Origin of the sequence: Streptomyces sp. NPDC048420 (assembly GCF_040651535.1) — a bacterium.
Classification (GTDB): Bacteria; Actinomycetota; Actinomycetes; order Streptomycetales; family Streptomycetaceae; genus Streptomyces.
The window spans coordinates 54855-110816 of record NZ_JBEZKG010000018.1 but is presented as its reverse complement, the minus strand read 5'-3'; the positions used below and the strand labels follow the sequence as shown (position 1 = coordinate 110816).

50 protein-coding genes and 3 tRNA genes (2 of these 53 running past the window's edge) are annotated in these 55962 nt (G+C 70.4%); 29 read left to right on the top strand and 24 right to left on the bottom strand.

From position 1 onward, the window contains the following. Window positions 1–389 carry the 5' portion of a LysR family transcriptional regulator gene (locus AB0D34_RS31630; RefSeq protein WP_362667651.1) on the bottom strand. Its footprint begins 487 nt before the window's first position, so 389 of the gene's 876 nt are visible here — the first part of the coding sequence; it begins with the start codon at window positions 387–389; the stop codon falls past the left edge of the window. Between the two features lie 168 nt (window positions 390–557). On the opposite strand from AB0D34_RS31630, the gene AB0D34_RS31625 reads away from it, so the two are divergent. Then, window positions 558–1454, top strand: a complete 897-nt coding sequence (locus AB0D34_RS31625) for an SDR family oxidoreductase (RefSeq protein WP_362667649.1) — start codon at window positions 558–560, stop codon at window positions 1452–1454. Between the two features lie 41 nt (window positions 1455–1495). Here the strand turns inward: AB0D34_RS31625 and AB0D34_RS31620 are convergent, their stop codons facing one another. Then, the gene (locus AB0D34_RS31620; RefSeq protein WP_362667646.1) at window positions 1496–2275 is read right to left on the bottom strand and encodes a serine/threonine protein kinase; all 780 of its coding nucleotides are present in this window, start codon (window positions 2273–2275) and stop codon (window positions 1496–1498) included. A 63-nt stretch (window positions 2276–2338) separates the two neighbouring features. Between AB0D34_RS31620 and AB0D34_RS31615 the strand changes: the two genes are divergently transcribed. After that, complete coding sequence (locus AB0D34_RS31615) at window positions 2339–2611, top strand: hypothetical protein (protein WP_362667643.1); 273 nt, start codon at window positions 2339–2341, stop codon at window positions 2609–2611. Window positions 2612–2623: 12 nt separating this feature from the next. On the opposite strand, the gene AB0D34_RS31610 is transcribed toward AB0D34_RS31615, so the two are convergent. Both AB0D34_RS31610 and AB0D34_RS31605 read right to left on the bottom strand, forming a co-directional pair. Next, on the bottom strand, window positions 2624–3679 hold the full coding sequence (locus tag AB0D34_RS31610) for a LacI family DNA-binding transcriptional regulator (RefSeq protein ID WP_362667641.1): 1056 nt from the start codon (window positions 3677–3679) through the stop codon (window positions 2624–2626). Window positions 3680–3799: 120 nt separating this feature from the next. Then, window positions 3800–5083 carry a transposase gene (locus AB0D34_RS31605; RefSeq protein WP_362667639.1) on the bottom strand — a complete coding sequence of 428 codons (1284 nt, stop codon included), beginning with the start codon at window positions 5081–5083 and terminating at the stop codon, window positions 3800–3802. A 355-nt stretch (window positions 5084–5438) separates the two neighbouring features. On the opposite strand from AB0D34_RS31605, the gene AB0D34_RS31600 reads away from it, so the two are divergent. From AB0D34_RS31600 to AB0D34_RS31585, 4 genes are all read left to right on the top strand, one after another. Next, window positions 5439–6767 carry an extracellular solute-binding protein gene (locus tag AB0D34_RS31600; protein ID WP_362667636.1) on the top strand — a complete coding sequence of 443 codons (1329 nt, stop codon included), beginning with the start codon at window positions 5439–5441 and terminating at the stop codon, window positions 6765–6767. 5 nt (window positions 6768–6772) lie between these two features. Continuing rightward, window positions 6773–7786: a sugar ABC transporter permease gene (locus tag AB0D34_RS31595; RefSeq protein ID WP_362667868.1), complete on the top strand. Its 1014-nt coding sequence runs from the start codon at window positions 6773–6775 to the stop codon at window positions 7784–7786. An 11-nt stretch (window positions 7787–7797) separates the two neighbouring features. Then, window positions 7798–8706, top strand: coding sequence for a carbohydrate ABC transporter permease (locus AB0D34_RS31590; RefSeq protein WP_362667633.1), 909 nt, complete (start codon window positions 7798–7800; stop codon window positions 8704–8706). 102 nt (window positions 8707–8808) lie between these two features. Continuing rightward, the gene (locus AB0D34_RS31585) at window positions 8809–10248 is read left to right on the top strand and encodes a GH1 family beta-glucosidase (protein WP_362667630.1); all 1440 of its coding nucleotides are present in this window, start codon (window positions 8809–8811) and stop codon (window positions 10246–10248) included. A 361-nt stretch (window positions 10249–10609) separates the two neighbouring features. Here AB0D34_RS31585 and AB0D34_RS31580 read toward each other — a convergent pair whose 3' ends face one another. The 7 genes from AB0D34_RS31580 to AB0D34_RS31550 all read right to left on the bottom strand — a co-directional run bounded on the left by AB0D34_RS31580 (window position 10610) and on the right by AB0D34_RS31550 (window position 19676). Continuing rightward, the gene (locus AB0D34_RS31580; RefSeq protein WP_362667628.1) at window positions 10610–12616 is read right to left on the bottom strand and encodes a beta-galactosidase; all 2007 of its coding nucleotides are present in this window, start codon (window positions 12614–12616) and stop codon (window positions 10610–10612) included. Next, complete coding sequence (locus AB0D34_RS31575; protein ID WP_362667625.1) at window positions 12613–13941, bottom strand: glycoside hydrolase family 36 protein; 1329 nt, start codon at window positions 13939–13941, stop codon at window positions 12613–12615. Before AB0D34_RS31575 ends, AB0D34_RS31580 begins: the two co-directional genes overlap by 4 nt. Window positions 13942–13975: 34 nt before the next feature. Next, window positions 13976–14872, bottom strand: a complete 897-nt coding sequence (locus AB0D34_RS31570; protein ID WP_362667624.1) for a carbohydrate ABC transporter permease — start codon at window positions 14870–14872, stop codon at window positions 13976–13978. After that, window positions 14869–15849, bottom strand: coding sequence for a sugar ABC transporter permease (locus AB0D34_RS31565; RefSeq protein WP_362667621.1), 981 nt, complete (start codon window positions 15847–15849; stop codon window positions 14869–14871). The genes AB0D34_RS31570 and AB0D34_RS31565 overlap by 4 nt, the downstream gene beginning before the upstream one ends. 13 nt (window positions 15850–15862) lie before the next feature. Continuing rightward, entirely contained in the window at window positions 15863–17167 is a 1305-nt protein-coding gene (locus tag AB0D34_RS31560; protein WP_362667618.1) for an extracellular solute-binding protein, read from the bottom strand. 398 nt (window positions 17168–17565) lie between these two features. Beyond that, complete coding sequence (locus AB0D34_RS31555; RefSeq protein WP_362667615.1) at window positions 17566–18975, bottom strand: HAMP domain-containing sensor histidine kinase; 1410 nt, start codon at window positions 18973–18975, stop codon at window positions 17566–17568. Further along, window positions 18972–19676: a response regulator transcription factor gene (locus AB0D34_RS31550; protein ID WP_362667612.1), complete on the bottom strand. Its 705-nt coding sequence runs from the start codon at window positions 19674–19676 to the stop codon at window positions 18972–18974. The genes AB0D34_RS31555 and AB0D34_RS31550 overlap by 4 nt, the downstream gene beginning before the upstream one ends. Before the next feature lie 98 nt (window positions 19677–19774). Here AB0D34_RS31550 and AB0D34_RS31545 point away from each other — a divergent pair, with 98 nt between their 5' ends. After that, window positions 19775–20275 carry a hypothetical protein gene (locus tag AB0D34_RS31545; protein ID WP_362667610.1) on the top strand — a complete coding sequence of 167 codons (501 nt, stop codon included), beginning with the start codon at window positions 19775–19777 and terminating at the stop codon, window positions 20273–20275. 8 nt (window positions 20276–20283) lie between these two features. Here AB0D34_RS31545 and AB0D34_RS31540 read toward each other — a convergent pair whose 3' ends face one another. Continuing rightward, on the bottom strand, window positions 20284–21135 hold the full coding sequence (locus AB0D34_RS31540) for a fused MFS/spermidine synthase (RefSeq protein WP_362667607.1): 852 nt from the start codon (window positions 21133–21135) through the stop codon (window positions 20284–20286). Between the two features lie 56 nt (window positions 21136–21191). Further along, the gene (locus AB0D34_RS31535; protein WP_362667605.1) at window positions 21192–21584 is read right to left on the bottom strand and encodes a hypothetical protein; all 393 of its coding nucleotides are present in this window, start codon (window positions 21582–21584) and stop codon (window positions 21192–21194) included. A gap of 229 nt (window positions 21585–21813) precedes the next feature. On the opposite strand from AB0D34_RS31535, the gene AB0D34_RS31530 reads away from it, so the two are divergent. Beyond that, on the top strand, window positions 21814–23220 hold the full coding sequence (locus AB0D34_RS31530; protein ID WP_362667603.1) for a tetratricopeptide repeat protein: 1407 nt from the start codon (window positions 21814–21816) through the stop codon (window positions 23218–23220). Window positions 23221–23312: 92 nt separating this feature from the next. Here the strand turns inward: AB0D34_RS31530 and AB0D34_RS31525 are convergent, their stop codons facing one another. Further along, a complete protein-coding gene (locus AB0D34_RS31525; protein ID WP_362667600.1) occupies window positions 23313–23909 on the bottom strand; it encodes a histidine phosphatase family protein in 597 nt (198 codons plus the stop codon). Window positions 23910–24118: 209 nt separating this feature from the next. Between AB0D34_RS31525 and AB0D34_RS31520 the strand changes: the two genes are divergently transcribed. The 7 genes from AB0D34_RS31520 (at window position 24119) to AB0D34_RS31490 (ending at window position 30429) form a co-directional block, all read left to right on the top strand. Further along, window positions 24119–25060: a phosphatase PAP2 family protein gene (locus tag AB0D34_RS31520; RefSeq protein WP_362667597.1), complete on the top strand. Its 942-nt coding sequence runs from the start codon at window positions 24119–24121 to the stop codon at window positions 25058–25060. After that, a complete protein-coding gene (locus AB0D34_RS31515) occupies window positions 25011–26132 on the top strand; it encodes a hypothetical protein (protein WP_362667594.1) in 1122 nt (373 codons plus the stop codon). Before AB0D34_RS31520 ends, AB0D34_RS31515 begins: the two co-directional genes overlap by 50 nt. Next, window positions 26123–27715 carry a hypothetical protein gene (locus AB0D34_RS31510; RefSeq protein ID WP_362667592.1) on the top strand — a complete coding sequence of 531 codons (1593 nt, stop codon included), beginning with the start codon at window positions 26123–26125 and terminating at the stop codon, window positions 27713–27715. Before AB0D34_RS31515 ends, AB0D34_RS31510 begins: the two co-directional genes overlap by 10 nt. Continuing rightward, complete coding sequence (locus tag AB0D34_RS31505) at window positions 27712–29058, top strand: AAA domain-containing protein (protein WP_362667590.1); 1347 nt, start codon at window positions 27712–27714, stop codon at window positions 29056–29058. The genes AB0D34_RS31510 and AB0D34_RS31505 overlap by 4 nt, the downstream gene beginning before the upstream one ends. A gap of 214 nt (window positions 29059–29272) precedes the next feature. Continuing rightward, entirely contained in the window at window positions 29273–29641 is a 369-nt protein-coding gene (locus AB0D34_RS31500) for a hypothetical protein (RefSeq protein ID WP_362667588.1), read from the top strand. 136 nt (window positions 29642–29777) lie between these two features. After that, the gene (locus tag AB0D34_RS31495; protein WP_362667585.1) at window positions 29778–30365 is read left to right on the top strand and encodes a bifunctional DNA primase/polymerase; all 588 of its coding nucleotides are present in this window, start codon (window positions 29778–29780) and stop codon (window positions 30363–30365) included. Next, a tRNA-Lys gene (locus AB0D34_RS31490) sits at window positions 30356–30429 on the top strand. Before AB0D34_RS31495 ends, AB0D34_RS31490 begins: the two co-directional genes overlap by 10 nt. A gap of 50 nt (window positions 30430–30479) precedes the next feature. On the opposite strand, the gene AB0D34_RS31485 is transcribed toward AB0D34_RS31490, so the two are convergent. Beyond that, window positions 30480–31763: a M6 family metalloprotease domain-containing protein gene (locus AB0D34_RS31485; RefSeq protein ID WP_362667583.1), complete on the bottom strand. Its 1284-nt coding sequence runs from the start codon at window positions 31761–31763 to the stop codon at window positions 30480–30482. 284 nt (window positions 31764–32047) lie between these two features. Between AB0D34_RS31485 and AB0D34_RS31480 the strand changes: the two genes are divergently transcribed. Next, complete coding sequence (locus AB0D34_RS31480; RefSeq protein WP_362667580.1) at window positions 32048–33853, top strand: EAL domain-containing protein; 1806 nt, start codon at window positions 32048–32050, stop codon at window positions 33851–33853. A 147-nt stretch (window positions 33854–34000) separates the two neighbouring features. Here the strand turns inward: AB0D34_RS31480 and AB0D34_RS31475 are convergent, their stop codons facing one another. After that, window positions 34001–35092 (bottom strand): LLM class flavin-dependent oxidoreductase, encoded by a 1092-nt coding sequence (locus AB0D34_RS31475; RefSeq protein WP_362667578.1) that lies wholly within the window; start codon window positions 35090–35092, stop codon window positions 34001–34003. Between the two features lie 225 nt (window positions 35093–35317). On the opposite strand from AB0D34_RS31475, the gene AB0D34_RS31470 reads away from it, so the two are divergent. Beyond that, window positions 35318–35584 carry a hypothetical protein gene (locus AB0D34_RS31470; RefSeq protein WP_362667575.1) on the top strand — a complete coding sequence of 89 codons (267 nt, stop codon included), beginning with the start codon at window positions 35318–35320 and terminating at the stop codon, window positions 35582–35584. Between the two features lie 11 nt (window positions 35585–35595). Further along, entirely contained in the window at window positions 35596–36171 is a 576-nt protein-coding gene (locus AB0D34_RS31465) for a hypothetical protein (protein WP_362667572.1), read from the top strand. A 333-nt stretch (window positions 36172–36504) separates the two neighbouring features. Here the strand turns inward: AB0D34_RS31465 and AB0D34_RS31460 are convergent, their stop codons facing one another. After that, on the bottom strand, window positions 36505–37236 hold the full coding sequence (locus AB0D34_RS31460) for a decarboxylase (RefSeq protein WP_362667570.1): 732 nt from the start codon (window positions 37234–37236) through the stop codon (window positions 36505–36507). After that, window positions 37233–38057, bottom strand: coding sequence for an aspartate/glutamate racemase family protein (locus AB0D34_RS31455; RefSeq protein WP_362667568.1), 825 nt, complete (start codon window positions 38055–38057; stop codon window positions 37233–37235). The genes AB0D34_RS31460 and AB0D34_RS31455 overlap by 4 nt, the downstream gene beginning before the upstream one ends. A 254-nt stretch (window positions 38058–38311) precedes the next feature. Between AB0D34_RS31455 and AB0D34_RS31450 the strand changes: the two genes are divergently transcribed. Beyond that, window positions 38312–39259, top strand: a complete 948-nt coding sequence (locus tag AB0D34_RS31450; protein WP_362667566.1) for a D-2-hydroxyacid dehydrogenase — start codon at window positions 38312–38314, stop codon at window positions 39257–39259. A 22-nt stretch (window positions 39260–39281) separates the two neighbouring features. After that, the gene (locus AB0D34_RS31445) at window positions 39282–40679 is read left to right on the top strand and encodes an amidase (RefSeq protein WP_362667563.1); all 1398 of its coding nucleotides are present in this window, start codon (window positions 39282–39284) and stop codon (window positions 40677–40679) included. Here the strand turns inward: AB0D34_RS31445 and AB0D34_RS31440 are convergent. Continuing rightward, complete coding sequence (locus AB0D34_RS31440) at window positions 40676–41170, bottom strand: DUF3830 family protein (RefSeq protein ID WP_362667560.1); 495 nt, start codon at window positions 41168–41170, stop codon at window positions 40676–40678. The genes AB0D34_RS31445 and AB0D34_RS31440 overlap by 4 nt on opposite strands. A gap of 97 nt (window positions 41171–41267) precedes the next feature. On the opposite strand from AB0D34_RS31440, the gene ehuB reads away from it, so the two are divergent. The 6 genes from ehuB (at window position 41268) to AB0D34_RS31410 (ending at window position 45525) form a co-directional block, all read left to right on the top strand. Then, window positions 41268–42188: an ectoine/hydroxyectoine ABC transporter substrate-binding protein EhuB gene (gene ehuB / locus AB0D34_RS31435; protein ID WP_362667558.1), complete on the top strand. Its 921-nt coding sequence runs from the start codon at window positions 41268–41270 to the stop codon at window positions 42186–42188. Continuing rightward, window positions 42185–42883: an ectoine/hydroxyectoine ABC transporter permease subunit EhuC gene (gene ehuC / locus AB0D34_RS31430; protein ID WP_362667555.1), complete on the top strand. Its 699-nt coding sequence runs from the start codon at window positions 42185–42187 to the stop codon at window positions 42881–42883. The genes ehuB and ehuC overlap by 4 nt, the downstream gene beginning before the upstream one ends. Then, window positions 42880–43530, top strand: coding sequence for an ectoine/hydroxyectoine ABC transporter permease subunit EhuD (gene ehuD, locus AB0D34_RS31425; protein ID WP_362667553.1), 651 nt, complete (start codon window positions 42880–42882; stop codon window positions 43528–43530). Before ehuC ends, ehuD begins: the two co-directional genes overlap by 4 nt. A gap of 10 nt (window positions 43531–43540) precedes the next feature. Beyond that, window positions 43541–44317, top strand: coding sequence for an ectoine/hydroxyectoine ABC transporter ATP-binding protein EhuA (gene ehuA, locus AB0D34_RS31420; protein ID WP_362667551.1), 777 nt, complete (start codon window positions 43541–43543; stop codon window positions 44315–44317). A gap of 220 nt (window positions 44318–44537) precedes the next feature. Next, entirely contained in the window at window positions 44538–45296 is a 759-nt protein-coding gene (locus AB0D34_RS31415; protein WP_362667549.1) for an IclR family transcriptional regulator C-terminal domain-containing protein, read from the top strand. 155 nt (window positions 45297–45451) lie between these two features. Continuing rightward, window positions 45452–45525: transfer RNA gene (locus AB0D34_RS31410), tRNA-Lys, on the top strand. 101 nt (window positions 45526–45626) lie between these two features. On the opposite strand, the gene AB0D34_RS31405 is transcribed toward AB0D34_RS31410, so the two are convergent. The 4 genes from AB0D34_RS31405 to AB0D34_RS31390 all read right to left on the bottom strand — a co-directional run bounded on the left by AB0D34_RS31405 (window position 45627) and on the right by AB0D34_RS31390 (window position 50538). Continuing rightward, on the bottom strand, window positions 45627–47240 hold the full coding sequence (locus tag AB0D34_RS31405) for a long-chain-fatty-acid--CoA ligase (protein WP_362667546.1): 1614 nt from the start codon (window positions 47238–47240) through the stop codon (window positions 45627–45629). Window positions 47241–47328: 88 nt separating this feature from the next. Continuing rightward, entirely contained in the window at window positions 47329–47934 is a 606-nt protein-coding gene (locus tag AB0D34_RS31400) for a lytic polysaccharide monooxygenase (protein WP_362667543.1), read from the bottom strand. A gap of 97 nt (window positions 47935–48031) precedes the next feature. Next, window positions 48032–49141, bottom strand: a complete 1110-nt coding sequence (locus AB0D34_RS31395; protein WP_362667541.1) for an SPFH domain-containing protein — start codon at window positions 49139–49141, stop codon at window positions 48032–48034. A 68-nt stretch (window positions 49142–49209) separates the two neighbouring features. After that, window positions 49210–50538: a peptidoglycan-binding protein gene (locus AB0D34_RS31390; protein WP_362667539.1), complete on the bottom strand. Its 1329-nt coding sequence runs from the start codon at window positions 50536–50538 to the stop codon at window positions 49210–49212. A gap of 166 nt (window positions 50539–50704) precedes the next feature. Here AB0D34_RS31390 and AB0D34_RS31385 point away from each other — a divergent pair. The 3 genes from AB0D34_RS31385 (at window position 50705) to AB0D34_RS31375 (ending at window position 55742) form a co-directional block, all read left to right on the top strand. Further along, window positions 50705–50778, top strand: a tRNA-Lys gene (locus AB0D34_RS31385). Window positions 50779–51771: 993 nt separating this feature from the next. Beyond that, window positions 51772–53808, top strand: coding sequence for a glycosyltransferase family 2 protein (locus AB0D34_RS31380; RefSeq protein ID WP_362667537.1), 2037 nt, complete (start codon window positions 51772–51774; stop codon window positions 53806–53808). Beyond that, window positions 53805–55742, top strand: coding sequence for a kelch motif-containing protein (locus AB0D34_RS31375; protein ID WP_362667534.1), 1938 nt, complete (start codon window positions 53805–53807; stop codon window positions 55740–55742). Before AB0D34_RS31380 ends, AB0D34_RS31375 begins: the two co-directional genes overlap by 4 nt. A gap of 98 nt (window positions 55743–55840) precedes the next feature. On the opposite strand, the gene AB0D34_RS31370 is transcribed toward AB0D34_RS31375, so the two are convergent. Then, on the bottom strand, window positions 55841–55962 hold the 3' portion of the coding sequence (locus tag AB0D34_RS31370; protein ID WP_362667531.1) for a glycoside hydrolase family 6 protein. It continues 919 nt past the right edge of the window; 122 of the gene's 1041 nt are visible here — the last part of the coding sequence; the start codon falls outside the window, past its right edge; it ends in the stop codon at window positions 55841–55843.

Here is a 55962-nt window from a genome sequence, read left to right as displayed (position 1 = left end):
CGGTCGCCCCAGTCGACGTGCACGGTCAGTACGTCGGCGTCCGGGAACCGCTCGCGCAGCTCGCGCACCGCCGGGGTCACGATGATCCCCGCCGTGTAGCCGACGGTGATCCGGCTCGGCTCGGCGGCCGCCCTGGTGAGGCTCGCCGCCTGGGCCGCCGAGCGCAGCAGCGCCTTCGCCCGGGGCAGGAACACCTCCCCCGCCTCGGTGAGCCGGCTGCCCTGCGGGGTCCGCTCAAGGAGCCGCGCGCCCAGCTCCTGCTCAAGGCGGCGGATCTGCCGGCTCAGCGACGGCTGGGTGATGTGCAGCGCCTCGGCGGCCCGCCCGAAGTGCCGGTGCTCGGCGACGGCCGTGAAGTACCGGACCAGCCGGAGGTCGAGGTCGGTCATGTCCGAAGCGTACGCCCGGGTCTACCGCAGATGTTCAGACAAGAGCTCCTTACCTGCGGTGATGCCTGTTCCGTATTGCCTGATGCGAAACAGGCTTTGGACGGGCCCGGTCTCCCTTTCGCACGCTGAGGGCACTGGAAGCACCACTCGTCACCACGAAGGACCACCATGCGCGTATTCGTCACCGGCGCCTCCGGATTCATCGGTTCCGCCGTCACCCGTGAGCTCCTCGCCGCCGGCCACGAGGTGCTCGGCCTGGCCCGTTCGGACCGGTCGGCCGAGGCGGTGAAGGCCGCCGGAGCGGAAGTGCACCGCGGCGATCTGAACGACCTCGACAGTCTGCGCCGGGGTGCCGAGGCAGCCGACGGCGTCGCCCATCTGGCGTTCATCCACGACTTCACGAACCTGACCGTCTCCGGGGAGGCCGACCTGCGGGCGATAGAGGCCATGGGCGAGGTGCTCGACGGCACCGGGAAGCCCCTCGTCGTCACCTCCGGGCTGTTGACGGCGCCGGGGCAGGTCGCCACCGAGGACCAGCCGGCCGACCCGGCCTCCCCCGCCAAGCACCGGCACGCCTCGGAGTTCGCGACGCTCGCGCTGGCCGAGCGCGGGGTGCGCGCGTCGGTGCTGCGGCTGCCGCCGAGCGTGCACGGCGAGGGTGACTACGGCTTCGTGCCCATGTTCATCGACGCCGCGCGCGAGAAGGGCGTCTCGGCCATGGTGGGCGACGGCTCCAACCAGTGGGCGGCCGTCCATCGGCTCGACGCGGCCCGGCTGTTCCGGCTGACCCTGGAGGCGGCACCGGCGGGCGTACGGCTGCACGCGATCGGGGACGAGGGGGTGCCGTTCCACGAGATCGCCCAGACGATCGGGCGGGGGCTCGGCGTGCCGGTCGTGAACGTGGCCCCCGAGAAGGCGACGGACCGCTTCGGCTGGCTCGGCCGGTTCGCCTCCGTCGACATGCGGGCTTCCGCCGCGCTCACCCGCAAGCTGCTCGACTGGCGGCCGGAGCAGCCCGCGCTGATCCCGGACCTGGAGGCAGGGCACTACTTCAGGAAGGCCTGAGCCACTCGCCCACGACCCCGAGGGCCACCCGAGTCCGTCCGTTACGACGTCCCCCGCCACGCAGCCACCAACTCCCGTACGCCGCCGAACCGTTCGCCCGGCTCGGGATGCGTGGCCCGTTCCACGACCGCGAGCTGTGCCGCCGTACCGCGGAAGGCGTCCTCGTCGGGGCCGGCGTCCAGGTGGAGGCGGGCGGTGCGGCCGAGGACGTGGACGGTGGTGCGGATGTCGATCGTGGCGCCGCGCCGCCACTCCTCGGGGGCCATGAAGCGGGTAGAGCCCGGGAGACGGTCCTCGGTCAGGACGAAGGGGCCCGGGCGGTAGTCGTCGAGGTCGATCAGGCGGAGCTCGTGGGCGTCGAAGTCGTAGAGGAAGGCACCGTCGTAGAGGTCGACGGCGACCTGGCCGGCGGCCTCGACGGCGAGATGGGCGTCCAGGACGCGGTCCAGGGCATGGTGGACCCGGGTGAGGGGCAGGGCGCGGAAGCGGGCGCGGGCCCCGGGGTCGTAGAGGATCTCGCCCTGGTGCCACGGCATGACCGCGGCGGTGCGGCGGCGGCCCACGGTGATCCGGTGCAGCTGGGGCACGATCGCCGGGTGGCGGACCGTCCGGTGGAAGGCCCAGGCGCGGTCGAGGGAGCATTGGGCGCGGTCGGTGGTGGCCTCCTTCACGAACCAGCGGGTGCCGTCGGGGAGTCGGACTCCGTACGAGAGGCAGCCGGAGTCCTGTTCGCGGAAGGCACGGAACACCTCGCCGACGGTCCGCAGGTACGGCTCCGTCTCGGGGATCTCGTCAACGTCCAGCAGGGGATGGGCAGTCATGACCCTCACCAGAATCGGGCGTATTGTCTTGTATGGGCGGTTCCTGAGGTTGGGAGGTCCGTCATGCGGTCCCGACGGATGACCCGGGGGCGGCTGCTTACGTGGGTGATCCTTGCGTTCAACCTCTTGATGCTGCTGTGGCTCGTGGTCGCGCTCGCCGAGGCCCGCGAGGAGTGCGTCGGTGACCTGTGCCGAGACACCGACGAGCTGGACTCCCCGGTCAGCGCCTGGCTGGTGATCTTCATCTGGGTGACGGGGGCGGTGCTGCTGGGGGTGGCCTGGTTCGTCGGACACCACGACGAGAACCGGCCACGGCGGCACCCCCGGCCGCGGTGAGCCGGACCCGGCTCAGGACGACGTCCGCTCCACCAGTTCCGTGGCCAGCACCACCTGTCGGCGTTCCAGGCCACGGGAGACGGCCGGGCGCCGGTCGGCGATCTCCGAGAGGAGGAGGTCGATCATGCGGCGGCCCATCTCCTCGATGGGCTGGCGGACGCTGGTCAGGGGCGGGTCCATGTGGCGGGCTATGGCCGAGTCGTCGTAGCCGATCAGGGCCACGTCCGCCGGGATGCTCCGGCCCTCCTCGCGCAGTACCTGGCGGGCGCCCGCCGCCATCACGTCCGAGCCGGCGAAGACCGCGTCCAGGTCGGGGCGGCGGGCCAGCAGCTTGGTCATCGCCCGGCGGCCGCCCTCCTCCGTGAAGTCGCCGGGTTCGATCAGGCGCTCGTCCACCTCGTGGCCCGCGTCGAGCAGGGCGTCCCGGTAGCCGTCGACGCGGCGCTGGGCGCCGTATACGTCGAGGCGGCCGGTGATGTGGGCGATCGTGCGGCGGCCGCCGGCCAGCAGGTGCTCCACCGCCGAGCGGCCGCCGCCGTAGTTGTCGGAGTCCACCGAAGGGAGCGTCTCCCCGGCCGAGCGCGGACCGCTGATCACGGCCGGGATCTCCAGCTGGGCCAGCAGGTCGGGAAGCGGGTCGTCGGCGTGGACGGAGACCAGCAGGACGCCGTCGACGCGGTGCGCGGCCAGGTACTGGGCCAGTCGGCGCCGTTCGCGGTCGCTACCCGCGAAGATCAGCAGGAGCTGCATCTCGGTGTCCGAGATCTCCGCGCCGACGCCCTTGAGCATGTCCGAGAAGTACGGCTCCGCGAAGAACCGCGTCTCCGGTTCCGGTACGACCAGCGCGATGGCGTCGGTGCGGTTGGCGGCCAGGGCGCGGGCGGCCGTGTTCGGGACGTACCCGAGCTCCGCCACCGCCGCCTCGACCGCCGCGCGGGTGGCGTCGCTGACCCGGGGCGAGCCGTTGATCACCCGGGACACGGTCCCCCGGCCGACGCCGGCGCGCGCGGCGACCTCTTCGAGGGTGGGCCGGCCACCGCTCCGGCTCCGCGCTCCGTGGCTTGCCATGGGCTCCGCCTTCCCACCGTTGTCTGACGCTGGCCTGGAATTTAACAGTCCCGCCCAGGGACGCGACTGTCGCCGGGGCTACCTCTACCGTGCCCCGCTCAAACCTGATCGGCCTGCCCCTCAAACGCTGACAGCCTCGGTGGGCCTGTGACGGGCTGATAAGTCAGCCGCCCGCCGCTTGCGCGGCAAAGCTTGCGTTGCGGGCACCACTGGCGGTGATGCTTCGCCCGCGTTCAGCCGCCCCCGTCCGGGGCCGACAGGGGCCACTGACCGGGCCCCGCTTCGCCACAACTCCCACGCACGGGCGCGGATGTTGCGGGAGCCGTTCCGGTCCGCGTGATCAACGAATCCGCAGGACCGGCACGCGAACCAGGCCTGGGAGACCCGGTTCGCCTTGTCCACGTGGCCGCACTCGGCGCAGGTGCGCGAGGTGTACGCCGGATCGACGTACACCACCGGCACCCCCGCCCGGCGGGCCTTGTACGCGATGAACTGCCCCAGCTGGGCAAAGGACCAGCTGGAGTGGGTGGCCCGTTGGGGCTTACGAAGCCGTACCCGCTCACGGATGCCCGTCAGATCCTCCAGGGCGATTCCGCGACCGGTGCGTTCCGCCTCGGCCACCACATGTTTCGCGATCTTGTGATTGATATCCCGAGTCCGCCGTGCCTCCTTCCGGCGTCGACGCTGCGCGCGTCGTTTGGCGGACTTGGTGCCCTTCTTCTGAAGCTTCCTCCGCAGCGCGCCGTCATGGGCCCGTGAGCGGTTGAGCCGACGCCCGGACATGATCTCGCCGTCACTGGTGGTAGCGATGTTCACGATCCCCAGGTCGACTCCGAGGAAGTCCACCGGGCTGTCTTTGAGTGCCGCTTCCGGTACCTCGCACGTGGCGAGCAGGAACCAGGCATTGTCGCGGTGCACCAGGTCCGACTCGCCCCTTCGGTATCGGGACAGTGTGGCGAGTTGCTCAGAACCGCAAACGAAGGCGATGTCCTTGAGCCTGCCACGCGTCGTCCACACGGAGACGGTGCGTGCTTCCGTCTGCCAGGAGAGCATGCGGTCGTCGTACGGTTGCGCAGATTCCGGACGGAACGCGAGGGGACGCTTCGCATCCCTCGGCTTCCGCTTCGGGTTTCTCTTGCCGTGTGCGTTCAGGTTTGCATGCAGAGCTTTGTATGCGTCGGCCGTCTTCTTGATCACGTGCTGGGCAGCCTGCGCGCCCAACCCCCATCGGCTCTTGAGCTCCGCGTAGCAGTGCTTGCGCAGTGTGAAGTTCTTGTACACCGAGCTCTCGAACGCCACCTCGGCCACCCACGAGGCGGCTTCGTTACAGGCGCGCAGGGTCACCTCGAGAGCCGCCGCCTGAACAGGCGTCGGCAGGAGCTTGACCTGCACGACCAGCTTCACGACAAGGAAGCTATCGGCGCCATGACGACGTCGCATGAGAACAGATCAGCCTCCCTCGAATGAGTGATCGCCACCGCACAGTCTCCGCCCGCCCGCTTCGACGGCGCCACCCTCCACAGCGGCCAAAGACCCGGCCCCAGCGAGGGAAACGTCTCAAAGCGATATCGCCCTGCACGCTCCCTTGACACCCTCGCTCCAACCCGCGAACCTTCAACACATCACCGATGGGAGCGCTCCCACGGTACCTGACACATAAACATCCCGCACGTTCCCCGCCCGAGCCGCAGCATGAACGAACGGGCCCAACAACGCAGTTGGCCGGGGGGTCGGCACGTCAGGGCAACAGGAGGACGCAATGCGAGCACGTACCCGAACCGCCCGCAGGACGGTGGTCCTCGCCGCCGTCGCCGCGATGGGCGCGGGCCTGCTGGCCGGCTGTGCCGACGACGGAAACGACGGAGACAATTCCGGCTCGTCGGACAGCGGCGGCAAGGGCAAGACCACGATCACGGTGGGTCTGTTCGGCACCATGGGCTTCAAGGAGGCCGGCCTCTACGCCGAGTACGAGAAGCTCCACCCGAACATCAAGATCAGCCAGAACGTGATCGAGCGGAACGAGAACTACTACCCGCCGCTCGTGAACCACCTCACCACCAACAGCGGTCTGATGGACGTCCAGGCCGTCGAGGTCGCCAACATCGCCGAGGTCACCGCCACGCAGGCGGACAAGCTCACGGACATGTCCAAGGTCGCGGGCGTGGACAAGAGCAACTGGCTGGACTGGAAGTGGCAGCAGGCCACCACGAAGGACGGTCAGACGATCGGCCTCGGCACCGACGTCGGTCCGATGGCGATCTGCTACCGCAAGGACCTCTTCGAGAAGGCCGGCCTGCCCACCAAGCCCGACGAGGTCGGCGCGCTGTGGGCGGGCGACTGGGCCAAGCTCGTCGACGTCGGCGAGCAGTACAAGGCGAAGGCGCCCAAGGGCACCTACTTCATGGACTCCCCCGGCGGTCTGCTCAACGCGATCCTGAGCAGCGAGAAGGAGAAGTTCTACGACGCCTCCGGCGAGGTCATCTACAAGACCAACCCCGCCATCCGCGCCGGGTTCAACCTGGCCGCCAAGGCGGCCCAGGAGGGTCTGGTCCAGCCGCAGACGCAGTTCCAGCCGTCCTGGAACACCACGATCGCCAACAGCAAGTTCGCCGCGATCGCCTGCCCGCCGTGGATGCTCGGCACGATCAAGGGCAACGCGAAGCCGGACTCGAAGGGCAAGTGGGCCGTGGCCACCTCGCCCAAGAGCGGTAACTGGGGCGGCACCTTCCTCACCGTGCCGAAGAGCGGCAAGCATGTGAAGGAGGCCCAGGAGTTCATCACCTGGCTGACCGCGCCGAAGCAGCAGGCGACGCTGTTCAAGGTGCAGGCGAGCTTCCCGAGTGCCCCGGCCGCCTACACCATGCCCGAAGTCACCGGCGCGACCAACGAGATGACCGGTACGGACAAGATCGGCCCGGTCTTCGCCGAGGCGGCCAAGTCGGCCCCGGTGCAGGTGATCGGCCCGAAGGACCAGATCATCATGCAGGGTCTGTCGGACAACGGCGTCATCCTGGTGACGAAGGGCAAGTCGCCGGAGGAGGCCTGGAACACGGCGGTCAAGACCATCGACAACAACCTGGACCAGTGACCCGTATGGCCACCCGCAACGACACCGCCGCGCCCCCCGCCAAGGAGGGGGGCGCGGCCCCGGGCCGCCCGCCCGCCGAGGCGGTATCGCCCGAGGCGGCCAAAAAGCGCGCCCGGCTCTCCCGCCGCTGGCAGCGCGACATGCGCTGGAGCCCGTACGCGTTCGTCTCGCCGTTCTTCCTGCTGTTCATCGCGTTCGGCCTGTTCCCGCTGATCTACACGGGCTGGGCCTCCCTGCACCAGGTGGAACTGACGGCGCCGACCGACATGAGCTGGGTGGGTCTGCGCAACTACACCCGGATCTTCGACGACGAGTTCTTCTGGAACGCGGCGAAGAACACTCTCACCATCGGCATCATCTCGACGGTTCCGCAGCTGCTGATGGCGATGGGCATCGCGCACATCCTCAACTACAAGCTGCGCGCCTCGACCTTCTTCCGGGTCGTGATGCTCGCGCCGTACGCGACCTCGATCGCCGCCGCCTCGCTGGTGTTCGTGCTGCTCTTCGGCCGTGACTACGGCATGATCAACTGGGCGCTGCACTTCGTCGGCGTCGACGCGATCGACTGGCAGGGCGACAAGTGGCCCTCACAGATCGCCGTCTCGACGATCATCGTCTGGCGCTGGACCGGCTACAACGCGCTGATCTACCTGGCGGCGATGCAGGCGATCCCGCACGACCTGTACGAGTCGGCGGCCCTGGACGGGGCGAGCCGCTGGCGGCAGTTCCTCCATGTGACGCTGCCGTCGCTGCGTCCGACGATCCTGTTCACCGCCGTGGTGTCGACGATCGGGGCGAGCCAGGTGTTCGGCGAGCCGCTGCTGTTCGACGTCAACAAGGGCTCCTCCGGAGGCGCGGAACACCAGTTCCAGACGCTCGGCCTGTACCTGTACGAGCAGGGCTGGGTCAACCAGCACCTGGGCCGCGCCTCGGCGATCGCCTGGACGATGTTCCTGATCCTCATCGTGATCGGCATCGTCAACTACGTCATCTCGCGCCGGTTGCGCGCCAGCAGTTAGGAGAACCGGCCGTGACGACGACCTTGACCAAACCCCCGGCCGACGCGGTGCCCGAGCCGCCGAAGCGCTCCCGCGGCATGAAGGCCGCGCGCGCGGGCGGGCAGCTGCACGCCGGCCCCGTCGCCTACCTCATCCTGGCCGTGTTCAGCATCGTCTCGCTGTTCCCGCTGGTGTGGACGGCGATCGCCGCCTCGCGCGACACCAACCGGCTGGCCGAGTCCCCGCCGCCGTTCTGGTTCGGCGCGAACCTCTTCAAGAACCTCGACATCGCCTGGAACGACGCCAACCTGGGTGAGGCGTTCTTCAACACCACGTTCGTGGCCGGGGTTTCGGCGGTCACCGTCGTCTTCCTGTCGACGATCGCCGGGTTCGCCTTCGCCAAGCTGCGGTTCCGCGGCCGGGGCGCCCTGATGCTGCTCGTCATCGGCACGATGATGGTTCCGCCGCAACTGAGCGTGATCCCGCTGTACATGATGGTCGCCAAGCTCGACTGGACCGACCAGCTCCAGGCAGTGATCTTCCCGTCGCTGGTGAGTGCGTTCGGTGTGTTCTTCATGCGGCAGTACCTGATCCAGGCGCTGCCGGACGAGATCATCGAGGCGGCCCGGGTGGACGGCGCGAGCAGCTGGCGCGTGGTGTGGCACGTGGTGTTCCCGGCCGCGCGCCCCGCGATGGCCGTGCTCGGCATGCTGGTGTTCGTGCAGACCTGGAACGACTTCCTGTGGCCCTTCCTGGTCCTGACCCAGACCGGCAACCCGACCGTGCAGGTGGCGGTCGCGGGCCTCGGCCGCGGCTACACCCCCGACCAGTCCCTGATCATGGCGGGCGCGCTGCTGGGCACGCTGCCGCTGCTGGTCGTGTTCGCGATCTTCGGCAAGCAGATCGTGGGCGGCATCATGCAGGGCGCCGTGAAGGGCTGAGCCCCTGCTTCTCGAGGGCCGGGTCAGCGCCGCCCCGGCCCCCTTTCCTCCTCCCCCCTCTATCAGTCGGCCTGTTCCCCGACCTCCAATGGGAGCGCTTCCATGCCTGAGTCCGAATCGCCGGCGACCCCGGTGACCTTTCCCCCCACCTTCCTCTGGGGTGCCGCGACCTCCGCCTACCAGATCGAGGGGGCGGTGCGGGAGGACGGCCGTACGCCCTCCATCTGGGACACCTTCAGCCACACGCCCGGAAAGACCGCGGGCGGCGAGCACGGTGACATCGCTGTCGACCACTACCACCGCTACCGCGACGACGTGGCGCTCATGGCCGACCTGGGCCTGACGGCGTACCGCTTCTCGATCTCCTGGTCCCGGGTGCAGCCGACCGGCCGCGGTCCCGCGGTGCAGCGGGGTCTCGACTTCTACCGCCGGCTCGTGGACGAGCTCCTCGCGCACGGCATCAAGCCGGCCGTGACGCTCTACCACTGGGACCTGCCGCAGGAGCTGGAGGACGCGGGCGGCTGGCCGGAGCGCGATACGGCCTACCGGTTCGCGGAGTACGCGCAGATCGTCGGGGAGGCGCTCGGCGACCGGGTCGAGCAGTGGATCACGCTCAACGAGCCGTGGTGCGCCGCGTTCCTCGGCTACGCCTCCGGTGTGCACGCGCCGGGCCGCACCGACCCGGCGGCCTCGCTGAAGGCGGCGCACACCCTGAACCTGGCGCACGGACTCGGCACTTCTGCCCTGCGCGCCTCGATGCCGGCCCGCAACTCGGTGGCGCTCAGCCTCAACTCCTCGGTGGTACGGCCCTTCTCGCGGGACGCGGCGGATCTGGCGGCGGCGCAGAAGATCGACGACCTCGCCAACGGGATCTTCCACGGGCCGATCCTGCACGGGGCGTATCCGCAGACGCTGTTCACGGCGACGGAGCTGATCACCGACTGGTCGTTCGTCGAGGACGGCGACCTCGCCCTGATCAACCAGCCGCTCGACGCGCTGGGCCTCAACTACTACACGCCCGCGCTGGTATCGGCGACCGACGCGGAGGCCGCCGGCCCGCGCGCCGACGGCCACGGCAGCAGCGACCACTCCCCCTGGCCCGGCGCGGACGACGTCACCTTCCACCAGACGCCGGGCGAGCGCACCGAGATGGGCTGGACGATCGACCCGACGGGCCTGCACGAGCTGATCATGCGCTACACCCGTGAGGCCCCGGGCCTGCCGATCTACATCACGGAGAACGGCGCGGCCTACGACGACAAGCCCGACCCCGACGGCCGCGTCCACGACCCCGAGCGGATCGCCTACCTGCACGGCCACCTCGCCGCCGTCCGCCGCGCGATCGCCGACGGCGCGGACGTGCGCGGCTACTACCTGTGGTCCCTGCTGGACAACTTCGAGTGGGCGTACGGCTACGAGAAGCGATTCGGCGCGGTCTACGTGGACTACACGACGCTGGAACGGACACCCAAGTCGAGCGCCCTCTGGTACGGCCGGGCAGCCCGCACGGGCACGCTTCCGGAGGTTCAGAGCATCCAGTAGCCACTGTGGAGACGGGGGTCCGGGGGAAGGGGAACGGGGCGCGGCAGCCGAGGGGGGTGCCGCGCCCCGGCTTGTTCGGAGCAGCGCACCGTTCAAGACCGAGAATCTGCAAAGCCGGGGCAACAACCCAGCAAAGCCCATGGCTTCACGTTCAGTGGTGGCCGATGGCCGAACTCGCCACCTCTCCCGACGGAGCCCGCGCGGTGGTCTGGGTCCGTCGCTCAGACCGCAGAGGTCGCGAGTCCGTCGGCTTGCTCGTCGTCGCTGCCCACACTCTCCACGGCCTCGTGCTGATCGACGCAGCCCGTGACGCCCCTGTCGCACCGGACGACACGGGGGTGCGTTCTCTCCACGTCCTCCGCTACCGCTGAGGGGCGCGGGTCCGCGACTCCCGCACGACCACGACGTCCCCGGCCGGAACGGCCACCTTGCCGCCCTCGACCCGGCGGCCTGCCAACAGATCCGTGGCATCCGCCGCGACCACGACGTCGGCGTCCCGCTCACCATGGTTGATCAGGAAGAGGTAGTCCGCGTCCGCAGCCCGCCGCAGCACCGCCTCCACCCCCTGAGGCGTCTCCCGCACCGGCTCCACCCCAGCCTCGGCACGGATGCGGTCCAGCACCCCCGCGAGGGTGACCGGGTCCGGGTGGGTGGCCAGGTACCAGGTCGTGCCCTCGCCGTAGGTGTGCCGGGTCACCGCCGGGATTCCGGTCAGCGGTCCCGAGGTGTACGACGTCACCGCCTCGGCGCCCGCCAGGCGCACCCGCTCCGTCCACAGGGACGCCGTACCGCCGCCGTCGAGGGCGACCGTCTCGCCGGGCAGCAGCGGGAACAGTTCGTCCGTGCTGACGCCGAGGGCCTCGCGGAAGGCGCCCGGGTAACCACCCAGGCGGATATGGCAGTTGGTGTCGACAGCTCCGCTGTGGAAGCCGACGGCGAGGGTGCCGCCGCGCGCCGCGTAACCGGTGAGGTTGGCCGCGGACTCGTCGTCCACCAGGTACAGGGCGGGGGCCAGGACCAGGCGGTAGGCCGACAGGTCGGCCGAGGGGTGGACGAAGTCCACGGCCACGCCGGAGCGCCACAGCGGCTCGTACCAGGAGCGGACCACGTCCAGGTAGCGGATCAACTCGCTGGGCTGGGAGGGGAGTTCCAGGGCCCAGCGGGCGTTCCAGTCCCAGGCGACGGCGACCTTCGCGGCGCTGGTGCTGCCGCGTACCTCCGCGAGCGCCTTCAGGTCCGCGCCCAGCGCGACCACGTCCCGCCAGATCTGGCTGTCCGTGCCTGCGTGCGGCAGCATCGCCGAGTGCCACTGTTCGGCGCCCGCCTTCGCGGCCCGCCACTGGAAGTAGGCGATGCCGTCGGCGCCCCGGGCGACGTGCGCGAGAGCGTTGCGGCGCAACTCCCCCGCCGTCTTGGCCCTGTTGACCGGCTGCCAGTTCACGGCACCCGTCGAGTGCTCCATCAGCAGCCACGGACCGCCCGCCAGGGACCGGACCAGGTCACCGCTGAGCGCGATGTCGATCTCCGACTCGGGATCCTCCGACATCAGGTAGTGGTCGTTCGACACCACGTCCAACTCCGGTGCCCAGCGCCAGTAGTCCAGCGCGTCGAAGTTGTACATCACCATGAAGTTGGTGGTCGCCGGCACGGAAGGGGCCGCTTCCCGCAGCACCTCCCGCTCCGCCTTGTACAGCGACAGGAGCTCGTCGCTGCAGAAGCGGCGCCAGTCCAGCTGGTGCGTCGGGTTGGGGACGGCTCCGGTGGCGCGGGGCGGGATGATCTCGTCCCAGTCGTAGTACCACTGGCTCCAGAAGGTCGTACCCCAGGCGTCGTTGAGGGCGTCCAGGTCCCCGTACCGGGCACGCAGCCACCGCCGGAACGACTGGGCGCTCACCTCGCAGTGGCACTCCGCGTTGTGGCAGCCGTACTCGTTGTGGATGTGCCACATGACCACGGCCGGGTGGTCGGCGTACCGCTCCCCGAGCACCCGGGCGATCCGCAGCGCCGCCTCGCGGTACTCCGGGCTCGACGGGCAGAACGTCTGGCGGCTGCCGTACGACAGTCCCCGCCCGTCCTTGTCGACCGGCAGCGCCTGCGGGTGCTTGCGGAAGAACCAGGCCGGCGGGGCCGCCGTGGGTGTCGCCAGGTCGGCGGCGATGCCGTTCTCGTGGAGCAGCGCGAGGATCTTGTCGAGGCGCGTGAAGTCGTACTCGCCCTCGCGCGGCTCGAGGAGCGCCCACGCGAAGATGTTGACGCTGACCATGTTCACGCCCGCCTCGCGCATGAGGCGTACGTCCTCGGCCCAGACCTCCTCGGGCCACTGCTCGGGGTTGTAGTCGCCGCCGTAGGCGATGCCCTCCGCGATCATCGGTCGGCTCCCTCGATGTCGATTCCGGCGAGAAGGCGGCGCGTCGTCTCCACGCCCCACTGGTCCAGGGACAGCAGGCGGTCGCTGGACGCCATCAGGCCGCCCGTCGCCTCCACGTGGGCCGCCCAGCGCTCGCGGGTCTCCACGGCCGGGCGGGCCATCAGGCAGTCGGGGTCGTTGACCCAGAAGCGGCCGTGCTGCCACTGGCGGCCGGCGCCGGTGAACTCGGCCGGGTCCTGTCCGGGCTGGCTGTAGTCGTCGGCCTCGGGGCGCCGGTGCGGGGCCGTGTCGGGGCTGACCCGCATCGCGTCGAACAGGCCGACGGAGGCCAGGAGGGGCGCTCCGCAGCCCAGGAGGTACGCCTCGGAGCCGATCGCCTCGCGGATCAGCTCGATGCCCGCGCGGTACGCCTGGAGGGCGTCCACGGAGCCGTGCCGTACGCCTTCCAGGGCGCCCGCGTACAGGAAGTCGACCTTGAAGTAGTCGTAGCCCTCGGCGCGCAGGGTGCGGAAGACCTCGGTGAGATACGCCGCCGCCTCGGGGTGGGTGGTGTCCAGGACGCTCAGGTCGTGGCCCCAGTTGCGGCCGGCGTGCAGGAAGCCGCCGTCGAGGTCCTTGACCAGCCAGTCGGGGTGCTCGGCGGCCAGGTCGCTCGCCGGGTCGACGAGGAAGGGGGCCGTCCAGATGCCGGCGCGGCGGCCACGGGCGCGGATCGCGTCGGCGATGCCCGCGCGGGAGCGGAAGCGGCCGGAGAGGGTGAGCCAGTCGCCTAGGGCCTTCTGGTAGCCGTCGTCGATCTGGACCACGTCGATGGGCAGGTCGAGGGTGTCCATCGCACGGAGGTTCTCGTGGATGTCGTCCTCGGTGACCGCCGTGAAGTACTCGTACCAGGAGCACCAGACGGTGGGGGCCGGGCGAGGGGCCTCGACGGCGAGCGAAGAGGCCCACTCCCCCAGGACCATCTGGATGTCCGTGCCCGTGAACTCCTTCACCGGACCGTCGGCGCTGATCTCGGCCGTGCCGCCCTCGACGGTCAGGCGGATCGAGGGGACCGCACGCGTGGGTTCCGGGGCCGCCCACAGCCGTACCGGAGTGCCGTCGCCCGGGTCGAGCGCCAGCAGCCCCTCACCCTGGAAGGTGCCTTCGGGGACGGTGACGCCCGGCCGGTAGCAGACCGTCGCCCAGTTGTCGTTCGTCGGGCGGTACGGCTTGTCGCCGAGGGCGTAGGCGCCGCTGGGGCTCCAGGACTGCCAGCCCTCCTCGTGGACGCGGGCGGTGCTCACGTCCACGGGCACGGTGGCGACCGGGGTGAAGGGGTGGGGCACGGTGGTTCTCTTTCGCGGTTGCAAGGAGAGGGCGTCAGCCCTTGTTGGCGCCGAGGGTCAGGCCGCTGACGAACTGGCGCTGGAGCACGAAGTACACGATCAGGGTGGGGATCGCGGTGAGCAGGGCGCCGGCGGCGACCAGGTTGGGGTCGGTGAAGTACTGGCCGGAGAGGTTGTTGAGCGCCGAGGTGATCGGCATGTTCTCGCCGGTGGAGATCAGCACGATGGCCCAGAAGAAGTCGTTGTAGATCCAGATGGACAGCAACGTTCCCAGGGCGGCCATGGCCGGCTTGCACAGCGGCAGCACGATCTGCCAGTACATCCGCCACACCGAGGCGCCGTCGACCAGCGCGGCCTCGGTCAGCTCGTGCGGGAGCATCCGCATGTAATTGCTGAGCACGAAGGCGCAGAAGCCGGACTGGAACGCGACGTGGATCAGGACCAGGCCGAGCGCGGAGTCGTACAGCTTGCCGCTCATGGTGATGCCGGGCAGGTCGATGAGCAGGTACATGCGGTACAGCGGGGTGATGATGACCTGCTGCGGCAGCAGGTTGCCGGCCGTGAAGACCAGCAGCAGCGCGATGTTGAGCCGGAAGTCGAAACGGCTGACGTAGAACGCGACCATCGACGACAGCAGGAGCGTGACCAGCACGGCGGGGACCGCGATGAGCAGCGTGTTGCCGAAGTAGTGCAGCATGTCGGACTGCTGGAAGGCGTTCTTGAAGTTGTCGAAGTTCAGCGTGTCCGGCCAGGACACATAGCCCTTCTCGCTGGTCTCGGAGTACGGCCGCAGGGCGGCGAAGACCGCCCACAGCAGCGGGGCGAGCCACGCCAGCGCGGTGCCGGCGAGGAACACGTGCAGCAGGACGCGGGCCGGACGGACGGGCGTGCGCTGCTTGGCGGGCGCACCGGTGGCGACGGTGGTGCTCATGCGCGCCGCTCCTTCCGGAAGGTCGCGATCAGGTACGGGATGATGACCACGAGGGAGATGACCAGCAGGACGACGGCGATCGCGGAGCCGTACCCGATCCGGCTGGACTCACCGATGATGTTGTTGGTGATCAGGATCGACAGCAGCTCGGTGCCCTGGGCGCCCTTGTTGAAGACGAACACCAGGTCGAACGCGCGCAGCGCCTCGATGATCGTGACGACCAGGACGACCGTGTTGGTGGGGCGCAGGGTCGGGAAGATGACGTTCTTGAACGTCTGCCACTCGTTCGCGCCGTCCAGCGAGGACGCCTCCCGCAGGGAGGGGTCGACGCCCTTGAGGCCGGCCAGGTAGAGGATCATCATGTAGCCGGTGTGCCGCCAGGACGCGGCGATCAGAACGGCCCACAGATTGAGGTCGGGATCGCCGATCCAGTCGATGTAGTGGCCCGGCTTGTTCGCCCCGATCAGGCTGTTGATCAGCCCGGTGTCGGGGTTGTAGACCAGCTGCCACACGAACCCGGTGACCGCGAGCGAGACCACGACCGGCAGGAAGAACGCGGTCTGGTAGACCCGGGAGAACCGGATGCTCTTGTCCAGCTGGACGGCCAGGAACAGGCCGAACGGGGTGGGGATCAGGATGAGCACGACGAACCAGATGACGTTGTGCTCAACGGCGGGCCAGAACTGCGGGTTGTCGGTGAACAACTGCTTGAAGTTGTCCAGGCCGACCCACTTGATGGAGTCGAAGCCGATGCCGTCCCAGCTGGTGAAGGCCAGGGCGATGGAGGCGAGGGCGGTGACCCAGACCAGGGCCACGTGCAGGACGGTGGGCACGCCCGCCATGAAGGCGAGCGTGACGCGGTCACGGCGGGTCAGCAGACGCTTGTGGCCCTGCGGGACCCGCTTGTTCTCAGGCACACGGCCCGAAGGCGGCTCGGCGGCCGCCTCCGGGCTCTTCGTGTCGGTGTCGGTAGTCATTCAGCCGCTCAGTTCAGGAGGACGCGAAGATCGTCTTCTTCTGGCGCTCGATCGATGACAGCAGGCTGTCGACGCCCTTGGGGTTCTGGAGGAACTTCTGCAGCGAGGGCTGCATCACCGTCGCGGTGAAGTCCGGGCGGGAGTCGCGGTCCATGAACTGGGTCAGGCTCTTGGCACCCGTGATCATCTCGTACGCCTTCTTCTGCAGCGGCGTGTACGACGAGGTGTCGGCCTTGTTCGAGGCGGCCACCACACTGGTGTCGGACTTGAGGTAGATCTGCTCCGCCTCCGGCGTGCCCAGGTACTCCATCAGCTTGGTGGCACCCGCCTTGTTCTTCGGCGACTTGGACACCATGAAGCCGTCGGCCGGCGCCTCGACGGTGTCCTGGCCGTACGCGGGGTTGATCTCCGGGAAGGCGAAGAAGTCGAGGTCGTCCAGGTCCGCCTTGTTGGTGAACTGCTGCGCCACGAAGGTGCCCAGCACGTACATGCCGGCCTTCTTCGACACCAGGGTCTGGGCGGCGTCCTGCCAGGTGCGGCCCATGAAGCCTTCCTGGTGGTAGGGGAGGATCTCGCTCCAGTGGTCGAAGACGTTCTTGACCTTGGCGTCGGTCCAGGAGGCCTTGCCCGCCATCAGGTCGACGTGGAAGTCGTAGCCGTTGGTGCGGAAGTTCAGCTGGTCGAAGGTGCCCATCGCCGGCCAGGCGTCCTTGTCGCCGAAGGCGATCGGGACCAGGTTGTCCTTCTTCATCTGCTTGCACAGCGCGACGAAGGCGTCCCACGTGGTGGGGACCTCGTAGCCGTACTGCTTGAAGACGCTCTTGCGGTAGAAGATCGCCCACGGGTACGTCACCAGCGGCACGAAGTAGTACTTGCCGTCCGCGCCCTTGCTGAGCTTCTTCATGGCGTCGGGGAAGTTGTCGCCGATCTTCTCCCACACGTCGTCGATCGGCGAGGCGAGGCCCTTGGACGCGAAGAACTGCATGCGGTAGCCAGCGAACCAGTTGAACACGTCGTCCGGCGTGCCCTGCAGGTAGGAGTTGATCTGCTCCTGGAACGTGTTGTGGTCCTTGGTGTTGACCTTGACCGTGATCCCGGACTGCTTCGTGAACGCCGTGTAGATCTCCCCGTAGGCCTTCTTCGGCACGGCGTCGGACTGGTTCGAGCCCAGGCTGACGGTCTTGGGGTCCGAGGAGCTGCCGCTGCTGCCACAGGCGCTCAGGAGGGGGATGCCGGCCCCGAGCAGGGCGGCACCGCCGACGCCCTTGAGGACGCCACGACGGCTCGGAGAGGGAAGGGACGACGAGAGATCACGCATGTACGGCTCCTGAAGGCAGGGTCCGGTCATGGAGGGATTCGAAGACCGGTCGTAATCGACCAGAAATCAACTTGACCGAACACGGTGGCGCAATGACAGCCTTATGTCAGGTCATGCGTCAATAGCTATCGGCCCGATTTGTCGAAACGTGACCGACATACCTGCCTCCCGGTGACACAGGAGCCTCACGGACGACGGGTTCAGTCGTACGCCGCGAATGCCTTCAGCGGGCCAATCATCGGCGCGACACCGACCGCCTTCCAGGCCGCACCGTCGGACAGCCCGGGGACCCGCGCCGGTCCCCACGACGGCGGCGGCCACCGCCCCGCGGCACGCCAGCTACCGGGAATTGGGCAAATGGCCTGATCAGGGCGACCATTGCGGATCTTGGGGCGCGCTTAAGGAAGGGATCGGGGTCGGTTAAAGGTCGAGACCAACTTGCCCGTTCGGCGTCGGCGCACCCGGTGCCCCCGGCGCTCCGGTGCCCGCCCGGCCAGCTGGATCCAGATCCGCACCTCGGTGCCGCCCAGCACCGAGGACCCGATCCGCACGTCCCCGCCCGTCGACTCCGCGAGCCGCCGCACGATGTCGAGCCCGAGCCCGGTCGACCCGGCGCTGCCCGACCCCCGCCCACGGGCCATCGCGGCCTCGGGGTCCCGGATGCCGGGCCCCGCGTCGGAGACGAGCACGATCACCGCGTCCTCGCCGTTGTGCACGTCGACCGCGAAGGCGGTGCCCTCCGGGGTGTGCCGGAAGACGTTGCCGAGCAGGGCGTCGAGGGCGGCCGCGAGATCCGCCCTGGCCACGGGTATCCGCACCGGCCGCTCGGTGCCGGCCACCCGCCACTTGCGGCCCTCGTCCTCGGCGAGCGCCGACCAGAACCCCATCCGCTCCCGGACCACCTCGGCCGCGTCACACCCGGCGCCGGGCCCCACCGCCGCGGTCTGCGGCTTGGCCTCCCGGGCGGTACGGATGATGGTGTCGACCTCGCGCTCCAACTGCGCGACCGCGGCCCTGGTCTGCTCGGCGGCCGGCCCGTCCCCGAGCGAGGCCGCGTTGAGCCGCAGCACGGTCAGCGGGGTGCGCAGCCGGTGCGACAGATCGGCGGCCAGCTCCCTTTCGTTCGCCAGCAGTTGTACGACCTGGTCGGCCATGGAGTTGAACGCGACCGCGGCCAGCCGCAGTTCGGTCGGCCCCTCCTCCGGCACCCGGGCGCCCAGCTTCCCCTCCCCCAGTTCATGGGCGCCCTCGACGAGTTTCTGCGCGGGCTGCACCATTCGTACGCCGAGCCGGTCGGCGACCGCGACCGAGCCGACGACGAGCGCGATGCCGACGCCCGCGAGGACCGCCCAGGCGGTCGCGACGCCGCCCAGCACCTCGGACTCGGGGACGTACACCTCGACGACGGCTATCTCGCCGGAGCTCAGCGCGACCGGCTGGAGCAGGGTGGAGCCGCCGGGCACCTCGGTGGTGGAGGCGCGGCCCAGTTTCCGTACGGTCGCGATGTCCTCGGCGGCGGCGCGCTGCCGTCCGAGGTCGACGCCCTTCTGACCGTCCTTCCGGCCTCCGCTCGCCGGAATGTGGACGGCCATCCCGGAGTCCGAGCCCGCCGAGGCGACGACCCGCTCCAGCTGGTCGCGGTCGGTGGTGATGGACAGGGCGGGGGCGACCGCGGCCGCCTCGCGCTCGGCGTTGGAGAACGCGCGGTCCCGGGCCATCTCCTTGATGACGAGGCCGAGCGGGATGGCGAAGGCGACCACGACCATGGTGGTGACCGCCAGGCAGACCTTGACCAGGGCCCATCTCACGACGGCAGCCCTCCGCCCGGCGGTTCCAGCTTCACGCCGACACCTCGAAGGGTGTGCAGATAGCGGGGCTGCGCCGCCGTCTCACCCAACTTGCGCCTGAGCCAGGAGAGATGGACGTCGATCGTCTGGTCGTCGCCGTAGGACTGCTGCCAGACCTCGGCGAGGAGTTCCTTGCGAGGGACGACCACGCCGGGGCGGGCGGCGAGAAAGGCGAGGAGGTCGAACTCGCGACGGGTCAGGTCGAGTCGGGCGCCGTCCAGCTCGGCCTGGCGGCGCAGCGGGTCGACGCTCAGCCCGCCGACGCGCAGCACGGTCTCGGGCGGCGCGTCACCTCCGGCGGCGCGGGACCGTCGTAGGACGGCCGCCATGCGGGCCGAGAGGTGCTCGACCGAGAAGGGCTTGGTGAGGTAGTCGTCCGCCCCCGCGTTCAGCAGGCGGACGATCTCCGTCTCGTCGTCCCGCGCGGTGGCGATGATCACCGGGACGTCGGTGATGCCACGCAGCATCTTCAGAGCCTCGGACCCGTCGAGATCGGGCAGACCGAGGTCCAGGATCACCACGTCGAAACGGAAATGGGCGACCTCGCGCAGCGCCTCCAACGCCGTCCCGACACTGCGCACGGTGTGTGCCGCGTCGGTCAGGTGCCGGATGAGCGCCGAGCGAACGAACTGGTCGTCCTCGACCACGAGCACACTTGCCATGCGCCGCACCGTACGCGATTCGGGCGGACACGGTCGGGGCCTGTGGATAACTCAGTCCGGGTGCGGCCTGTGGGACGCGTGAGGCACTATGGCGGGCGATGCGCAGAGGACTCGTAGCCGTACTGGCCTGGCTGCTCGCCACAGGCGCGGCGGTCACACTGTCGTGGTGGGGTGTCCACACGGTCATGGCGGGCACGGCCTACGACCCGCCCCGCGCCCTGCCCATCACGGCGGCCGACGCGACCACGCAGGAGTCGAAACCGCTGGCGTCACCGACGCCGACGAAGCGGGCGGCCCCGACGAAGAGCCCGTCGCCGACGCCGAGCACCACGACCGCGAGACCGACCCCTGCGAAGAGCCCCACTCCCACCGCCTCCGGTCAGGTCAGGAGCTACGACACCGACGGCGGCCGCGCGGTCTTCGACCTCGGCGAGACCTCGGCGACCCTCGTCTCCGCGACACCGGGCACGGGTTGGTCGATGCAGGTGTGGAAGACGGAGTCGTGGATCCGGGTGGAGTTCTCCTCGGGCGCGGACCGGGTCTCGGTGTTCTGCACCTGGCACGACGGTCCGCCGCGGGTGGAGATCGGTACGTACTGACCTGGCGTCTAGCGGAAGACCGAGGCGGGCGGGGCCGGGGAGGCCACGGCCTTGGCGTCGGTCACGGGTACGGCCCCGCCCGTGAAGTCGAGGAGCGCCTTGCCGTGTTCGACGCGGCCCGGGTGCGGGTCGGAGGCGGCCCGGCGGGTCAGCTCCGCGACCGGCAGTCGGGAGTCGGAGGCGACCAGGACTGCGTTGCCGAAGCGTTTGCCGCGCAGGACCGTCGGGTCGGCGACGAGGGCGAGTTCGGGGAAGCGGGCGGCGGCGGTGGCGATCTGGCCCCGGAGATGGGCCAGCGGCGGTCCGTCGGCGAGGTTGGCGGCGTAGAAACCACCCGGCTTGAGCGCTCTGCGGACCTCGTCGAGGAACTCGGTCGAGGTGAGGTGCGCGGGGGTTCGGGCGCCGCTGAACACGTCGGCGATCACGAGGTCGGCCCATCCGTCGGCGACCTTGGCGAGGCCCTCGCGCGCGTCGACTGACCGCACGCGTATCCGCGCGGTGGGCTCCAACGGGAGCTTCTGTCGCACCAGTCGGACGAGGGCCGCGTCCCGCTCGACGACCTGCTGGGTGGAGCGGGGGCGGGTGGCGGCGAGGTACCGGGCGAGGGTGAGCGCGCCGCCGCCGAGGTGGACGGCGTGCACGGGTTTGCCGACCGGCGCGGCGAGGTCGATGACGTGGCCGAGGCGGCGCTGGTACTCGAAGGAGAGGTGCCGCGGGTCGTCGAGGTCCACGTGGGACTGTGGGGCGCCGTCGATGAGCAGCGTCCAGGCGTGGGGCCGCTCCCGGTCGGGGATGAGCTCGGCGAGGCCGCCGTCCACTGGTTCTACGACGGATTCAGCGGACCTTCTGGACTTTCCCACTCCGCCATTATCGGGGGTGGGAGGTCGTATCGCGTCTGCGGGCCCGGCGGGTGCCGTCACCGGCAGTTGTCTGCGGCCTCGATCAGTCTTGCTGCCTCGTCCAGTGCTGCCCTTAGCACTGCCGGGTCGGTCGCCAGATCGGCATCCCCCGGCGGCAGCAGCCAGTCCGAGCCCTCGACCGGTGGCTCCGGCTCCGGGGTCAGCCGGAGCCCCCGCCCGTTGGTCTCCGTGCACGTGCTCCCCGGCACGTCCCACGCCGCCGCCGTCCCCGGTGGCACCAGGAACCCCAACGTCTGACCGCCGTCGTCGTGCAGTACCGGCCCCACCCCGTCCCCCACCCCCCGCCGCAGGATGTCGACGGCCTCCAGGCCGTGTCGCGTCGGTACCGTGACCACGTCACAGCTGATCTCCATCGCGGCCTCCACCAAGGAACCCTCGTCCGACTCCATGGGGTTCAACGCCCTCCCGCGTCAACGGCAACGGCGGAAGTCCGCCGCAAAGGATGGCAGTTCATGGCAGATCCCGGATGAGATATCCGGTTTGTAGCCAAACCCCGCGTGGCGGCCCGGACACAGCAGGTACGTTCTTGCCCGCCGGAAACAGGGCGTCACACTGACAAACCAGTCAACTCGCCCCGCGTCCGGCATGGTTCGACGGTTCGCACGAGAGGACCCGGCCATGGCGTCGTCATTGGTGACCTCGTCCCAGTCCCCCATGCCACCACGGCCGAACCTCGCGTTCCGGCGCCTGCGCGGACAGCGCTCGCCGGCCGAGTTCGCCGCGGCGGTACGACGGGCCGCGCGCGAGATCGGCGAGCAGGTCAGCTGCGACGCGCGCTATGTGGGCCGCGTCGAGGCGGGCGAGATCCGCTGCCCCAACTACGCGTACGAACGGGTGTTCCTGCACATGTTCCCCGGCCGCACGCTCACCGACCTGGGCTTCGCGCCGCGCTCGTCCGTACGCGGACGCCGGGCGCGCGCCACGGATGAGACGCCGGGGACGTGCGAGCCGTATGACACGCAAGACACGCAGGACCCTGACGACACGTACGACAACTACGAGGAGAGCGACGTGCTGCGTCGCGCATTCATGACCGGCGGGGGCGCCACAGTGGCCGCCGCCTCGCTGGGCCCCCTCGGGCTCGCCGCCGATGCCCACGCCGCCGGCCGGCCGGTACGCCGTGCCGGGGCGAGCCAGGCGGGAATCCTGGAAGAGGCCGTGCGCAGAATCCGGTTGCTCGACGACCGGCACGGCGCGGACGGCCTGTACCGGCGTGCGGCGGCTCCACTGCGCGCCGCCTACGCGCTGCTCGACGCCGGCGCCACCCGGCAGGCGACCGCCGACAGACTGCACTCGGGCGCGGGTGAACTCGCCATCTCGGTGGGCTGGCTCGCGCACGACTCGGGGCGGTTCGACGACGCCCGCTCGCACTACGCGGAGGCCCTCGCGACGGCCCGGGTGACCGGTGACGACGCCCTGGAGGCGCACGCCTTCTGCAACACCGCCTTCCTGGCGCGCGACGCGGGGCGGCCGCGGGAGGCGGTGCGGGCGGCACAGGCCGCGCAGCGGGTCGCACGGCCCCTCGGCTCGCCTCGTCTGATGTCGCTGCTCTCGCTGCGCGAGGCGGGCGGCTGGGCGGGGCTCGCCGACCGCACCGGCAGCGAGCGGGCTCTCGCGCGGGCGCAGGCCTTCTTCGAGCGGGGCCCGTGCGACGCGGACCCCGAGTGGATGAGCTTCTACGGCGAGGCCGAGCTGGAGGGCCTGGAGGCGCAGTGCTGGTCGACGTTGGGCGACTGGCCCCGGGCCGCCCGCCACGCGCGCCGCGCGGCGGATCTCCAGGACCCGCATTTCACCCGCAACATCGCGCTGTACACCGCCGAACTGGCCGACGACCTGGCCCGTGGCGGCCGCCCCGACGAGGGTGCGGCGGCGGGGCTGCGGGTGCTGGAGCTGTTGGGCGAGGTCCAGTCGTCCAGAATCCAGTCGATGCTGGCGGGCACGGCGAGGGTGCTGTTGCCTCACCGGCGGGCTTCGGGGGTGTCGGCGTTCCTGGAACGCCATGCGGCTCTGCCTCGGACGGCTTGAGGGCGGTTGTTCGTCTGCGGGCCGGTGGGGGCTGGTCGCGCCCACGCGGCGGAGCCGCAAATCGATACAGCCCCCACCTGCCCGGCACCCGGCTACGAACCCAGATGCCCCAAGTCGTTCCAGCTCTCGATCGCCGGTTCCCCATAAGCCCAGCCCAGCACGGACAAGGACGTCGGATTCAACCGCACCCGCGCCGCGAAATCGATCGGCAACCCCAGCCACCGCGCCCCGATGGACCGCAGGATGTGCCCGTGGGCGAACACCAGCACATCCCGGTCCGCGGCACGCGCCCACGCGACGACCTCGTCCGCGCGCGAGGTGATCTCGGCCAGGGACTCCCCCTCGGGGACGCCGTCCCGCCAGATCAGCCATCCGGGCCGCACCGCCTGGATCTCGTCCGGTGTCATGCCCTCGTACGCGCCGTAGTCCCACTCCATGAGCGTGTCCCAGGTGGTCGCCCGCTCCCCGAACCCGGCGAGTTCGCACGTCTCACGCGCGCGTGCCAGGGGGCTCGTGCGGATCTCCAGGCCGGGGAGACCGTCGTACGGTGCCCGGTGCAGCCGCTCCCCGAGCAGCTTGGCGCCCCGCCGGCCCTCCTCCAGAAGCGGCACGTCGGTCCTGCCCGTGTGCTTGCCGGACAGCGACCACTCGGTCTGTCCATGCCGGGCCAGCAGGATGCGCGGTGCCATGAAAAAACCTTTCCGGGGGAAAACGGAGGCGGAACCCCTCCATCATCCCGCACGCTGTGCGGGGGCAACCCGGCGGGCGATCTCAGCGTCTTTGAGGGCCGAAGGCGCTGCGTGGGGGCACTCCACAAGGGCCCGCACATACGCCGTAAAGTGGCACGACCGGACAAGGACAGCCGGACGCCGCGCAACACGAAGGGGGACAGGTTCGGATGCCGCAGACCGAGACACCAGGCATCGAGGCAGCCCCACGGACGCGGCTGCGCTGGTGGACCGAGCTGCCCCTGATCCTGCTCGTGTACGCCTGCTACAGCGCGGGCCGGCTGCTCGCCCGGGGCGATGTCACCAGCGCCGTCGACCACGGCCTGGCGATCCTGAAGGTCGAGAAGTTCCTTCGCATCAACGCCGAGCACCCGTTGAACCGGCTGTTCACCAGCGAGGCCTGGATCGGCGTACCGGCGGACTTCTGGTACGCCTCGCTGCACTACCTGGTCACGCCCGCCATCCTGGTCTGGCTCTTCCGCTCCCGGACCGTGCACTACCGCGCGGCCCGCACCTGGCTGATGACGTCCACCTTCATCGGGCTGATCGGCTTCACCCTGCTGCCCACCTGCCCGCCCCGCCTCCTCTCGGCGGGCCACGGTTTCGTCGACACGATGGCCCAGTACAGCTCGTACGGCTGGTGGGGCGGCGAGGCCAGCGCGCCCCGGGGCATGGGCAGCATGACCAACCAGTACGCGGCCATGCCGAGCCTGCACGTCGGCTGGGCCCTGTGGTGCGGTGTGATGCTGTGGCTCTACGGCAGGACGCGTACGACGAAGGTCGCGGCCGTCGGCTACCCGCTGATCACCACGATCGTGGTCATGGGCACCGCCAACCACTACTTCCTCGACGCGGTCGCGGGCGCGGCCGTGATGGGCGCCGGCTTCCTGCTCGCCCCGTATGTGACCCGGGCCACGGCGGGCGTCCGGGCCCGGATATCCACCGTCACCGCGGCCTCTCGTGGCACAGAGCCCTCGATTGTCAGTGGCGGATGCCAGACTTCCGCGGGTGAGCACATTCCACGGCAGCGCGAGTCACGGTTCCCCGGCGGAGCCGAGCCGAGTGCCGCTCCCACGGACGCGGGGGACGGCGCTCCGGCAGCGGCTCGCTGAGCTGCGCGGGCCCGAGGTACCGGCGAAGGCACTGGACGCGCGCGCCCTCGCGGCTCTCGCCGCGAACCCCGGATGCAAGCGGCGCGCGATCCTCGACGGCGCGGGGGTGAACAAGACGACGCTGGCGAGCGCGCTGGGTTCGCCGTCCGCCTTCGGGCAGTCGCAGTTCGCCCTGACGCGTGGCAACGCCTTCGAGGCGAAGGTCAAGGCGGACGGCGGGGCGGAGCTGCTGCGGCTGGTGCATGAGCGGCTGGACCGCGGCGCGGAACCGCCCGCCGACGCCCAGGTCCCCGACCTCACCGGGATCGGCCCCGAGGGCCGTACCGCGCGTACGGCCCTCGCCCTGCGCGAAGCCACCGAAAAGCAAGGGTGGACCCTCCTCGACCACCCCATGCTCGCGCTCGACGTGGCCGGCTCCCCCGCCTTCCTGGAGCCGGACGCGGTGGTCGTCCACCCGGACGGCAGCTGGACGGTCGTGGAGATCAAGTCCTTCCCGATGCTGGACGGTTCGGCGGACCCGTCGAAGGTGGGCGCGGCCGCCCGCCAGGCCGCGGTGTACGTCCTGGCGCTGGAGGAGGTCGCCGCCCGCATGGAGCCGGCGCCCAAGGTGCGCCACCGGATCCTCCTGGTCTGCCCGAAGGACTTCTCCAACCTCCCCACCGCCTCCGCCGTCGACATCCGCAAGCAGCGCGCGGTCACCGCCCGCCAGCTGGCCCGTCTCACCCGCATCCAGGACATCGCCGACGCCCTCCCCGAGGGCACCTGCTTCGCCCCCGACCTGCCCGTCGAGCAACTGACCGAGGCGGTCGAGTCGGTCCCGGCGACCTACGCCCCCGAGTGCCTGTCCGCCTGCGAACTGGCCTTCCACTGCCGCGACCGCTCCCGGGAGGCGGGCGCGGTGACCTCCCTGGGCCGCTCGGTGCGCGCGGAGCTCGGCGGCCTGACGACGGTCGAGGACGTGCTGGCGGCGGCCCGGGGTGAGGCCGGGGACCCGGACGATCCGGCGGTGGCGGCGCTGCGGAGAGCGGCGGAGCTGCGGGCGGAAGCCCTGGGGACGGTCGCATGTCGCTGATCTCCACCCTGGCCCGGCTGGAAGCCGTCAGCACCGGTAGGGCCCAGCCCGCCGCGACCGTCCGCCACCGGCATCTCTCCGACCACCCTCTCGTCTTCGTGCCGCTCACCACCGCGGGCGAGGCCGGTGCCCCGCTCGGCGCGCTCGTCGGCACCGACCGGGACGCCCCGCACCTCCTGGTCGTACCGCAGCCGCGCGACCGGGACCTCAGGTTCGCGTTCCTGGCCGAGCTGGCGGATGTCGTACTGCCGTACGTCGACGGATACGCCGAAGCGGTGGAAGCCGCCGAGCGAAACGAGACCGACCCGGAGACCGGCAAGCGTGTCAAGGTCGAGGTCGAACTGTGCGCGGACGCCCCGCAGCTGATCGTGCCGAGCCGCGCGGGCGTGGATTTCGTACGGCTGCTCGGGCGCTCCATGCGTTTCCGGCGTACGGCGGAGCAGGACCCGGAGACCCCGTATCCGGCCCCGCCCCGGGTGCCGCTGTTGGGCCGGTGGCTGACCCACTTCGGGGAGCGGGCCCGGGTTCCGGGCTCCTCGCTGCTGCTGGCGACGACGGACGTCCTGGCCCGGCACTGGTCCACCGGTCAGTCCACTCTGGAGGACCAGCACCTGGGCGCGCTGCTCGCGTGGATCGACCCACCGGAGGGCCGCTTGGGCGCCGAGGCCGCGCAGGAGGCCGAACTCGCCCGGGACGACCGCGGCCAGCTGCTGCACCCGCCGGCCGGTCCCGCCACCGACCCGGCGTTCGACAACAAGCTGCTCGCGCCCGCCTTCGAGCGCTACGACCGCGCGCGGACCGCCCTGGCCACCGCCGAGGACGGCCTGGAGGCCGAAGACCGGCTCGGCGCGCTCACCGCCGCCGAGCAGGAGATCCGCGCGCTCGTCGCGAGCCGTACCCGCCCCACCTGGGACGCGGTGTGGCAGGGCCTCGACCTGCTGCGGGCGCTGCCGGAAGGCGCGCACGCGGAGGAGCGGTGGACGCGCGACCGCTGGTCGTTCACCAGCCACCGGGACCGGGTCGTGGCGGGCGAACCCCCGCAGCCGCGCCGCGACGACGCGGTCACCGCCGCCAACAAGCTCGCCTCGCGCGAGCGCGAACAGGCCCGCCTGGAGGCGCAGGAGGCGCTCGACGACCCGCTGGTGATGGCGGGGCGGCGGCTGGCAGGGGAGGCGTTCGCCGGGGAGGTCACCGATGTCGTCATGACGTACAGCGAGGGCAGGCGGCCGAGCCCGCGCCCGCTGGTGACCGTGCGGACCGACGACCGGCCGCATCTGGGTGAGCGGGCCAAGGTGTACCGCTCGCTGGGCGGCAAGCCCCAGTCGGCGGAGTTCGTGGGGTCCGAGGAGGAGGGCGCGCTGATCGTGCTCAAGATCCTCGACAAGATGGGCCGCGGCAAGGAGCCGGAGAGCGGGTCCGTCCCCGAGAAGGGCGACCGGGTGTGCTTCACGCTCTTCGAGCACGAGCAGCGCGGCGGCGCGAAGCTGCCCGACCCGGAGGCCACGCCGTGGACGCACGGCGGCCCGCCCGGTGAGGCCGTGCAGGAGGCCGCCGATCCCCTGACCGCGGAGGATGTGCTGTGACCACCCAGGCCCGCCGGGACTTCGATCCCGGTACCGAGGCCGCGCGGGCCACCGACGCGATCCTCCACGACACCCTGCACGGCACCCACCGCGGTGTCGTCGTGGACTCCCCGCCCGGGGCCGGCAAGTCCACGCTGGTCGTCCGCGCGGCCCTGGAACTGGCCGACGCGGGGCGCCCGTTGATGGTCGTCGCGCAGACCAACGCCCAGGTGGACGACCTCGTCCTCAGGCTCGCCGAGAAGAACCCCGAGCTGCCGGTCGGGCGGCTGCACAGCAGTGACGCCGACCCGTACGACAAGGCGCTGGACGACCTGCCCCAGGTCCGCAAGTCGGCGAAGGCGGCTGATCTCACCGGCCTGCCTGTCGTGATCTCGACGGCCGCCAAGTGGGGGCATGTGAAGGTCGACGAGCCGTGGGCGCACGCGATCGTGGACGAGGCGTACCAGATGCGCTCGGACTCGCTGCTGGCCGTGGCGGGCCTGTTCGAGCGGGCGCTGTTCGTGGGCGACCCGGGGCAGCTGGACCCGTTCGCGATCGTCGGCAGCGAGCAGTGGGCGGGGCTGTCGTACGACCCTTCGGCCTCGGCGGTGACGACCCTGCTGGCCCACAACCCCGAACTGCCCCAGCACCGCCTGCCGGTGTCCTGGCGGCTCCCGGCCTCGGCCGCGCCGCTGGTCTCGGACGCCTTCTACCCGTACACACCGTTCCGCAGCGGCACGGATCACGACGACCGCCGGCTCGCCTTCGCGGTGCCCTCGGACGGCTCCGGCCCCGACCGGGTGATCGACGCGGCCGCCGAGTCCGGCTGGGGCCTGCTGGAGCTGCCCGCGCGGCACACTCCGCGCACGGACCCCGAGGCGGTGCGGGCGGTGGCGACCGTCGTACGGCGGCTGCTGGACCGGGGTGGCGCGGCCACGTCGGAGCGCTCGCCGGACCCCGCGCCCCTCACGGCCGACCGCATCGCCGTCGGCACGGCCCACCGGGACCAGGCGGCGGCCGTCCGCAAGGCGCTGGCCGATCTCACCGTCACCGACGTCACGGTCGACACAGCGAACCGTCTCCAGGGCCGCGAGTACGACGTCACGGTCGTCCTGCACCCCCTCTCCGGCCGCCCCGACGCCACCGCCTTCCACCTGGAGACGGGCCGCCTGTGCGTCCTGGCCTCCCGCCACCGCCACGCCTGCATCGTGGTGTGCCGCGCGGGCGTGAGCGACCTCCTGGACGACTACCCGTCGACGGAACCGGTCCAGCTGGGGACGCTGGTGAAGTTCCCGGACGGGTGGGAAGCGAACCACGCGGTGCTGGCACGGCTGGCCGAGCAACGGGTGCCGTGGCGACCTTGACCGACGCCAGCTCCCCACCCCGGCCGGACGGAGTCCGGCTCTTGACCGACGCCGGCCATCGCGCCGTCGGAAGCCGTGAGCGGAACATCGTGGGGGCCGTAGACCTTGGTACCGCCGGAGGTGCCCGGCCCTCTTGCACGGGCGCGGGACAATGGACGGTGGCCCATGCACCTGCGGGCCGTCGGTACGGACGACGTACGAGGAGGATGAAGACATGGCGGAGCCCACGCCGCGTCGGAACGAACCGCGGCTACGCCCCGCGCCCCTGCTGTTCGAGCCCACGCAGGTGGCCGACGACCCGGAGCACTTCTTCGACCTGGAGTCGATCGACGACCCGCGCGCACTGCTGACCCGGTCCACCGAGCTGGCGCACGCGTTCCGCGCGGCGGCGGACCGTGCCGTGGAGTTCCAGGCGATGGCGGCGGCCCAGCTGGCCGACCCCCGTCGCTTCGACCGGCTCACCCCGGCGGACATCGCCGAGCGCGCCGAGTGGACCGAGGACTACGCGAAGAAGATGGTCGAGTTCGGCCGGGACCTGCTGCGCGGCGCCGAGGGCGGGGCGGGGCACGCCGACCCGGTGTGAGCTGTCGCCGCCGTAACCGTCGTAAAAAATCCTTGGCATATGCCAGGCGGGCAAGATACCCCTCCTCACCCCCTCCTGTCCCGTTTTCCCGCAACCCTCAGGAAGCGACTGCTCACGCCCGGTACATGTAGGTGGCATGAGCACACGCGACGAACCGTTCTCCGACCGCTTCGACGTCTCGGGCGTCACGACGGACGGGGCCGCCTGGCTCGCCTCGGCGGGAACGTATCCGCGGAGCACCCTGTCGTTCTGGGAGGAGCGGCCCGCCGCCCCCGTCGTACTGCCCTGCGGCACCGCCTTCGACGTGGTCAGCGCCCCCGCGATGTTCGGGCGCCGGATGCTCGACCGGCTGTGGGACGAGGGGCCGGGGTCGGGGCCGGTGGCCACGCTCCGGGGCCGGATGCTGCTGTTCGCGGCGCCGGGCACGGCCCAGCGGCTGCCGTCCCTGCTGCGCTGGGAGGAGTTCGGCCGTACGGGCGCGATCCCGCCGCTGCTGTGTCACGGCACCGGCGACGCGGTGACCGTCCCGGCCCCGCTGAGCGCCGCGAAGTCCGGGCTGACCTCCCGCTGGCTGGTCGCCCCCGACACCCGTCACCCCTGGCTGCCGGCCCCGGAAATCCTGGTCTGGGCGGCCGTACGGGCGGCCCGGACCGCCGCACGGATTTCGATTTTTCCCCCAGCCGATCAGGATGCTAAGGTCTACGACGTCAGCAGGCGCCGCTAGCTCAGTTGGTTAGAGCAGCTGACTCTTAATCAGCGGGTCCGGGGTTCGAGTCCCTGGCGGCGCACGACACGGTTAGGCCCCTCGCGACAGCGAGGGGCCTTTCGCGTGCCTCGGTCAGCCGACCGCGATCTCCACATTCCACGCACCCGAGGTCGTCCGCCCCGTCACCTTCACCCGGACCCTCTCTCCCGGCACCGTGAACGTCTCGCCGACGCCGGCCGGGGCGTCCGCGAGGGGTGGGTAGACGGAGTTCTCCCAGCAGGCCTCGGTGCGGGGGTGGGCGTCGACGACCTGGACGGGGCCGCCGCCGGACGCGGCGCCGCTGTGGACGCGGTAGACGAGCACGCCCTGTCGGCACACGGCCGCGTCGGCGCCCAGCGCCCCGCGGGCCTCGAAGGCGAGCGCGCTGTCGGATCCGGTGCGGACGACCGCGAGCCTGGTGCCGCGTCCGAGTCCGAAGATCCCTGCGTTGGCGGGACCGGCCTCCAGCGGTTCCAGCGTCAGGCGCGTCGGCTTCGGTCCCCGTACGCACGCCACCTGCCGCCGTTCCAGCCAGCCCAGCTTCCATTTGTGCCAGGCGAACAGGTCGGGGGCGAGCCCGAACTGGCTGCCCATCAGGTCCCAGTCGCCGACGTAGGTGTCCCAGTCGCCCTTGCCGTCCATGGGCCGGTGGTAGAGGTCCGGCAGGTCGAAGACGTGCCCGGTCTCGTGGGCCAGGACCAGCCGGTCCGGGGGGTGCTTCTCGAAGACGGTGACGACCCGGCGGACGTCCGTGCCGTCGGCGCGCAGCGGCACGTCCAGGTTGACGACCTTCGTGGCGTCCGAGTCGACGCCGGGCGCGTCCGGGTCGGCGACGAAGTAGACGACGTCGTAGCGCGAGAAGTCGACCTGGCGGTCGGCCGCGGCGAGCGCGTCGTGCAGATAGGCGGCCCGGTCCGCGGGCTTCCAGTCGCGCTGTATGGCGTACGCCGTCGACGGGCGCGGCATCCGGATCCACTGCCGCAGCGGGTGCGGGCGCAGCGTGAAGCGGCCGTAGGAGGCGCGCTCGAAGAAGTCCGTGGTGGCCGGGAAGTGATCGGCGGTCAGCTCGGCGGGCGTGGTCATCGGCCGGGCGTCCGGGAAGGACAGGAAGACCATCACCGCGCCGAGGGAGCGGGCCGGGCGCGGATAAGCCGTGTTCCAGGTGTCGACACCCTCCGAGTGGTGGGCCTCGGTGCGTTCCAGGGTGCAGGGCGCCGAGGAGAAGGGTTCGGCGACCGAGGGACCGGTGACGAGGGAGGTGGCGGCGAGGGCCGTCATCGTGGTGAACACGGCCGCGGTGCTGCGCAGTCGGGGGCGCGGAAGGGTGCGCGGAAACAGGCGCGGCAACGGGACCTCCGGGAGCGGTTCGCGGGACACCGCTCCCAGACTGTGCGTGTTTGCGGTAATACGTCCTGTTTATCTGCACCGGACGAGTGAGTTGGCGTGACCTGCCAAAGCGGCCGACACCCCCGAATCGCTCACGGAACGTCACAAGCGATCCTGGAGCCGAAGAACCCGTCCAGCTGCGGGCAGAAACGATCTGCCAGAAGGGGTTGCCGGTCCGCGAGACTGGGCAATGGCTGGAAGGGCCTGGGGGCAGCCTCTATGATCGGCACACTTTCCTGCGCGGACAGCGATCGAGTGCACTGCGGGAGCTAGCGGTGAACGGAACGTCCGAAGGGCCGGCGCCCGCGGCAGACCTCGACGGGTCAGCCGTAACAGAGAGTGACATCACGACAGCTGCTGGTACCGGGGCACCGGCACACCGTGCGGCCTTCGCGGCAGCGCCGCTGGCCATGGCGGTGGTGGACCGCGAGGGCACGGTCGTCGACGCCAACGCCTCCTTCGGCGAGTTGCTGGGCGCCGTACCGGAGGAGTTGGCCGGGGCGGCCGCCGCGGATCTGGTGGACCTTGCCTCGGACGCCCGTACCTGGCACGCCTATCGCGAGGTGCTGCGCGGCCGACAGGCGAAGCTGCGCTGCAAACGGCGGCTGAAGCATCCCGACGGGCACTCCATGTGGGCGCAGATCACGATCACTCCGTTGGCCGACGGGATGCCAGGGGTGCTGCTGTCCGTCGCCGACATCACCGCCCGGCGGGAACTCCAGGCGCGGCTGCGGCACTTGCAGATGCACGACCCGGTGACCCGGCTGCCCAACCGCACGCTGTTCTTCGAGCGGCTGACGGCCGCCCTTGAGCCGGAGTCGTGCGAACAGGGCGGCACGGGCCGCATCGGCCTGTGCTATCTGGACCTGGACGGCTTCCAGGCCGTCAACGACACCCTCGGCCACCGGGTCGGCGACCGGCTGCTCGCCGCCGTCGCCGAGCGCCTGACACGCTGTGCGGACGAGGCGGGCCACGGCCGGGCGACGGCTCCGCTGGTGGCGCGGCTGGGCGGCGACGAGTTCGCGCTGCTCGTCGAGGACTCCACGGGCACCGAGCAGCTCGCCGACCTCGCCGAGTCGCTGCTGAAGGCGATCCAGGCGCCCTTCGACGTCTCCGGCAACCGTATGTCGGTGTCGGCGTCGATCGGGGTCGTCGAGCGGCAGGCGGCGGGCACCTCGGCGACGGGTCTGATGCAGGCCGCCGACACCACGCTGTACTGGGCCAAGGCCGACGGCCGGGATCGCTGGACCCTCTTCGACCCCGAGCGCAACGCCCACCGGGTGACCCGCCAGGCGCTCGCCTCCACGCTCCGCCCGGCCATCGAGCGCGGCGAGTTCCAGCTGGAGTACCAGCCGCTGGTGGGCATGGAGGACGGGCGGCTGCGCGGGGTCGAGGCGCTGGTGCGCTGGAACCACCCGCAGTTCGGGATGCTGACGCCGAATCGGTTCATCGCACTGGCCGAGGAGGACGGCTCGATCGTCCCGCTGGGCCGCTGGGTCCTGGTCACCGCCTGCCGCCAGGCCCGGCAGTGGCAGCTGGACCACCCCGACGAGCCGCCGATCTTCGTCAGCGTCAACGTGGCGGTCCGTCAGGTGTGGGACTCCGACCTGGTCGCGGACGTGGCGAAGACCCTCGCGGAGACCGGCCTCGCCCCGCACCTCCTCCAGCTCGAACTCACCGAGTCCGCGGTGATGGGCTCGGCGGGCCGTCCGCTGCAGGCCCTTCAGGCCCTCAGTGACATGGGCGTCGGGATCGCGATCGACGACTTCGGCACCGGTTACTCGAACCTCGCGTACCTGAGCCGCCTGCCGGTGTCCGTCCTGAAGCTGGACGGCTCCTTCGTGCGCGGCTTCCAGTACGAGGGGGAGGGCGTCGCTCCGAACCCGGCCGACGAGGTCGTCGTCGAGGCGATGATCCAGCTGGCCCACCGCCTCGGCCTCACCGTCACCGCGGAGTGCGTCGAGACCTCGGCCCAGGCCACCCGGCTGCGCCGCATCGGCTGCGACACCGGCCAGGGGTGGCTGTACTCACGGCCGGTGTCGCCGGATCGTATCTCCGGGTTGATGCGGGTGCAGGCGTAGGCGCTCCGCAGGGGGTGCCGCGGTGTGCCGTCGAGCGTCCGCGGGGATGTCGTGGCTGGTCGCGCTCACGCGGCGGAGCCGCAGGTCGATACAGCCCCGCGTCCCTTCAGGGCGCTGCCGAACCGCGGCGGACGTCGCCCGACCCGCTCAGCCGGCCGTCGGCAGCCCGTAGGCGTCCGCGACGAGTTCGTACGAGCGCAGGCGTACGTCGCCGCCGTGGGCGTTGCCCGTGAGCATCAGTTCGTCGGCGCCGGTGCGCTTGTGGAGGTCGTCGAGGCCGGAGCGGACCTCGTCCGGGGTGCCGTGGATGACGTTGGCGTTCCAGGAGGCGGCGAACTCCTCCTCCATGGGGCTGAACTCGTACGCCTCGGCCTCCTCGGGGGTGGGGACCAGGCCGGGGCGGCCGGTGCGCAGGCGGATCATGCTGAGCGCGGCGGCGCGGACCTGGCGGCGGGCCTCCTTCTCGTCGTCGGTGGCGAGGGCGGAGACGCCGATGAGGGCGTACGGCTCGTCGAGGACCGCGGAGGGCCGGAAGGACTCCCGGTAGAGGTCGAGGGCCGGGACGGTGTTCTGCGCCGAGAAGTGGTGCGCGAAGGCGAAGGGCAGACCGAGGCTGCCGGCCAGGCGGGCGCTGAAGCCGGAGGAGCCGAGCAGCCAGACCGGCGGGCGGTGCGGGGACTGCACGCCGCCGGGTGAGGTCGCCTGGACGGGGCCGGGTACCGCGTGGATACGGCGGTAGCGGTGGCCGTCAGGGAAGTCGTCGTCCAGGAAGCGGATGAGCTCGGCGAGCTGCTCGGGGAAGTCGTCGGCACCCTCGTGGAGGCGCTCGCTGCGGCGCAGGGCGGCGGCGGTGGCGCCGTCCGTGCCCGGTGCCCGGCCGAGGCCCAGGTCGATACGGCCCGGGGCCATCGCCTCCAGGGTGCCGAACTGCTCCGCGATCACCAGCGGGGCGTGGTTGGGGAGCATGACACCGCCGGAACCGAGCCGGATGCGGCTGGTGCGGGCGGCGAGGTGGGCCAGGATCACCGCGGGCGAGGAGGAGGCCACGCCCGGCATGGAGTGGTGCTCGGCGACCCAGTAGCGGTGGTAGCCGCGGGCCTCCGTGAGCTCGGCGATGGCGACGCTGGTGCGCAGGGCGTCGGTGGCCGTGCGTCCGGCACCTACGGTGACCAGGTCCAGTACGGAGAGGGGTACGGGGGCAGTGCCCTGTGCGGTACCCCGGATCTCGTCTTCCGCCACGGTGGGCTCCTCCTGTGTTCCTGTGTGTCGCCGTGCGCTGTCGCTCCCGAGGTAACAGGGGAATGTCCCCGGTTGTTCCCGGGGGTTCCGGGAGGCGAGGCGTCGCGGCGGATCCACGACGTCCTACGGAGCGTCATGTTCCGTATCCCGCAAGGGAGTTCGCCGCTTGGGAAAGAGGTGCCCGGGTACCCGAAATGCCCCGATACCCAAACGGAGGCAGACTCCATGACGCGCTCGAAGACACCGCGAACGCAAGGGCCGGGCACCCTCGAACCCGGCACCAGACAACGCGACCAGCTGTCCATCCGTATCGCCGACACCGCGTGGACCGCGCTGTGTGTCGTGGCCGGCCTGTGGGCGGTCCTGACCTGCGTCGACGCAGTGCGCGGCACGGGCTCGTGGGCGTACTGCGCCGTGGCCCTCGTCCTGCTCGCCCTCGGTCTGACGATGCGGATCCTCGGCATCCGCCGCCGGGCCCGTACCCGGCTGTGAGGGGGAACGCCGTGGACCGCGTCAATGACCTGCTCAGCAGGCATCTGTGGCTTCAGTACCTGCTGTCCGTGCTGGCCGCTTCCGCCCTGGTCCTGCTGCTGTTCCCCGGGCGGTCGCCCGCCTCGGTCCTGGCGCGCATGGCCTTTACCGCACTCGGCGGGATCGTCGTCGTGGCCGTCGTGCGCCGCAAGGAGAAGCGGGCCGCCGGATCGACGGACAGTCTCGTCGTACTGGACCGCAAGCTGCGCCGGGGCGAGGTCCCCACCGCGCCCGAGGAGCGGCAGGCCATGCGTGACCTGGTCGAACAGCGCCTGCACCGCTCCCGCCATCGCGTCGCGGCCCAGATCTTCCTCGTCCTGCTGTTCGGTACCGTCGTGGTGCTGACGGCCCTGACCGCGGAGCTGCGGCAGACCCTCGGCTTCGCCGTGTTCAGCGTTGTCTTCGTGGGCTGGCTCGTCCTCTACGGCAACCTCCAGCACCGGCGGCTGCGCACGATGCGCGCGGCGCTCACCGCCGGGGCGGATCAGGACCGGGGGTGGGGAGTGGCCGGTGACGGCGGTGGACCGTCGGCGGTGAACCACCGGTGACGGCGGTGGACCGTCGGCGGTGGGCACCTGAACCCGGCGACGGACGGTCCGCGGTGCGCACCTGAACCCGGCGACGGACCGTCGGCGGTGCGCTTGGACTCGGTGCGGGCGCCGCAGGCGCGCCGGCGGACACGGCCCACAGATGCGTGGGCCGGCACGTCCTCTACGGCCACGTCCTCTACGGCCACCTCCAGCACCGCCGACTGCGCACCAAGCCACCCGTGACGGCGACGGACCGTCGGTGGTGCGCCCCGGACTCGGTGGCCGGCGCCGCAGGCGCACCGCCGGACACGGCCACGAAGACCCGCGGCGAGTCCGGCGGGCGCGTCCGCCTCATACCTGGACGATCGGCTCCTTGGTGAACAGCGCGCCCAGTGTCGGCGCGTTCACCCTGCGGTCGGCCAGGCGCAGCGCCTCCCAGACGGTGACCTGGTTCGCGGTGAGGACCGGCTTGCCGAGTTCCTTCTCCAGGGCCGGGATGTGGGTGGCCGTGTGGAGGGCCGTGTCCGGGAGGAGGACCGCCTCGGCGTCCGGGGTGTCGGCCGCCCGGGCCAGCGTGAAGACCTCCTCCTCGCCCCAGGTGCCGACCTCCGCGGCGGTGATGATCCCGGCGCCGCGGACCTGGAGGACCTCGATACCGCCCGCCCGCAGGAAATCGGCGAACAGGCCCGCCACGTCGTCCGGGTAGGTCGCCGCGACCGCCACCCGCCCGGCCCCGATCTCCTGGGCCGCGTGCACGAAGGCGAACGACGTCGAGGAGGCGGGCAGGCCGGCCGTGCGGGCCAGGGTGCGGACCTGTTCGTGGGCGCCCTCCCAGCCGTGGACGAAACTGCCGCTGGTACAGGCCCAGACGACGGACTCGGCACCCGTCATGCGCAGTTCCTCGACGCCCGCGGCGAGCCGCGCGGCCGAGCCCATCTCCAGCAGGGCGTCCACGCGGTGGGCGTCCGTGCCGATGTCGGTGTGGACGACGTCGAGGCGGATGTCGCTGCCCAGGAGCTGTTCGATGCGCGGGTAGTCGTCCTCGGCGGAGTGGCCCGGGTAGAGGAATCCGAGTGCGGTCATGTCCAGCCTTCCTGCTGCTGTTCTCCGTCCGGCAGTTCCCGGACTTCCGGCAGACCCGGAATCTCCGGGCGCACGGGACCGGACCTCGCCGCCGGGTCGATCAGCGCCTGGTACGGTCCCACGGCTCGGGTACCCAGTCGGCGCAACGCCGCCCACATGGTCACCTGGTTGGCCGAGATCACCGGGATGCGCAGTTCCGCCTCCAGTTGCGGGATGACGTCGTACGTCGGCAGGTTGGTGCAGCTGATGAACAGCGCCTGGGCGTCGGCCCGTACGGCCTTGTGGGCCATCTCGGAGACCTGGCGGTAGGGCACCTTCCAGATGTGCCGGGTCAGACCCATGTAGGCGCACCCGGTGACCGAGACGCCCGCCTCGGCGACGTACTCCTCCAGCGACCTGGTCACCGACACGGTGTACGGCGTCACCAACGCGACCCGGCGTACGTCGAGCTCGGCGAGGGCGTCCAGGAGGGCGCCGGACGTGGTCAGGGACGGGACCGCGCCCGCCCTGGTCATGGCCGCGCACATGGCGCGTTCCCCGGCGATCCCGCCGACGAAGCTGCCGGAGGTGCAGGCGTAGGCGACGACCTCGGGGGCGATGGCGTTGAGCGTGCGCACGGCGTCGTGCAGGGTCTCGTGCTCGCTGACCAGACGGGCCAGGTCGAGACTGACCTCGACGGGGACGTACGGGGTGCGGGTCAGATGGAGCGAGATCTCGTCGGGGACCCAGCGCCACAGCTCACGGTCGAGCGCGAAGTCGAAGGGGGCGACGACACCGACACCGCGCTGCGGGCGCGGACCACCTAGAAAGGAAACGTCCATGGCAGGGACCGGCCTCACGGTGGGAGACGGGGGGACAGCGGAACGTGCACAACGCCCGTGTTGACGAAGGTAGGTTCGGGTGCGAGCGTGGTCAATCCGCCCATGTCACGCTCACGTCACGCCGGAGTTGCCACCGGCGTCCCCGCCCACGTCAGACGCTCGGCCGCGGTGCGGAAACCGGCGGAAAAAGGTCGGTCACCCCGCCTGGATGTGCAGAACCCGGCCGCGCGGCTCTCCGTAGAAACGGTGCCTCGATGTCCGTCCCCACCCTCCTCGTCCTCGACGCCGATCCCCTGCCACGCCTCGGAAAGCTCACCGGCCGGGCCCGGATCGAGCACGCGGACGCGACCACGCTCGCCGAACGGCTGCCGTTCGCCGATGTGCTGCTGGTCTGGGACTTCACCTCGACCGCGGTGCGTGACGCGTGGCCGGGCGAGGGCCCGCGGCCGCGCTGGGTGCACACGGCGAGCGCGGGCGTGGACCACCTGATGTGCCCCGAACTCGCCGCCTCCGACACGAGGGTGACCAACGCGCGCGGTGTCTTCGACCAGCCGATCGCCGAGTACGTGGCAGCGCTGGTCCTGACCATGGCCAAGGACCTGCCCCGCACCCTGGAACTCCAGCGGGAGGGCGTGTGGCGGCACCGGGAGTCCCAGCGGGTGGCCGGCACGCGCGCGTGCGTGGTCGGTTCGGGGCCCATCGGCCGGGCGATCGTCGCCACCCTGAAGGCGCTCGGCATCACCACCGCCCTCGTCGGCCGCCGCTCCCGCACCGGGATCCACGGCCCCGACGACCTCGACCGGCTGATGGCCCGCGCCGACTGGGTGATCGCGGCCGCACCGCTCACCGCGGACACGAAGGGCATGTTCGACGCCCGGCGCTTCGGGATGATGCAGCCCTCGGCCCGGTTCATCAACATCGGCCGCGGTCAGCTGGTCGTGGAGGACGCGCTGGTGGAGGCGGTGTCCAAGCGGTGGATCGCCGGTGCCGCCCTCGACGTCTTCGACACCGAACCCCTGCCGCCCGACAGCCCGTTGTGGCAGGTCCCGGGGCTGATCGTGTCCCCGCACATGAGCGGCGACACGATCGGCTGGCGCGATGAACTCGGCACGCAGTTCGTGGAGATGTACGAGCGCTGGGCCGCGGGCCGAGCACTGACGAACGTGGTCGACAAGCAACGCGGGTATGTCCCAGGGCACTGAACGTCGAACGGAGGGACAGCACATGCAGGACCTCTCGGAACTGACCGCCGTACAACTCGTCGAGGGCTACCGCAAGGGCGAGTTCAGCCCCGTCGAGTCCACCCGGGCGGCCCTGGATCGGGCCGAGGAGATCCAGCCCGAGGTGAATGCATTCGTCCGTGTCACCGGCGAGGAGGCCCTGGCACAGGCCCGCGCCTCGGCCGACCGGTGGCGGCGCGGCGAGCCGTCCGGCGCGGTGGACGGGGTGCCGGTCACGGTGAAGGACATCCTCCTGATGCGCGGAGCGCCCACCCTCAAAGGCTCCAAGACGATCCCGGAGTCCGGCCGTTGGGACGAGGACGCCCCGTCCGTCGCCCGACTGCGCGAACAGGGTGCCGTCTTCCTCGGCAAGACCACCACCCCCGAGTTCGGCTGGAAGGGCGTGACGGACTCCCCGCTGTCGGGCGTGACCCGCAATCCGTACGACCCGACGCGCACCACGGGCGGCTCCAGCGGGGGTGCGGCCGCGGCCGTGGCGCTCGGGGCCGGGCCGCTCGCGCTCGGCACCGACGGTGGGGGCAGTGTCCGTATCCCGGCCGCGTTCTGCGGGATCTTCGCGCTGAAGCCGACGTACGGGCGGGTGCCGCTGTACCCGGCGAGCGCGTTCGGCACGCTCGCCCATGTGGGCCCGATGACCCGGGACGCGGCGGACGCGGCGCTGCTGCTGGACGTGATCGGGGTGCCGGACTCCCGCGACTGGTCGGCGCTGGGCCCGGCATCCGGTCCGTATACGGCGGCTCTGCGGGGCGGGGTGCGGGGCCTGCGGATCGCGTACTCGCCGTCCCTCGGCGGCCAGGTCGCCGTACAGCCCGGGGTCGCGGCCGCGGTCCGCCGTGCCGTGGAACGCCTCGCCGAACTGGGCGCGTACGTCACCGAGGCCGACCCCGACTTCACCGACCCGGTGGACGCCTTCCACACCCTGTGGTTCAGCGGGGCGGCCCGGGTGACCCAGCATCTGGGGCCGCACCAACGCGAGTTGCTGGATCCCGGGCTCCGTGAGATCTGCGGTCAGGGGGCGCGGTACAGCGCGCTGGACTACCTCGCCGCGGTGGACGTCCGGATGGAACTCGGCCGCCGCATGGGCCGTTTCCACGACTCCTACGACCTGCTGGTCACCCCGACGCTCCCGATCACCGCGTTCGAGGCGGGCACCGAGGTCCCGAAGGGCTCGGGCCACCGCCGCTGGACGGGGTGGACGCCGTTCACGTACCCCTTCAACATGACGCAGCAGCCGGCGGCGAGCGTCCCCGTCGGCACGGACGGCGACGGGCTGCCGGTGGGACTCCAACTCGTGGCGGCCCGGCACCGGGACGACCTGGTGCTGCGGGCGGCTCACGCCCTGTACGGGACGGGAGCCGCGGGGATCGCGCCGTCCGCCTAGGCCCGGCTGAAACGCAGGCTCTCGCCGAGGGCGCCCGCCCGCCAGAGGTCGTTGCAGCCCTCGGCCAGGGCGTCCAGGCCCTCCACCACCTGCCCCCACACGATGCCCGGCACCCAGCCCACATCGCCGTTCAGGAGCAGGTTGTTGCGTTCGTAGAAGAGGGCCAGGTCGACGAGTGTCGCGCCCGCGTCGACCTCGCGGTCGTAGCCGTGGGACTTGGTGCCGAGCTGGGCGCCCGCGAAGGAGAAATAGCAGAGATCGCCGGGTATGGGGGTGATGGTCGGATTCTCCAGGGGTGGCTCTGTTTCCGCGAAAGGCGGGAAAAGGGCGTAGATCTCGTTGCGTGCGTACTTTGCGTGATAGACGTCGCCGGCGAGCGGGAGGGCGTTCCACACGGCCGCGCAGGTGATCGGCGCGCGGTCGTCGAGGAGCTTTGCGGTCGCGGTGATCCCGCGCTTGACCAGCGAGACTTCGATGTAGCGGTCAGCCATGCATTCCATGGTCCCCCGCCGGTCAAGAGGGCCTTCGTGCGGAACGGGGCTCAAATCGATCTGCATAAGTCGCATTCGGTCGGGTAGCCGCGCCGCCATGGCTCCACCACTGGAACATGGCATACACACCTCCTCCGGAACCACACGCCGGTCGCTGCTCGCGGGGGTGGCGGCGGCCGGAGTGCTCGGCGTGTCCGGGTGCTCGCGCGTGGCGACCGCTTCGACCACGAACGGCGGCGACCTCCTCGACCGGCTGAGGGCAGCCGGTGTCGTACGGCTGGGAATCGCCGGTGAGATCCCCTTCGGGTACATCGACAAGAACGGCGAACTGACGGGCGAGGCGCCCGAGTTGGCCTCGGCCATCTTCAAGCGGCTCGGGGTGGACCGGGTGCAGCCCGTGCCGACGGACTTCGGCTCACTCATCCCGGGGCTGAAGTCGCAGCAGTTCGATGTCGTCGCCGCCGGGATGTATGTGACACCCGAGCGCTGCCAACAGGTCATCTTCGCCGACCCCGACTACCAGATCCAGGACTCCTTCGTCGTGAAGAAGGGCAATCCGCTGGGCCTGCACAACTACGAGGACGTCGTACGGAAGAAGGCGAGGTTCTGCACCTCGACCGGGAACGCGCAGATCGGGTACGTCGTCGAGGCGGGGTACAAGGAGAGCGACATCCTGCTGGTCCCCGACCAGGTGGCGGGCCTGAACGCCGTGGAGGCGGGGCGGGCCGACGTGTTCGCCGGTACCGCGGTCACCACCCGTGCGGTGGTGAAGAAGTCCCGCAAGGCCGAGGCGACGAAACCGTTCTCCGCGATCGTGGACGGGAAGCCGCACATCGACGGCGGCGCGTTCGCCTTCCGGCCGACCGAGACGAATCTGCGGGACGCCTTCAACGTCGAACTGCACGCGCTGAAGAAGAGCGGGGAGGTGCTCCGGATCCTGCGACCCTTCGGCTTCACGGAGACGGAGATGACGACCCTCACCGCGAAGGAGCTGTGCGCGGGAGGAGGCGCCGTATGACCTCGGGATTGTGGGAACTCGTCCTCAGGGGCGTCTGGACGACGGTCCAACTGCTGGTGTTCAGCGCACTGCTGGCCACCGCCGTGTCCTTCATCGTCGGGATCGCGCGCACCCACCGGCTGTGGATCGTCCGCTTCCTCGCGGGCTTCTACACCGAGGTGTTCCGCGGGACCTCGGCACTCGTGATGATCTTCTGGGTGTTCTTCGTGCTGCCGCCTGCCTTCGGCTGGCAGCTGGTGCCGATGTGGGCGGGCACGCTCGCGCTCGGGCTGACCTACGGGGCGTACGGCTCTGAGATCGTGCGCGGAGGACTCCAGGCGGTCGATCCGGCGCAGCAGGAGGGCGGCATCGCGCTGAGCTTCACGCCCTGGCAGCGGCTCAGGCTGATCCTGCTGCCGCAGGCGGTGCCGGAGATGATCCCGACCTTCTCCAACCTGCTGATCGAGCTGCTCAAGGGCACCGCGCTGGTGTCCGTGATGGGCATGGGCGACCTGGCCTTCAGCGGCAACCTCGTACGGCTCGCGCTTCAGGAGAGCGCGGAGATCTACACGTACGTCCTGCTCATCTACTTCGTGATCGCCTTCCTGCTGACCCGCCTGATGCGCGGCCTGGAGAAGAAGCTGAAGGCGGGCGTCGGCAAGGCGCCCACCCGCGAGGTCAAGGTGCCTGAGACCGTGGGGAGTGGTGTCGCGTGACCTGGGACTGGAATGCCGTCGCCGACTTCATGCCGAGTTTCTGGGACGGGCTGCTCGTCACCCTTCAGGCCCTCGTCCTCGGCTCGCTGATCTCCTTCGTGCTCGGACTCGTCTGGGCGCTGCTCATGAGGGTGCCGAGCCGCTGGGTGCGCTGGCCGGTGTCGGTGGTCACGGAGTTCGTGCGCAACACCCCGCTGCTGGTCCAGCTGTTCTTCCTGTTCTACGTGCTGCCCGAGTGGGGCCTGACCCTCTCCGCGATGACCACCGGCGTCCTCACCATCGGGCTGCACTACTCGACGTACACCATGCAGGTCTACCGGGCCGGCATCGAGGCGGTGCCGGTCGGCCAGTGGGAGGCCGCGACGGCGCTGAACCTGCCGCGCGTCAGGACCTGGCAGGTGGTGATCCTGCCACAGGCGATCCGGCGGGTGGTCCCGGCGCTCGGAAACTACGTCACCGCGATGCTCAAGGACACGCCGATGCTCATGGCGATCACGGTGCTGGAGATGCTCGGACAGGCCCGGAACTTCTCGCAGCAGCACTTCGAGTTCACCGAGCCCCTGACGGTGATCGGCGTGGCCTTCATTCTCGTCTCCTACCTGGCCTCCCTTCTCCTGCGATCCCTGGAGCGACGTCTTGTCCGCTGACACCCCCCTGATGAAAGACTCCGACGCGAACACCAACCCGCCGGTGGACGGCAGCGAACTGATCCGCTTCGAGAACGTGACCAAGCGCTTCGGGTCGAACACGGTCCTGGACCGGCTGGACTTCTCCGTCGACTCCGGCAAGCACGTGACGCTGATCGGTCCCTCCGGGTCCGGCAAGACCACGATCCTGCGGATGCTGATGACGCTGACCAAGCCCGACGAGGGCACGGTCACCGTCGACGGCGAGAAGCTGTTCCCCGCGCCGGAGAAGCAGCTCCGCGAGGTGCGCAAGAAGATCGGGATGGTCTTCCAGCAGTTCAACCTGTTCCCGAACATGTCGGTGCTCAGGAACATCACCGAGGCGCCGGTCACCGTCCTCGGCATGTCCAAGGACGAGGCGGAGGCACGCGCGCGTGACCTGCTCGACCTGGTGGGGCTCGCCGACAAGTGCGACGCCCGGCCGACGCAGCTGTCCGGCGGGCAGCAGCAGCGGGTGGCGATCGCGCGGGCGCTCGCGATGCGGCCGCAGGTGCTGCTGCTGGACGAGGTGACCTCCGCGCTCGACCCCGAGCTGGTCGCCGGCGTCCTCGACGTGCTGCGGGACATCGCCCGCACCACCGACATCACGATGCTCTGCGTGACCCATGAGATGAACTTCGCCCGGGACATCTCCGACCAGGTCCTGATGTTCGACTCGGGCCGCATCATCGAGTCGGGAGCCCCGGAGAAGATCTTCAGCGACCCGGAGCAGGACCGGACCCGGGAATTTCTCAGCGCGGTGCTGTGACTACAAGAGGTGAACGACGTTCAATGTTCGAGGTCCCGGACCCGGGTCATGTCGTTGGCATATGCCAGCGTGTCAGCGCCCCTGCTGAGAGCCCCGACCCGGGGACGGAATCTCGTCAACAGCCGCTCACTACCAGCCTTTTGACGGTTATCGTGGAAGGGATCGCTTTCCGGATTACTGCCCAGTAGTAGTGCACGAGCGAGCCGCAGGGGGAACCACCGTGGCGCTGAAGCACGAGCCGACCGCGCCGTACCACTCGGCCCAGGACGCACTGCGCGTCCTGGAGACGGTGGCGCGGCACACCACCGGAGTCACCGACGCCGAACTCGCCCGTACCACCGGCCTCGACCCCGAGCGGCTGACCACGCTCCTGAGGATGCTGCGCCGCGAGGGGTACGTCGAGCAGGTCGCCGACGGCGCGTATGTGACGGGGGCGGCCCTGACCAGGCTGAGCTCCGCCCACGGCCGCGACCAGGCGCTGCGCGAGAAGCTCCAGCGCACCCTCGACGAGCTGCGCGACTCCATCGGTGCGGCCGTCTACATCAGCCGGTACGTCGACGGCGAGGTCACCATCGCCCAGTACGCCGACGGTCCCGCGACCCCGGCGGTCAACGAGTGGGTGGACTTCCGCTCCTCCGCCCACGCGACCGCCCTCGGCAAGAGCCTGCTCAGCCAGCTCGACCACAACGGCCGCCGCGACCATCTCTCCCGGCACCGGATGACGCGCCTCACCTCGCGCACCATCACCAACGACAAGCTCCTGCTCTCCCGCCTGGAGGCCCAGCCGCCGACCGTCCCCCACCTCGACCTGCAGGAGTACGCGGTGGGCACGGTGTGCGCGGCGGTGCCGATCACGGCGGGGTCGCTGGTGGGATGCCTCGCACTGTCGTTGCCGGTCCAGCAGGCGCATCGGCTGCGCGCGGCGACGGACCGTCTGAACAAGGGGGCGGCACCGGTTCTCCTGTCACTGGCGATCTAGGAGGTCGTCCGTCGCCTTCGGGCCTGTGGGGGCTGATCGCGCCCACAGGCCCGCCCCCCTGGGTGGGACCGCTCGCCCGTGGTCAGAAGCACCCCCTCCGACCGGGTAGTATTTTCTCTGTCGCCAGCCGCCGAGAGGTGGACGGCGAGAGTCATGCGCCGCTAGCTCAGTTGGTTAGAGCAGCTGACTCTTAATCAGCGGGTCCGGGGTTCGAGTCCCTGGCGGCGCACCGGTGAAGGGCCTCTCGTGGGAGCGAGGGGCCCTTCGGCGTATCCCGGGGTGCCGAGAAGGCGGCCGGGGGTCTGGGGGTTGCCCCCAGAAGACGCAGCATCAGCGGGTCCGGGGTTCGAGTCCCTGGCGGCGCACCGGTGAAGGGCCCTTCGTGGGAGCGAAGGGCCCTTCGGCGTTTTCGCGGACCCACACCGGGTCACCGCAGTCGACCCCCTCCTTCCTGAGCCGCGCCCGGTTGATCTTGTTCGTCGCCGTGACCGGCATCCGCTCCACCACCCGTACGAACCGGGGCGCCATCTTCGTCCCCAGATCCGGCTGGCGGCGCAGAAACTCGGCGAAGTCCTGCGGCGAGAAGCTCCCGGCGATCGTCGCCATGACCTGGTCGCCGGTCACCGGATCCGGCACCGCGTACACGGCGACGGCGTCCGCCCCCTCGTACCGCGCGAGGATGTTCTCGATCATCGCGGCGGCCAGGTTCTCGCCGTCGACCCGGATCCGGTCGTCGGTACGGCCGGCGAAGTACAGGTAGTCGTCACGGTCCCGGTAGAAGAGGTCGCCGGTCCAGTACCAGCCGCCCCGGAGCCGCTCGGCCTCCGCCTCCGCGTTGCGCCAGTACCCCTCGAAGGGGTTCGGCCCCTGGTTCACCAGCTCCCCAATCGCCTCGTCCCCGTTCAGCAGCCGCCCGGCCGCGTCGAACACGGCCGGCGGGCACTCCGCACGCGTCTCCTGATCCAGTACGACGAGCCCCGGCCCCGCCCGCCCCACCGCACCCTGAGGAGTCCCCGGCGCCCACTGGATCGCCGCCCCGCCCTCGGAGGACCCGTACCCCTCCACCAGCCGCACCCCGAACCGCCGCTCGAAGGCCGCCGCGTCCACGGCACCCGCCTCCGTGCCGAAGCCGAGCCGCAGCGGGTTGTCCCGGTCGTCCTCGCGCGGCTCGGTGGCGAGGACGTACTGGATCGCCCGGCCCACATAGGTGAAGTACGTCGCCCCGTACTGCCGTACGTCCGTCAGGAACCCCGACGCCGAGAACCTCCGCCGCAGCGCGACCCCGGCCCCGCTCGCCAGCGCGGGCGCCCAGTCGGCGATCACCGCGTTGCCGTGGAACATCGGCATGCAGACGTAGTGCACCCCGTCCGGACCGAGCCGGAACTGGTCGGCCAGGGAACGCCCGGCTGCGGCCAGTCGGCCCTGGGAGCACAGCGCGGCCTTGGGGGCGCCGGTGGAGCCGGAGGTGAAGTAGAGGAGGAGACGGTCCTCGGGGGTGGCGCGGGAGGCGTCCGGTTCGGCACCGGCGTAGGGCGCGAGCAGGGTGTCGTACTCCTCGGTGCCGGTCACCAGGAGGCGGACGCCGGGCAGGTCGAGGCCCCGTAGCAAGGGGAGTCGGGACGGTTCGGTGATCAGCAGCCGGCACTCGGTGTGCAGGATGTCGCGGGCGAGTTCGGGGCCCCGGCGGGTGGGGTTGATGCCGGCGACGGCCGCGCGGGCGACGGCGGCCGCGCTCAACCACAACGGATACTCAGAGGTGTTGTCGAGAAGGACCCCGATGTGGGCGCCGGGTGGCAGCAGGTCGGTGAGCAGCGCCGCCCGGACGGCGGCACCCGCGGCCACCTCGTGATGGGTGAGCCTGTCCCCCTCGAACCACAGCCCGGGCCGGTGGTCACCCCACCGTCCGGCGACGAGCTCCGCGACCGTACGCCTCCTGGAGTCCATGGAGGCGTACGGTAATTGACGAGTCGTCAGATGTGGAGAGCCGGGGGCCTGTGACTGGGCTGTCCACAGCTCGCGTGGGGAAGCCGGCTCAGAACGTGACGTCCGAGCAGGCGTAGAACGCGTTCGTCGTGTCGGCCACTGTCCACACCGCGACGATGACGTGCCGTCCGCTGAGCCCGGACGGCAGGGTGCCGCTGTGGGAGAGGGTGGAGGGAGGTCGCTGGCCGTTGTAGGGGACGGTCAGGAACGGGGTGAGGGTGAGGTCGGAGCGGGCCAGGTTGTGGTTCTGGTTCCAGCCCGCCTTGGTGACGTAGTACTTGAAGTCGGTCGTCGCGTGCATCGCGGTGAACTGCCAGCGGAACGTGTAGCTCTGACCGCCCGTCACCTTCGTCGCGGGCCAGGCGGTGCCCGAGGGCGTCCGCGGCGCGCTGAGTTGGCTGAAGCGGCTCACGCCGCCGTTGCATATCTGACCGTCGGCCGGTCCGGAGGCCGGGAAGCCCTTGAGGCCCTCGACGCTCTGCGGCTCCCACTGGATGTCGCCGCAGTTCGTGACGGTGCCGTTCTGGCAGAGCTTCTGCCTGCTGACGGGGAGGTCGGTGTAGCCGTGGCTGCTGGCGCCGCCGGAGGAGAGCACGACGGCTCCGGTGGTGGCGAGGCCCACCACGGCGGCGTACCACTTGGTCTTTCTGCGCATGCTGCCGCTCCTGGAGAACGTGGGGGATGTTCCGTGAGGCGTGCAGGTCTAGACCAAGTCTCAGATTATTACCGTGCGTTGAACATGTCCATACCAACTACGCCCCTTGTTCTCCGCGCCCCGAGCAGAACGCCACCGTCAAGTCCTTCACCAGCGCCTTGCGTTCGTAGTCGTCCAGCTCCACCAGGCCGCGCATGGTCAGCCGAGTCACCGTGTCCTCCACCGAGTCCACGACCGACGTCAGCATGCTCGCCCGGTGCTGGGCGTCCAGTGCGGCGATGCGGCGGCGGTGCATCGCGGCGGCGACCTCCGGGGCGTACTCGACCCGCAGCGGCTGGACGGAGAACACCTCGACGCCGACGGGCGCGGTCTCCGCGGCCACCAGCCGGGTCAGCGCCTCGCCCGCCGCGTCGGCCGACCCCCGGCCGGAGCCCGGCGCCTCCACCGGGATACGGGCCAGGGCGGCCTCGACGCACTCGCGCAGATACGTCTCGTGGTCGTCGACGCCCAGCGTGGCCCGCGCGGTGTCCCGCACCCGCCACACCACCAGGACGACGACCCTGAGCGCGACCCCGCTCGCGTCGGCGGCCGGCATCGGCTCGCCGCGCCAGTGCCGCAGCCGTACGTCGACCCGCCGGCGCAGGAGGAGGGGGTTGACCCACATGAGGCCGGTGCGCCGGACGGTGCCCCGGTAGCGGCCGAACAGGCCGAGCACCCAGGCGCGTCCGGTGCGGCCCCGGGCCAGGCCGCCGAAGCCGAACAGACCGAGGGCGCCGGCCCCGGCGTACGCGGCCCACTGCACCGGACCGAGGCCCGCTCCCGCGTACGACGGCAGCCGCAGCGCCTCCGACGCGAGCGGCGGCAGCACGCCCGCCCACCAGGAGGTGACCGCGCACCCGGCCAGACCGCAGGCGCCGGCGAGGACGCCGGCCGAGCCCGGCAGCACCCGAGCCGGGCGTTCGGCGAGTTCGGGGTCGACCTCGGGGGCGGGGCGGCGGGCGGCCTGGGCCGGCCTGCGCAGGCGGGGCTGCTCCCCGGTGCCCTGTCGGCGGGCCACCACCGCGGGCTTCAGCGGCACCGACACCGGGTCCGGTTCGTCACGGAACAGCAGGTGGACCGGGATCTCGGTGGTCACCTCGTTCTGGATGAGCCGCGCGGGGCGGGCGTGCCCCTCGGACTCCGGTGTGGGTGAAGTGGTCGTGCTCATGCGTGTCTCCAGCCTCCGCGCCAGATGTCACAACAGGTGATGACGAGCCGGGTGGTCACCCGTCAGGTCTACGAGAAGAGCCGTCGCCAGGTCTCCGGCCCCGGGTAGCCGTCCGCCGCGCCGCCCCGCCAGCCCTGGGCGCGCTGGAAGGCCTCCACGTTGCGCCGGTCCGGCTCGCCCCAGCGGGGTCCCGGACCGGTCGTGTAGTACTTGCCGAATCCTTTCTTCAGCAGTTGCTTCCCGAGTTGGGTGACGTACTTGTTGGTCGCGCCGGGCCGGAACATCGCGCGCCCCGGGTAGCCGGGGACGCCGTGCGAGGAGGGCGGTCCCGGTGCCGGCGGGATGGCCGCTCCCGCGTCGATGTCCTTGCCGCCCCCGGTGATCAGCAGCGTCCAGGTCTGCCGCCCCGGCATCCCGTCCGCGTCCCCGCCCCGCCAGCCCTGCGCCCGCTGGAACGCCTGGGTGGCCCTGCGGTCAGCGTCCGTCCAGCGGGGGCCGGGCCCGGAGGTGTAGTAGCGCCCGGCGCCGCGCTCGACGAGCATGCGGCCGAGCTGGGTGACGTACTTGTTGTTGGCGCCGGGGCCGAAGTAGGCGGCTCCCGGGTAGGACGTCACGTCCGGCGCCTCCGGTTTGCCGGAGTCCGGCTCCGGCTCCGGCTTCGGCTCCGGCTCCGGCTCGGTGCCCGGGGTGCCGGCCGCGAGCCCCTTGTACCGGTAGGCGACGTACCGGTTCGCGTGGCTCCAGTAGGCGTACGGGGTGGCCTGCTTGCGGGCGTGGGGGCGGGTCTCCTCGTAGGCGAGGTAGTAGGTGTGCGTGTAGTCCGTCCAGCCGCCGAAGATGACGACGTGGGAGCCCTGCTCGGGGTCCGCGGGGTTGTGGAAGAGCAGGATGTCGCCGGGCTGGAGGTCGTCCTTGGCGATCCGCATGCCGTACTTGTCGAGGCTGCCCGTCCACTCGTTGCCCGGCAGGTTCCAGGCCATGGACACGAAGCCCGAGCAGTCCTGGCGGTAGCCGTCGCCCCAGTACGCGGACATGCTGTACGGCACCCTCGCGGCGACCCACTGTTTGGCGCGCGTGATGATGTCGGCGCGAGTGGTGGGCGGGGTTTTGACGCCGGCCGGTCTGCCGCCCGCGCCGTGCAGCGGGGCCTTGTCGCCCTGCGGGGTGTCGGGCTCGTCCGCGGGGGCGCCGGGGCGGGCGGGGGCGTGGGGGGCGGCGAAGGCGGGGGCCGCGTGGACCGCGCCGAGGGCGGTGGTGGCCGCGGCGGCGATGATCACGGCCCGGGCGGCCGCGGGGTGACCTGCGGTCGGCCTGGGGAGGACACGGCGCCAGTGGAGGCATCCGGGGCAGTCGCAGTCGTTCGCGGGATCGATGTCCTCGAATACCGGAGTCTCCATGCGACGCCCCTCACACCCCAGATCGAAATGTCTGCAAATGTGCACATTGGTCATTTTCTCAACTGTCGCCCGGACGCGCATGCTGACGGTCCGAATGATGTACGGCACGTCTCGGGGGCGTTTCGGGGCACCCTCCCGGGTCGGGTAGAGTCGTGCAGGTCAGCAGGCGCCGCTAGCTCAGTTGGTTAGAGCAGCTGACTCTTAATCAGCGGGTCCGGGGTTCGAGTCCCTGGCGGCGCACGACACCGAAGGCCTCCCGTGGAAGCGGGGGGCCTTCGGCGTTCAGGGGGGCGGGGGTTCCGCCGGGAGGCCGGGGGTTCCGCCGGGAGGCCGGGGGTTCCGCCGGGAGGCCGGGGGTTCCGCCGGGAGGCCGGGGGTTCCGCCGGGAGGCCGGGGGTTCCGTCGGCAGTCCGGGGGTTCCGCCGGAAGGCCAGGGGTTCCGCCGGAGAGCCGGGGGTTCCGCCGGAAGGCCAGGGGTTCCGCCGGAAGGCCAGGGGTTCCGCCGGAAGGCCAGGGATTCCGCCGGAAGGCCAGGGATTCCGCCGGAAGGCCAGGGATTCCGCCGGAAGGCCAGGGATTCCGCCGGAAGGCCAGGCGTTCCGCCGGAAGGCCAGGGATTCCGCCGGAAGGCCAGGGATTCCGCCGGCAGGGCGGGCGTTCCGCCGGGAGGCCAGGGGTTCCGTCGGAGGGCCGGGTTGCCCCCGGGCAGGCGCAGCATCAGTGGGGCCGGGGTTCGAGTCGTTGGCGGCGTACCGACAGCGAAGGGCTTCCGTGGGAGCGGGAGTCTTCGGTGTTCAGGGGGCTTCTGTGAAGCAGGGGGCCTTCCTGCCGGGAGGGGGCTGAACCGGGGCGGATCTGTGTCCGTATGGATGTCCACAACGACTCCACAAGGCCCCCACAGGCGCCACAATGAACGCGTATGACCGGTAAACACCGCGTTTCGCATCTTGCGATCATGATGAGCACCGTAGAACCCTGGTTTTCAAGATGCTGCGGATACGTGGCAGTTGGGGGGCAAGGAGCCGGTTGCCGGTGTTGCGGGGAAAGGGGGCCCCGCCGCAGAGGACGCCGAGGGGGGCGTCCTGCAACCGGAGGTCGCGGTTCACTGTCTAATGCTGTGAAGATTGTGGTGACTGCGGCCCACCACTGATACGTCTGTGAAGGTCGAGGGGGACCAGAGCAGCCGTAAGGAAACGACAACACGCGGTTCGTCCGCGTGTGGGGGGATGACTCATGACGTCGACGCCGACGGGCGCCCGGCAGAACTTCGACCCGTCAGACACCACACAGCTCAGGCTGCCTTCGCATCGGACCGGCGCACTCCGCCGGATAAAGAAAACGCTTCCGAAGTACGACTACGAGCACTACAGCAGACTGGCCGGTCCCCTCACACAGCCCGACCCGAGCCGGCCCTACAAGGTGCAGTACCGCTCACTGATCTCGCAGGAGCCGCACCGCATCAGAGTCGCCCTGATGCTCGCCGCGGCCCCGCTGCTCTCCCTGGTCCTGCTGGCCTGGCTGCTGCAGCCCGAGCACTGGACCGAGCGCGACTACCCGGCCTTCGCCTGGCTGCCGGCCCTGGACATCGTCATGCTCGTCTCGATCGGCCTGATCGAGTTCTTCCGCTGCATGAACGTGCTGTCCAACGCGCACGCCACCCTGGTCGCCCGCGACCCGGTCCCGGTCGTGCCCGAGACCGGTACCAGAGTGGCCTTCCTCACCTCCTTCGTGCCCGGCAAGGAGCCGTTGGAGATGGTGACGAAGACCCTGGAAGCCGCGGTGAAGATCCGCCACCGCGGCCTCATGCATGTCTGGCTCCTGGACGAGGGCGACGACCCCGCGGTCAAGGAGGTCTGCGCCCGGCTCGGCGTGCACCACTTCTCCCGCAAGGGCGTCGAGAAGTGGAACCAGCCCAAGGGTCCGCACCGCGCCAAGACCAAGCACGGCAACTACAACGCCTGGCTGGACGCGCACGGCGACCAGTACGACTTCTTCGCCTCGGTCGACACCGACCACGTGCCGCTGCCCAACTACCTGGAGCGGATGCTCGGCTTCTTCCGCGACCCGGACGTCGGCTTCGTGATCGGCCCGCAGGTCTACGGCAACTACGACAACTTCGTCACCAAGGCCGCCGAGTCCCAGCAGTTCCTCTTCCACGCGCTCATCCAGCGCGCCGGCAACAAGTACGGCTCCCCGATGTTCGTGGGCACGTCGAACGCCGTGCGGATCAAGGCACTCAAGCAGATCGGCGGGCTGTACGACTCGATCACCGAGGACATGGCGACCGGGTTCGAGATCCACCGCCACAAGAACCCGGCCACAGGGAGGAAGTGGCGCTCGGTCTATACGCCGGACGTTCTCGCCGTCGGTGAGGGGCCCAGCGCCTGGACCGACTTCTTCACCCAGCAGATGCGCTGGTCGCGAGGGACGTACGAGACGATCCTCAAGCAGTACTGGAAGGGCTGGTACTCACTGCCGCCGAGCAAGCTCTTCAACTACACGATGATGATCATCTTCTACCCGATGTCCGCCCTCAACTGGATCCTCGCGGCACTGAGTTGCGCGCTGTTCCTGGGCCTGGGCGCCTCGGGTGTGAACATCGACCCCACCGTGTGGCTGATGCTCTACGGCAACGCCTCCGCGCTCCAGATCGGCCTGTACATCTGGAACCGCCGCCACAACGTCTCGCCGCACGAGCCCGAGGGCTCCGGCGGTGTCGCGGGCATGGTGATGTCGGCGCTGTCCGCCCCGCTGTACGCGAAGGCGCTGGTCGACTCGGCACTGCGGCGCAAGAGCAAGTTCGTGGTCACGCCCAAGGGTGACTCCGCCAGCCCCGACCGGTGGTTCGGCACCTTCCGCTACCACTGGTACTTCATCGCGATCTTCGGTGGTTCGATCGGCGCCGGTATCGCCCTGGGGCACTCGCACCCCGCGATGATCATCTGGGCGACCTTCGCCATGCTGATCACCGCGACACCGATCTTCGCCTGGCGCCACATGCTGCGCCAGGCGAAGAAGAAGCCCGCCGGTGCGCCTCAGGGAGCGGTGGTTCCGGCACAGGGCGCGGCCGCTCAGGCGCCGGTGTCCCATGGTCCGGCCGCTCAGGTTCCGGTCCAGGCGCACTACCAGCCGCAGCCGCTGCCGACCGCGCAGCACGCTCCGGCCCACAAGCCGAGCTGGGCCGACTCGCACACGCACGACGAGGGCGACATGGCCAACGACCAGACCATGCAGATCGCCCTCGGTGGACTTGGGGGACGTAAGGAATGAACGACCGTGCAGGCCGCCGCCGGGCCCGTCGACTCGCGATCGGTACGGCGGTGGTGCTCGCGCTGGCCGGGATGAACGGGCCGTGGCTGTACCGCTTCGGGACCGAGAAGTACCACCAGTACCAAATCAACAGACCGGAGTACAAAGCCGAGAACGGCAAGTGGGAGATCGTCGACTTCCCCGAGGAGTACCGGCAGAACACCATCCACGCGGCGCTGCTGCGCACCGGGAAGGTGCTGCTGGTGGCGGGCTCGGGCAACGACCAGGACAACTTCGACGCGAAGAAGTTCGACACCCGGATCTGGGACCCGGTCAAGGGCACCATCAAGAAGGTGCCGACGCCGAAGGACCTGTTCTGCACGGGGCACACGCAGCTGGCGAACGGCAACCTGCTGATCGCCGGTGGCACCAAGCGGTACGAGAAGCTCAAGGGTGACGTCACCAAGGCCGGTGGCCTGATGATCGTCCACAACGAGAACCCGGACGAGCCGATCACCCTGCCGGCGGGCACCAAGTTCACCGGCAAGGAGAACGGCCAGACGTTCGTGTCCAAGGACCCGGTCGTCGTGGAGCGCGCCAAGAAGGTCTTCGACAAAGCGACCGGGAAGTTCCTGCGCAACGATCCCGGCCTCGGGCGTATCTACGTCGAGGCGCAGAAGAGCGGCGCCAAGTACGAGACGGGCACCCAGGACAACTACCGGATCCAGGGGCTCACCGGGACCGACGCGCGCAACACCTACGGGATCGCGCAGAAGCTCGCCCTCGACAAGAAGGACTTCCAGGGGATCCGGGACGCCTTCGAGTTCGATCCGGTCGCCGAGAAGTACATCAAGGTCGACCCGATGAAGGAGGCCCGCTGGTATCCGACGCTCACCACCCTGAGCGACGGGAAGATCCTCAGTGTCTCCGGGCTCGACGACATCGGGCAGCTGGTGCCGGGCAAGAACGAGGTCTTCGACCCGAAGACCAGGAAGTGGACGTACACCTCGAAGATCCGTCAGTTCCCGACGTACCCCGCGCTGTTCCTCATGCAGAACGGCAAGATCTTCTACTCGGGGTCGAACGCGGGGTACGGACCGGACAACGTGGGGCGCGAGCCGGGGATCTGGGACGTGGACAGCAACAAGTTCACGAAGGTCCCGGGGCTCAGCGACGCGAAGGAGATGGAGACCTCGGGGACCGTGCTGCTGCCGCCGGCGCAGGACGAGAAGTACATGGTGATCGGGGGCGGCGGGGTCGGCGAGTCCGCGAAGTCCAGCAACCGGACGCGGATCGTGGACATGAAGGCGGACAGCCCGAAGTTCGTGGACGGGCCGACCCTGGAGAAGGGGACGCGGTATCCGCAGGCGTCGATCCTTCCCGACGACTCCGTGCTGGTGTCCGGCGGGTCGGAGGACTATCGGGGGCGCGGGGACTCCAACATCCTCCAGGCCCGGCTGTACCAGCCGGACACGAACACGTTCGAGTCGGTGGCCGATCCTCTGGTGGGGCGCAACTACCACTCCGGGTCGCTGCTGTTGCCGGACGGGCGGGTGATGTTCTTCGGGTCGGACTCGTTGTACGCGGACAAGGCGAACACGAAGCCCGGCACTTTTGAGCAGCGGATCGAGATCTACACGCCGCCTTATCTGTACCGGGATTCTCGGCCTTCGCTGTCCGGGGGGCCGCAGACGATCGCTCGGGGTGCGTCCGGGACGTTCACCTCTCCGCAGGCTTCTGTGATCAAGAAGGTGCGGCTGATTCGGCCCAGTGCGTCCACTCATGTGACCGATGTGGATCAGCGGTCGATCGAGATGAAGTTCACGGTGTCGGGGGACAAGGTGAAGGTGACGGTGCCGGAGAACAAGAACCTGGTGCAGTCGGGGTGGTACATGCTGTTCGTGGATGACGATCAGGGGACGCCCAGCAAGGCTCAGTGGGTTCGAGTGCCGTAGGGCCAAAAACGCTCCCGCACCTTTGATTTCAGGTGCGGGAGCGTCGTGGCTTGTCGCGCCCACGCGGCGGAGCCGCAAATCGATACAGCCCCGCGCCCCTAACTGCCTGACGCTTGCGCCAGTTTCAATGCGTAGGTCGGCCACCACTGGCCTGCCTTCGGGCCGCCCTTGCATTCGCCGTCCGACTCACCTGGGCGCTTGACCCACAAGTAGGCGTCCA

Excerpts from the sequence above, each read along its gene's own strand:
- AB0D34_RS31615 (WP_362667643.1), top strand. The coding sequence starts at position 2,339 with ATGCGGTCCCGACGGATGACCCGGGGGCGGCTGCTTACGTGGGTGATC.
- AB0D34_RS31550 (WP_362667612.1), bottom strand. The coding sequence starts at position 19,676 with ATGGCAAGTGTGCTCGTGGTCGAGGACGACCAGTTCGTTCGCTCGGCG.
- AB0D34_RS31600 (WP_362667636.1), top strand. The coding sequence starts at position 5,439 with ATGCGAGCACGTACCCGAACCGCCCGCAGGACGGTGGTCCTCGCCGCC.
- AB0D34_RS31450 (WP_362667566.1), top strand. The coding sequence starts at position 38,312 with ATGTCCGTCCCCACCCTCCTCGTCCTCGACGCCGATCCCCTGCCACGC.
- AB0D34_RS31445 (WP_362667563.1), top strand. The coding sequence starts at position 39,282 with ATGCAGGACCTCTCGGAACTGACCGCCGTACAACTCGTCGAGGGCTAC.
- AB0D34_RS31455 (WP_362667568.1), bottom strand. The coding sequence starts at position 38,057 with ATGGACGTTTCCTTTCTAGGTGGTCCGCGCCCGCAGCGCGGTGTCGGT.
- AB0D34_RS31500 (WP_362667588.1), top strand. The coding sequence starts at position 29,273 with ATGGCGGAGCCCACGCCGCGTCGGAACGAACCGCGGCTACGCCCCGCG.
- AB0D34_RS31440 (WP_362667560.1), bottom strand. The coding sequence starts at position 41,170 with ATGGCTGACCGCTACATCGAAGTCTCGCTGGTCAAGCGCGGGATCACC.
- AB0D34_RS31525 (WP_362667600.1), bottom strand. The coding sequence starts at position 23,909 with ATGGCACCGCGCATCCTGCTGGCCCGGCATGGACAGACCGAGTGGTCG.
- AB0D34_RS31380 (WP_362667537.1), top strand. The coding sequence starts at position 51,772 with ATGACGTCGACGCCGACGGGCGCCCGGCAGAACTTCGACCCGTCAGAC.
- AB0D34_RS31395 (WP_362667541.1), bottom strand. The coding sequence starts at position 49,141 with ATGAGCACGACCACTTCACCCACACCGGAGTCCGAGGGGCACGCCCGC.
- AB0D34_RS31595 (WP_362667868.1), top strand. The coding sequence starts at position 6,773 with ATGGCCACCCGCAACGACACCGCCGCGCCCCCCGCCAAGGAGGGGGGC.
- AB0D34_RS31610 (WP_362667641.1), bottom strand. The coding sequence starts at position 3,679 with ATGGCAAGCCACGGAGCGCGGAGCCGGAGCGGTGGCCGGCCCACCCTC.
- AB0D34_RS31580 (WP_362667628.1), bottom strand. The coding sequence starts at position 12,616 with ATGATCGCGGAGGGCATCGCCTACGGCGGCGACTACAACCCCGAGCAG.
- AB0D34_RS31545 (WP_362667610.1), top strand. The coding sequence starts at position 19,775 with ATGCGCAGAGGACTCGTAGCCGTACTGGCCTGGCTGCTCGCCACAGGC.
- AB0D34_RS31495 (WP_362667585.1), top strand. The coding sequence starts at position 29,778 with ATGAGCACACGCGACGAACCGTTCTCCGACCGCTTCGACGTCTCGGGC.
- AB0D34_RS31405 (WP_362667546.1), bottom strand. The coding sequence starts at position 47,240 with ATGGACTCCAGGAGGCGTACGGTCGCGGAGCTCGTCGCCGGACGGTGG.
- AB0D34_RS31390 (WP_362667539.1), bottom strand. The coding sequence starts at position 50,538 with ATGGAGACTCCGGTATTCGAGGACATCGATCCCGCGAACGACTGCGAC.
- AB0D34_RS31510 (WP_362667592.1), top strand. The coding sequence starts at position 26,123 with ATGTCGCTGATCTCCACCCTGGCCCGGCTGGAAGCCGTCAGCACCGGT.
- ehuC (WP_362667555.1), top strand. The coding sequence starts at position 42,185 with ATGACCTCGGGATTGTGGGAACTCGTCCTCAGGGGCGTCTGGACGACG.
- AB0D34_RS31460 (WP_362667570.1), bottom strand. The coding sequence starts at position 37,236 with ATGACCGCACTCGGATTCCTCTACCCGGGCCACTCCGCCGAGGACGAC.
- ehuA (WP_362667551.1), top strand. The coding sequence starts at position 43,541 with ATGAAAGACTCCGACGCGAACACCAACCCGCCGGTGGACGGCAGCGAA.
- ehuB (WP_362667558.1), top strand. The coding sequence starts at position 41,268 with ATGGCTCCACCACTGGAACATGGCATACACACCTCCTCCGGAACCACA.
- AB0D34_RS31620 (WP_362667646.1), bottom strand. The coding sequence starts at position 2,275 with ATGACTGCCCATCCCCTGCTGGACGTTGACGAGATCCCCGAGACGGAG.
- AB0D34_RS31565 (WP_362667621.1), bottom strand. The coding sequence starts at position 15,849 with ATGACTACCGACACCGACACGAAGAGCCCGGAGGCGGCCGCCGAGCCG.
- AB0D34_RS31560 (WP_362667618.1), bottom strand. The coding sequence starts at position 17,167 with ATGCGTGATCTCTCGTCGTCCCTTCCCTCTCCGAGCCGTCGTGGCGTC.
- AB0D34_RS31400 (WP_362667543.1), bottom strand. The coding sequence starts at position 47,934 with ATGCGCAGAAAGACCAAGTGGTACGCCGCCGTGGTGGGCCTCGCCACC.
- AB0D34_RS31625 (WP_362667649.1), top strand. The coding sequence starts at position 558 with ATGCGCGTATTCGTCACCGGCGCCTCCGGATTCATCGGTTCCGCCGTC.
- AB0D34_RS31570 (WP_362667624.1), bottom strand. The coding sequence starts at position 14,872 with ATGAGCACCACCGTCGCCACCGGTGCGCCCGCCAAGCAGCGCACGCCC.
- AB0D34_RS31375 (WP_362667534.1), top strand. The coding sequence starts at position 53,805 with ATGAACGACCGTGCAGGCCGCCGCCGGGCCCGTCGACTCGCGATCGGT.
- AB0D34_RS31585 (WP_362667630.1), top strand. The coding sequence starts at position 8,809 with ATGCCTGAGTCCGAATCGCCGGCGACCCCGGTGACCTTTCCCCCCACC.
- AB0D34_RS31470 (WP_362667575.1), top strand. The coding sequence starts at position 35,318 with ATGACGCGCTCGAAGACACCGCGAACGCAAGGGCCGGGCACCCTCGAA.
- AB0D34_RS31520 (WP_362667597.1), top strand. The coding sequence starts at position 24,119 with ATGCCGCAGACCGAGACACCAGGCATCGAGGCAGCCCCACGGACGCGG.
- AB0D34_RS31530 (WP_362667603.1), top strand. The coding sequence starts at position 21,814 with ATGGCGTCGTCATTGGTGACCTCGTCCCAGTCCCCCATGCCACCACGG.
- AB0D34_RS31535 (WP_362667605.1), bottom strand. The coding sequence starts at position 21,584 with ATGGAGTCGGACGAGGGTTCCTTGGTGGAGGCCGCGATGGAGATCAGC.